The sequence below is a fragment of the Cryobacterium sp. Hz7 genome, from assembly GCF_004402815.1.
In the GTDB taxonomy this organism is placed as follows: domain Bacteria; phylum Actinomycetota; class Actinomycetes; order Actinomycetales; family Microbacteriaceae; genus Cryobacterium; species Cryobacterium sandaracinum.
On record NZ_SOFB01000035.1, the window covers coordinates 56,592 to 105,724 of the forward strand.

44 protein-coding genes (1 of these 44 only partly in view) are annotated in these 49,133 nt (G+C 68.3%); 20 read left to right on the top strand and 24 right to left on the bottom strand.

The window, feature by feature from the left end; genetic code table 11:
- Both E3N86_RS07770 and dapB read right to left on the bottom strand, forming a co-directional pair.
- On the bottom strand, nucleotides 1–344 hold the 5' portion of the coding sequence (locus E3N86_RS07770; protein ID WP_134511699.1) for a tetratricopeptide repeat protein. The gene continues 94 nt to the left of window position 1, outside the view; the window shows 344 of its 438 coding nt (coding positions 1–344); the start codon lies at nucleotides 342–344; the stop codon falls past the left edge of the window.
- On the bottom strand, nucleotides 341–1,123 hold the full coding sequence (gene dapB / locus E3N86_RS07775; protein WP_134511700.1) for a 4-hydroxy-tetrahydrodipicolinate reductase: 783 nt from the start codon (nucleotides 1,121–1,123) through the stop codon (nucleotides 341–343). The genes E3N86_RS07770 and dapB overlap by 4 nt, the downstream gene beginning before the upstream one ends.
- A 44-nt stretch (nucleotides 1,124–1,167) precedes the next feature.
- Between dapB and E3N86_RS07780 the strand changes: the two genes are divergently transcribed.
- Complete coding sequence (locus tag E3N86_RS07780) at nucleotides 1,168–1,734, top strand: GNAT family N-acetyltransferase (RefSeq protein WP_134511701.1); 567 nt, start codon at nucleotides 1,168–1,170, stop codon at nucleotides 1,732–1,734.
- Here E3N86_RS07780 and E3N86_RS07785 read toward each other — a convergent pair.
- The 3 genes from E3N86_RS07785 to E3N86_RS07795 all read right to left on the bottom strand — a co-directional run bounded on the left by E3N86_RS07785 (nucleotide 1,731) and on the right by E3N86_RS07795 (nucleotide 5,016).
- Nucleotides 1,731–2,333 carry a histidine phosphatase family protein gene (locus E3N86_RS07785; RefSeq protein WP_104101149.1) on the bottom strand — a complete coding sequence of 201 codons (603 nt, stop codon included), beginning with the start codon at nucleotides 2,331–2,333 and terminating at the stop codon, nucleotides 1,731–1,733. The genes E3N86_RS07780 and E3N86_RS07785 overlap by 4 nt on opposite strands.
- A gap of 143 nt (nucleotides 2,334–2,476) precedes the next feature.
- Entirely contained in the window at nucleotides 2,477–3,832 is a 1,356-nt protein-coding gene (locus E3N86_RS07790; RefSeq protein WP_104101147.1) for a pitrilysin family protein, read from the bottom strand.
- A 110-nt stretch (nucleotides 3,833–3,942) separates the two neighbouring features.
- The gene (locus tag E3N86_RS07795; protein WP_134511702.1) at nucleotides 3,943–5,016 is read right to left on the bottom strand and encodes an aldo/keto reductase; all 1,074 of its coding nucleotides are present in this window, start codon (nucleotides 5,014–5,016) and stop codon (nucleotides 3,943–3,945) included.
- 272 nt (nucleotides 5,017–5,288) lie between these two features.
- Between E3N86_RS07795 and E3N86_RS07800 the strand changes: the two genes are divergently transcribed.
- A complete protein-coding gene (locus E3N86_RS07800) occupies nucleotides 5,289–6,908 on the top strand; it encodes a peptide chain release factor 3 (RefSeq protein ID WP_134342213.1) in 1,620 nt (539 codons plus the stop codon).
- Nucleotides 6,909–7,091: 183 nt separating this feature from the next.
- On the opposite strand, the gene E3N86_RS07805 is transcribed toward E3N86_RS07800, so the two are convergent.
- A complete protein-coding gene (locus E3N86_RS07805) occupies nucleotides 7,092–9,134 on the bottom strand; it encodes a transglycosylase domain-containing protein (protein WP_166785048.1) in 2,043 nt (680 codons plus the stop codon).
- 135 nt (nucleotides 9,135–9,269) lie between these two features.
- Nucleotides 9,270–10,958: a ribonuclease J gene (locus tag E3N86_RS07810; protein ID WP_233191417.1), complete on the bottom strand. Its 1,689-nt coding sequence runs from the start codon at nucleotides 10,956–10,958 to the stop codon at nucleotides 9,270–9,272.
- Between the two features lie 332 nt (nucleotides 10,959–11,290).
- Here E3N86_RS07810 and E3N86_RS07815 point away from each other — a divergent pair, with 332 nt between their 5' ends.
- The gene (locus tag E3N86_RS07815) at nucleotides 11,291–11,794 is read left to right on the top strand and encodes a glutathione peroxidase (protein WP_134421035.1); all 504 of its coding nucleotides are present in this window, start codon (nucleotides 11,291–11,293) and stop codon (nucleotides 11,792–11,794) included.
- Nucleotides 11,795–12,066: 272 nt separating this feature from the next.
- On the opposite strand, the gene E3N86_RS07820 is transcribed toward E3N86_RS07815, so the two are convergent.
- From E3N86_RS07820 to E3N86_RS07840, 5 genes are read right to left on the bottom strand one after another with little or no spacing between them, the layout of a single operon-like run.
- Complete coding sequence (locus E3N86_RS07820) at nucleotides 12,067–12,930, bottom strand: CoA ester lyase (RefSeq protein WP_134511703.1); 864 nt, start codon at nucleotides 12,928–12,930, stop codon at nucleotides 12,067–12,069.
- Complete coding sequence (locus E3N86_RS07825) at nucleotides 12,927–13,412, bottom strand: MaoC family dehydratase (protein ID WP_134511704.1); 486 nt, start codon at nucleotides 13,410–13,412, stop codon at nucleotides 12,927–12,929. Before E3N86_RS07825 ends, E3N86_RS07820 begins: the two co-directional genes overlap by 4 nt.
- Before the next feature lie 11 nt (nucleotides 13,413–13,423).
- Nucleotides 13,424–14,590, bottom strand: coding sequence for an acyl-CoA dehydrogenase family protein (locus E3N86_RS07830; RefSeq protein WP_134511705.1), 1,167 nt, complete (start codon nucleotides 14,588–14,590; stop codon nucleotides 13,424–13,426).
- Complete coding sequence (locus E3N86_RS07835) at nucleotides 14,587–16,785, bottom strand: biotin carboxylase N-terminal domain-containing protein (protein WP_134511706.1); 2,199 nt, start codon at nucleotides 16,783–16,785, stop codon at nucleotides 14,587–14,589. The genes E3N86_RS07830 and E3N86_RS07835 overlap by 4 nt, the downstream gene beginning before the upstream one ends.
- An 8-nt stretch (nucleotides 16,786–16,793) precedes the next feature.
- Complete coding sequence (locus tag E3N86_RS07840) at nucleotides 16,794–18,401, bottom strand: carboxyl transferase domain-containing protein (RefSeq protein ID WP_104101127.1); 1,608 nt, start codon at nucleotides 18,399–18,401, stop codon at nucleotides 16,794–16,796.
- A gap of 121 nt (nucleotides 18,402–18,522) precedes the next feature.
- Here E3N86_RS07840 and E3N86_RS07845 point away from each other — a divergent pair, with 121 nt between their 5' ends.
- Nucleotides 18,523–19,134 carry a TetR/AcrR family transcriptional regulator gene (locus E3N86_RS07845; protein WP_134511707.1) on the top strand — a complete coding sequence of 204 codons (612 nt, stop codon included), beginning with the start codon at nucleotides 18,523–18,525 and terminating at the stop codon, nucleotides 19,132–19,134.
- Nucleotides 19,135–19,378: 244 nt separating this feature from the next.
- Here E3N86_RS07845 and E3N86_RS07850 read toward each other — a convergent pair whose 3' ends face one another.
- The 4 genes from E3N86_RS07850 to pdhA all read right to left on the bottom strand — a co-directional run bounded on the left by E3N86_RS07850 (nucleotide 19,379) and on the right by pdhA (nucleotide 23,890).
- Nucleotides 19,379–20,041 carry a VOC family protein gene (locus E3N86_RS07850; protein ID WP_134511708.1) on the bottom strand — a complete coding sequence of 221 codons (663 nt, stop codon included), beginning with the start codon at nucleotides 20,039–20,041 and terminating at the stop codon, nucleotides 19,379–19,381.
- Nucleotides 20,042–20,226: 185 nt separating this feature from the next.
- Entirely contained in the window at nucleotides 20,227–21,690 is a 1,464-nt protein-coding gene (locus tag E3N86_RS07855; RefSeq protein WP_134511709.1) for a dihydrolipoamide acetyltransferase family protein, read from the bottom strand.
- Complete coding sequence (locus E3N86_RS07860) at nucleotides 21,687–22,781, bottom strand: alpha-ketoacid dehydrogenase subunit beta (RefSeq protein WP_104101123.1); 1,095 nt, start codon at nucleotides 22,779–22,781, stop codon at nucleotides 21,687–21,689. The genes E3N86_RS07855 and E3N86_RS07860 overlap by 4 nt, the downstream gene beginning before the upstream one ends.
- On the bottom strand, nucleotides 22,781–23,890 hold the full coding sequence (gene pdhA / locus E3N86_RS07865; protein WP_134511710.1) for a pyruvate dehydrogenase (acetyl-transferring) E1 component subunit alpha: 1,110 nt from the start codon (nucleotides 23,888–23,890) through the stop codon (nucleotides 22,781–22,783). The genes E3N86_RS07860 and pdhA overlap by 1 nt, the downstream gene beginning before the upstream one ends.
- Before the next feature lie 133 nt (nucleotides 23,891–24,023).
- Between pdhA and E3N86_RS07870 the strand changes: the two genes are divergently transcribed.
- The 8 genes from E3N86_RS07870 (at nucleotide 24,024) to E3N86_RS07905 (ending at nucleotide 32,399) form a co-directional block, all read left to right on the top strand.
- On the top strand, nucleotides 24,024–24,491 hold the full coding sequence (locus E3N86_RS07870; RefSeq protein WP_104101121.1) for an Lrp/AsnC family transcriptional regulator: 468 nt from the start codon (nucleotides 24,024–24,026) through the stop codon (nucleotides 24,489–24,491).
- Entirely contained in the window at nucleotides 24,488–25,120 is a 633-nt protein-coding gene (locus tag E3N86_RS07875; RefSeq protein ID WP_241985981.1) for an LON peptidase substrate-binding domain-containing protein, read from the top strand. The genes E3N86_RS07870 and E3N86_RS07875 overlap by 4 nt, the downstream gene beginning before the upstream one ends.
- Before the next feature lie 81 nt (nucleotides 25,121–25,201).
- The gene (locus E3N86_RS07880) at nucleotides 25,202–25,681 is read left to right on the top strand and encodes an NADH-quinone oxidoreductase subunit B family protein (RefSeq protein WP_198411414.1); all 480 of its coding nucleotides are present in this window, start codon (nucleotides 25,202–25,204) and stop codon (nucleotides 25,679–25,681) included.
- A complete protein-coding gene (locus tag E3N86_RS07885; protein ID WP_134511711.1) occupies nucleotides 25,678–27,696 on the top strand; it encodes a proton-conducting transporter membrane subunit in 2,019 nt (672 codons plus the stop codon). The genes E3N86_RS07880 and E3N86_RS07885 overlap by 4 nt, the downstream gene beginning before the upstream one ends.
- Complete coding sequence (locus E3N86_RS07890; RefSeq protein WP_104101118.1) at nucleotides 27,693–28,643, top strand: respiratory chain complex I subunit 1 family protein; 951 nt, start codon at nucleotides 27,693–27,695, stop codon at nucleotides 28,641–28,643. Before E3N86_RS07885 ends, E3N86_RS07890 begins: the two co-directional genes overlap by 4 nt.
- An 8-nt stretch (nucleotides 28,644–28,651) precedes the next feature.
- A complete protein-coding gene (locus tag E3N86_RS07895) occupies nucleotides 28,652–29,308 on the top strand; it encodes a hypothetical protein (protein WP_104101117.1) in 657 nt (218 codons plus the stop codon).
- Nucleotides 29,308–30,867, top strand: a complete 1,560-nt coding sequence (locus E3N86_RS07900; RefSeq protein ID WP_134511712.1) for a proton-conducting transporter membrane subunit — start codon at nucleotides 29,308–29,310, stop codon at nucleotides 30,865–30,867. The genes E3N86_RS07895 and E3N86_RS07900 overlap by 1 nt, the downstream gene beginning before the upstream one ends.
- On the top strand, nucleotides 30,864–32,399 hold the full coding sequence (locus E3N86_RS07905) for an NADH-quinone oxidoreductase subunit C (RefSeq protein WP_134511713.1): 1,536 nt from the start codon (nucleotides 30,864–30,866) through the stop codon (nucleotides 32,397–32,399). The genes E3N86_RS07900 and E3N86_RS07905 overlap by 4 nt, the downstream gene beginning before the upstream one ends.
- A gap of 66 nt (nucleotides 32,400–32,465) precedes the next feature.
- Here the strand turns inward: E3N86_RS07905 and E3N86_RS07910 are convergent, their stop codons facing one another.
- The 6 genes from E3N86_RS07910 to E3N86_RS07935 form a co-directional block, all read right to left on the bottom strand.
- A complete protein-coding gene (locus tag E3N86_RS07910) occupies nucleotides 32,466–32,801 on the bottom strand; it encodes a metalloregulator ArsR/SmtB family transcription factor (protein WP_104195301.1) in 336 nt (111 codons plus the stop codon).
- A gap of 216 nt (nucleotides 32,802–33,017) precedes the next feature.
- Entirely contained in the window at nucleotides 33,018–35,291 is a 2,274-nt protein-coding gene (locus E3N86_RS07915; RefSeq protein WP_134511714.1) for a polyribonucleotide nucleotidyltransferase, read from the bottom strand.
- A gap of 257 nt (nucleotides 35,292–35,548) precedes the next feature.
- Nucleotides 35,549–36,526, bottom strand: coding sequence for a dihydroorotate oxidase electron transfer subunit (locus E3N86_RS07920; protein ID WP_198411610.1), 978 nt, complete (start codon nucleotides 36,524–36,526; stop codon nucleotides 35,549–35,551).
- A complete protein-coding gene (locus tag E3N86_RS07925) occupies nucleotides 36,526–37,500 on the bottom strand; it encodes a dihydroorotate dehydrogenase (protein WP_134511715.1) in 975 nt (324 codons plus the stop codon). The genes E3N86_RS07920 and E3N86_RS07925 overlap by 1 nt, the downstream gene beginning before the upstream one ends.
- 23 nt (nucleotides 37,501–37,523) lie before the next feature.
- Nucleotides 37,524–38,630 (bottom strand): LLM class flavin-dependent oxidoreductase, encoded by a 1,107-nt coding sequence (locus E3N86_RS07930; RefSeq protein WP_134374744.1) that lies wholly within the window; start codon nucleotides 38,628–38,630, stop codon nucleotides 37,524–37,526.
- 51 nt (nucleotides 38,631–38,681) lie between these two features.
- On the bottom strand, nucleotides 38,682–39,854 hold the full coding sequence (locus tag E3N86_RS07935) for an ROK family transcriptional regulator (RefSeq protein ID WP_233191414.1): 1,173 nt from the start codon (nucleotides 39,852–39,854) through the stop codon (nucleotides 38,682–38,684).
- Between the two features lie 217 nt (nucleotides 39,855–40,071).
- On the opposite strand from E3N86_RS07935, the gene E3N86_RS07940 reads away from it, so the two are divergent.
- The 4 genes from E3N86_RS07940 to E3N86_RS07955 are packed head-to-tail and all read left to right on the top strand — an operon-like array spanning nucleotide 40,072 to nucleotide 44,884.
- Nucleotides 40,072–41,331, top strand: a complete 1,260-nt coding sequence (locus E3N86_RS07940; protein WP_134511716.1) for an ABC transporter substrate-binding protein — start codon at nucleotides 40,072–40,074, stop codon at nucleotides 41,329–41,331.
- A 3-nt stretch (nucleotides 41,332–41,334) separates the two neighbouring features.
- Nucleotides 41,335–42,270: a carbohydrate ABC transporter permease gene (locus E3N86_RS07945; RefSeq protein WP_134374620.1), complete on the top strand. Its 936-nt coding sequence runs from the start codon at nucleotides 41,335–41,337 to the stop codon at nucleotides 42,268–42,270.
- Entirely contained in the window at nucleotides 42,270–43,178 is a 909-nt protein-coding gene (locus tag E3N86_RS07950) for a carbohydrate ABC transporter permease (protein ID WP_134343014.1), read from the top strand. The genes E3N86_RS07945 and E3N86_RS07950 overlap by 1 nt, the downstream gene beginning before the upstream one ends.
- Nucleotides 43,175–44,884 (top strand): alpha-glucosidase, encoded by a 1,710-nt coding sequence (locus E3N86_RS07955; protein WP_241985982.1) that lies wholly within the window; start codon nucleotides 43,175–43,177, stop codon nucleotides 44,882–44,884. Before E3N86_RS07950 ends, E3N86_RS07955 begins: the two co-directional genes overlap by 4 nt.
- On the opposite strand, the gene E3N86_RS07960 is transcribed toward E3N86_RS07955, so the two are convergent.
- Both E3N86_RS07960 and E3N86_RS07965 read right to left on the bottom strand, forming a co-directional pair.
- Entirely contained in the window at nucleotides 44,872–45,333 is a 462-nt protein-coding gene (locus E3N86_RS07960) for a VanZ family protein (protein WP_104101106.1), read from the bottom strand. The two genes, E3N86_RS07955 and E3N86_RS07960, sit on opposite strands and share 13 nt — an antisense overlap.
- A gap of 65 nt (nucleotides 45,334–45,398) precedes the next feature.
- Complete coding sequence (locus E3N86_RS07965; RefSeq protein WP_104101105.1) at nucleotides 45,399–46,934, bottom strand: amino acid permease; 1,536 nt, start codon at nucleotides 46,932–46,934, stop codon at nucleotides 45,399–45,401.
- A 108-nt stretch (nucleotides 46,935–47,042) separates the two neighbouring features.
- Between E3N86_RS07965 and E3N86_RS07970 the strand changes: the two genes are divergently transcribed.
- From E3N86_RS07970 to E3N86_RS07985, 4 genes are all read left to right on the top strand, one after another.
- Complete coding sequence (locus E3N86_RS07970; RefSeq protein ID WP_104101104.1) at nucleotides 47,043–47,804, top strand: AzlC family ABC transporter permease; 762 nt, start codon at nucleotides 47,043–47,045, stop codon at nucleotides 47,802–47,804.
- Nucleotides 47,801–48,112 carry an AzlD domain-containing protein gene (locus E3N86_RS07975; RefSeq protein WP_104101103.1) on the top strand — a complete coding sequence of 104 codons (312 nt, stop codon included), beginning with the start codon at nucleotides 47,801–47,803 and terminating at the stop codon, nucleotides 48,110–48,112. Before E3N86_RS07970 ends, E3N86_RS07975 begins: the two co-directional genes overlap by 4 nt.
- An 88-nt stretch (nucleotides 48,113–48,200) precedes the next feature.
- Nucleotides 48,201–48,389 (top strand): DUF1508 domain-containing protein, encoded by a 189-nt coding sequence (locus E3N86_RS07980; protein ID WP_104101102.1) that lies wholly within the window; start codon nucleotides 48,201–48,203, stop codon nucleotides 48,387–48,389.
- Nucleotides 48,390–48,640: 251 nt separating this feature from the next.
- Nucleotides 48,641–49,133 (top strand): transposase family protein (locus tag E3N86_RS07985; protein ID WP_134511721.1); only part of this gene is annotated, 493 nt, incomplete at its 3' end.

The window sequence follows — 49,133 nt, forward strand, 5'->3', positions numbered from 1 at the left end:
GCGCGCCAGTCGTCGGGGGCGGCATCGACGGCCGCCCGGTAGATCGGGAATTCGGCGTCGGCCTCGTCCCGCATGGGGCGTCCGCTCGGCCGGATCGGCAGTTCTTCGACGGGGAGCCCGCCCTCGGCCTCCAGCCGGCGCACGAGCCGCTCGGAGTTGCGCCCGAACCGGAGTTCGGCGACCAGCGCCCAGACTCCGACCAACGGGAGCACGAGAAGCGCCACCCCGATCACGATGCCGATGATTTCGCCGCTCTGCAGGAATAACACCGCTCGCCAGCCGACGAGAACCAGGTAGAAGACCAGCAGCAGGGCCATCAGGCCGACGGCAAGGCGGCCCTTCATACGGCGGCCTCACCCGGGTGGGCAGTTGTGGCCGTCGTCGGCGCACCCAGTCCGAGATCGATGATCTGGTCGAGCCCGACGGTGACGCCGACGGCCGTGCGGGTGGCCGCCAGGGCCAGCAGGATGCCACGTTCGTAGGATGCGGCCGACAGGGTGTTGTGGCTGATCGTGAGGGTCTCCCCCGCACCGCCGAAGAACACGTCCTGGCGGGCGAGCATGCCGTCGAGGCGCAGGCTGTGCACGGGAATGCTCGACACCTGCTGGCCACGAGCGCGCTGGTCGGTGTGCGGCGCCGACACCGGCCCGATTTCGGCCCTGGCCCGCCCGATCAGTTCGGCGGTGCGCACGGCCGTGCCCGACGGAGAGTCCACCTTGCCGGCCCGGTGGGCCTCGACGATCTCGATCGAGTCGAAGAAGCGGGCGACGAGCGCCGACAGGCCGGTCGCGATGACCGACGCCATCGAGAAGTTGGGGATGATGACGACGCCGATCTCATTCTGCCCTGCGAGGCGGGCGGAGAGGGCGTCGATGCGGTACTGCGACCAGCCCGAGGTGCCCACGAGCACGCGCAGGCCGTGCTCCACCGCGAAGTCGACCACGCTTTGACTGACCCCGGGCAGGGTCAGGTCGATCACGATCTCCGCGCCGATCATCTCGGACAGGTCGCTCTTCGAGTTCAGGCCGGCGACGAGGACGTACTCCTCGGACTGCTCGACGAGACCCGAGACCAAGCGGCCCATCGTTCCCGATACGCCGACGATGGCCACCCGTGTTTTCATGGGTCCAATCTATCAATCGCGGGGCATCGAGTTAGCCTTGGGCCATGCCTGACTCCCCCGCCCTTGCCTTCACCGCTGTGTCGGTGACGGATGCCGGCTCCATCGTGCTGCTCACCCAGTACTTCAGCGATCGGGAGTCGGGCTTCCCGGCCGCGCAGGGCCGGTACCGCACCACGTTCCCCGATCCGGTCCAGTTCCTGCCGCCGTCCGGGGTGTTCCTGTTGGTCAGCGAGCAAATGGGACCGGCCGAACGAGCGTTTGTGGGGTGTGGCGGCATCCGTCGTCTCGAGGACTCCCCGACCGGAAATGTGCGGTTCGAGATCAAGCATCTCTGGCTGCAGCCGCAGGTGCGCGGGCGCGGATGGGGGCAGTCGCTGCTGACCGAGCTCGAACGACGCGCCCGGAAGTTCGGCGCCGACGACGTCGTGCTCGACACCAACGCGAGCCTGACCGCGGCCGGAGCACTCTACGCGCGGTCGGGCTACGAGTCCTGCGCGCCGTATAACGACAACCCGAATGCCACGACCTGGTATCGCAAGAGCCTCACCCGGAAGACGGACGGAGCCGGGCCAGCCGAGAGACGGCCGCCCGGAACCCGCCTATCCACCTAGAACAGGAGCGGGTCCGGCAGACCGGTGCGCAGCTCCACGGGGAGGTGCCCGGTGTCGTTGTGGGTCAGCAGCGTCCAGGGCCGGCCCGGTTTTTGGTGCAGCACGGTGAGGCCGCAGTTCGCCTGGTTGATGCTGATCCACCGCCAGTCCGGGGCGCCCAGTACCTCCCGCACGAACCAAGCGATGACGAAGTTGTGGGTGATCAGCAGGTCGTGGCGTTCGCCGCGGCGCGGCTGGAGGAACTCGGCCACGGCGTCGCCCATCTGCGCGCTGCCGGCCTCGATGTCGGCCTCAGTGACCCTACCGAAGAACGGCGCATAGGCCGACGGCGTCTCCGGCGCCCTGCCGGAGGGGATGCAGTCGAAGAGCAGCGGGCTGGGCACCGAGGTCAGGGCCGGCAGTCGCTGCGCGATGATTTTCGCCGTGTCGGCGGCGCGCTGCAGCGGGGAGTGCCAGGCGTCCGTGAACGGCACGCCGCCGAGACGCTCGGCGATCAGCTGAGCCTGCCGGGTGCCGCGCGCGGACAGAGGCCCGTCGGGCATGCCGTGCTCGGCATCCTGCTGTTCACCGTGACGAACGAGGTAAATGTAATGGTGCAAGGGGATCTCTCTCAGTCAGGAGCCGCACATCAGCGTGTGGCCCCGGCTTTGGGTCTCGGTGGTTCTGGGCATTCAGTATCTGGGCACTGAGTTTTTGGGCTCCGAGTTTTTGGGTACCGAGTTTCTGGGCTCGACAGTTCTGCTCAGGAGGGCACAAAGGTCGGCAGGATCGCGGCGAAGACGTCGTCGTCGAGCGCGCCGACCGCGGAGATGGAGAGCGAGCCGGCGGCCAGTTCGGCGGCGAGGTTCTGAACGTCGTCGGCCGTGACGCGCGCGAGCCGGCGGAGGGCCTCGTCGAGGTCGATGAACTCGCCGAGGGTGATTTCGGCGCGGCCCAGCCGGGACATCCGGGTATCGGAGTCTTCAAGGGCGAGAGCGGATGCGCCGGACAACTGACCCGCGGCCCGCTTCATCTCGTCGGCCGTGACGCCGTTGTCGGCGAGTCGGTGCAGCTCGCCCAGCATCAGCTCGGCCACCTGGCCGGACTTCGCCGGGGTGCAGCCCGCGTACATGCCGAACAGTCCCGCATCCGAGTAGCCGGGCGCGAAGGAGTAGACCGAGTAGGCCAGACCGCGCTTCTCGCGGATCTCCTGGAACAGGCGCGAGGACATGCCCCCGCCGAAGATCGAGGTGAGCACGCTCATGGTGACGCGCCGCTCGTCGGTGGCCAGGAGGCCGGGGAAGCCCATAAGGATGTTCGCCTGTTCGAGCGGGCGGCGCACGATGGTGACCGGATCACCCTGACTGAGGGCGGCGGGGGCTCCGGACCGGCGGCCGACCGGGGGCGCGAAAACACTGAGGTCCCAGCCGGCGAGGGCGAGGGACCGGGTGACTGCTGCGACCAGCACGTCGTGGTCGACCGCGCCGGCCACGGTGACGACCAAGTCTTGTGGGCGGTAGTTCGCCCGGTAGTGCTCTAGAACGGCGGCATGGGTGGCCGCACGGATCGTGTCGGGACTGCCGCCGATCGGGCGCCCGAGCGCGTGATCTCCCATGACCGCCTCGAAAAAGCGCTCATTGGCGACGTCGGCCGGGTCGTCATCGGCCATGGCCAGCTCTTCGAGGATGACGCCCCGCTCGTTCTCAAACTCAACCGGGTCGAGCAGCGACGACGTGAGCATGTCGGTGAGCACCTCGACCGCCATCGGCAGGTCTTGGTCTTGCACCTTGGCGTAGTAGCAGGTGTATTCCTTGGCCGTCATCGCGTTGTGCTCACCGCCGACCGAGTCGAAGGCGATCGCGATGTCGAGGGCGGTGCGCTTGGCGGTGCCCTTGAACAGAAGGTGTTCCAGAAAGTGGGTGGACCCGAAGTGGCCGGGCTCCTCGTCGCGGGAGCCGACCGCGACCCAGTAGCCGATTGTCAGGCTGCGGCTGCCGGGAACGTGTTCCGACACGATGCGCACACCGCTCGGCAGCACGCTGCGGCGCACCAGGGAATCACCTGCCGCGCGGAACGAGAGTTCGGGCAGATCCAGAGAGAATTCGACGGCACCGTTCATGACTAGTCCACCTTACGTCACGGCGCCGACGCGGCCCGGGTGGCGGCACCGGTGTTCGGCCGGCACCGGTGCGTCAGGCCGAGATCCGGTGTTCGGCCGGCACCGGTGCGTCAGGCCGAGATCCGGTCGAGGTCCACCATGTCGCTGCGGGTCAGACGGATGCCGGCCGCCGTCACGAGGGCGTCGACCTGTTCGGGCTGGCTGGCACTGGCCACCGGCGCCACGACCGGCCCCCGTGCGAGCAGCCACGCGATCGCGATCGCCGCCGGCGGCGCCTCGTGCTCCTCGGCGATGCGGTCCAGCACCGCGAGCACGCGGAATCCGCTGCGGTTGCGGTATCGGGCGCCGCGGGAGCTGCGAGTGGTCTTCTCCAGATCGGTCTTCGACCGGTACCGGCCGGCCAGAAATCCGTGGGCGAGCGCGAAATAGGGGAGCACCGCCATTCCCTGGGCGCGGGTGACGAGGGCGAGAGAGGATTCGAATGCGGTGCGGTGCAGGAGGCTGTACTGCGTTTGCAGGGCAACGAAGCGGGGCAGGCCATTCGCCGCGAGAACCCGGGCCTCCATCAGGCGTTCGGCGGAGAAGTTGGAGGCGGCGAGGTAGCGCACCTGGCCGCGGCGCATGAGCACATCGACGGCGCCGAGGCTCTCTTCCAGCGGCACGGTCGGGTCGTCGAAGTGGAAGTGCAGCAGGTCGATGTAATCCGTCCCCAGCCGGTCGAGGGAGGCGTGCACGGCGCCGATGATGCTGCGGGAGGAGAGCCCGGGGTTGTCGAGGTTCTTGCCGATCTTGGTGGCGATGACGGTGCTGTCGCGCGTTCGGCGCGAGCGCAGCCAGGACCCGATGATCACCTCGCTGCGGCCGGAGGTGTAGCTGTCGGCCGTGTCGAGGAAGTTGCCGGCCAGGTCGCGGTGGCGGTCGAGGATGCGGTGGCTCGTGGCGCCGTCTGCCGTCCACCCGAACACGCTCGTGCCGAGTGCCAGCGGGTGCACGGTGAGGTCGGTGTCGGCAATCGTGCGGCGGAGCGCCAGGGGGGACGCCCCGGTCGCGGGGGCGGCCTGCGGGACGTACAGATCCGGGATCGCGAGCGGGGGCGGGGGCGGGGGCAGAAAAACCGCCTGCGGGGCGGTCGGGATGGACGTCGAGATCGGAGCCGGGCCCTGTCCGGTCGGATGAGCGGGCATGCTGGTGGTCGTACGGCGGGAACCATGCATGCCCGGACGCGGCATCCGTCGTCTCCCTTCGGTTGAGCCGAGGTTATCCCCGGGGCCGAACGTTGCGAAGGACACGCCTGGACCGTTACCAAACCGTGCGCGCATTGGGCCTGAACCACGCCGCCGGAAGCGGAGAACCAGTTCCCAGAGTGTGAAGTTAGAATTGGGGGAACCGATTCCTGAGTAGCGGCCGCCCAGGCAACGCCCCCCGCCTGCCCGAATCATCCGCGAAAGAAGGATCCATGACGCAGCTCGCCGGCGTGTCCACGCCCGAGGTACTGAAAGAAGCGCGCAGGCGACGCACGTTCGCCGTGATTTCGCACCCCGACGCGGGGAAGTCGACGCTCACCGAGGCCCTGCTGCTGCACGCGCGGGCCATCACCACGGCCGGCGCCACGCACGGCAAGGCCGGCCGACGCGGCACCGTCTCCGACTGGATGGCGATGGAGCAGGCCCGCGGCATCTCCGTGACCAGCGCGGCGATCCAGTTCGAGTACCGCGACACCGTGATCAATCTGGTGGACACCCCCGGGCACGCCGACTTCTCCGAGGACACCTTCCGCGTGCTCTCCGCCGTCGACGCCGCAGTCATGCTCGTCGACGCCAGCAAGGGTCTCGAGGTGCAGACCATGAAGCTCTTCGAGGTGTGCAAGCAGCGCGGCCTCCCGGTGATCACGGTCATCAACAAGTGGGACCGTCCCGGTGCCGAGGCGCTGGACCTGATGGACGAGATCCGGGAGCGCACGGGACTCCTACCCACTCCCCTGACCTGGCCCGTCGGGATCGCCGGTGACTTCCGCGGCGTGATCGACCGGTCCTCGCACGAATTCATCCGCTTTCACCGCACCGCCGGCGGAACGAAAGCCGCCGAACCCGAGCGCTTGAGCGTGGCCGTCGCGGCCGCCGAGGAGGGCGCAGCCTGGGTCACCGCCACCGAGGAGTCCGAGCTGCTCGCCGAGGAGAGCCAGGACCACGATGAGGCCCGCTTCCTCGCGAACGAGACCACCCCGGTGCTGTTCGCCGCGGCCGTGCTCAACTTCGGCGTGCAGCACATTCTGGACACCCTCGTGGACTTCGCGCCGGCCGCGGAAGCCCGGGAGGACGCATCCGGTGGCCACCGCCCCGTGGACAGCGCCTTCTCCGGTTTCGTGTTCAAGGTGCAGTCCGGTATGAACGCCTCGCACCGCGACCACGTCGCGTTCGTGCGGGTCTGTTCGGGTCAGTTCCGGCGCGGGATGATCGTGACCCACGCGGCCAGCGGGCGGCCGTTCGCCACCAAGTACGCGCAGCACCTGTTCGGGCGCGAGCGGGAGGTGGCCGACGAGGCCTGGCCCGGCGACATCGTCGGCCTGGTCAATGCCTCCGCCCTACGGGTGGGCGACTCGATCTTCGAGATCGAACCGGTGGAATACCCGCCGCTGCCGATGTTCGCGCCCGAGCACTTCCGGGTGGTGCGGTCGGCGGACTCCAGCAAGCACAAGCAGTTCCGTCGCGGCATAGACCAGCTTGACCACGAGGGTGTCATTCAGGTGCTGCGGTCGGAGCTGCGCGGCGACCAGGCGCCGGTGCTCGGCGCGGTCGGGCCGATGCAGTTCGAGGTTGTGGAGGAACGGATGACCCACGACTTCGGCGCCGCCATTCGCACCGAGGCTCTGCCCTACCAGCTGGCCCGGCGCACCGACCGCGCGAGCGCCGAGATCCTCGGCCACGACCGCCAGGTCGAGGTGCTGATGCGCTCCGACGGCACGCTGCTCGCCCTGTTCAGCACTCCGTGGCGGCTGCGCAACACCGTGCGCGACCACCCCGAGCTGATGCTGGAAGACCTCGCCACGGGCAGCAACGAGGTCCCCGCCGCGTACTAGGCGAGTCGGTCCTGATTCGCAGGCCAGCAGCCCGAACGAATTCGACGGAGATTCTGCCGAAAACCGGCCCAAACCGGCCGGAAAACCGGATTCAGGCAAGAATCTCCGTCGCATTGGTTTGACGCCGCGAGGGCAGCGGCCAGCACGAGGGCAGCGGTCAGGCGGATGCCGTCGGGCATGGGGTCAGCGGGTCAGGTCGCGCGGCGGCTCCGTGAACTCGTCTCCGCCGTACTTTTCGTTGGCGACGCCCATCATCTCGGGCCACATCCGGTGCCGGGCCGTGGCCGCCTGCCCGCTCTCGAAATATGTCTCCCGCTGGTCTTCGCCGACCCCGGACACGTTCATGACGCCCACGATGGTGGCGACCTTCGTGCTCGCACCGGCCATCCAGGTGTCCCTGTTCTCATCGGTGGTGCCGGTCTTGCCGATCATCGGCACCTGCGGGTCGGTGTCGTAGTACGACGGGCTACCCGAGCCTCTGGTCATCACGCGCTCCATCGCGTAGCTCATGGCCGCGGCAACCTCGGGGGTGACGGACTGCGTGCAATTCGACTGCGGGGCGGGAAGTTCGGCTCCGTCGGGGCCGGTGATCCGGTCGATCACGATCGGCGTGCAGGTGACGCCATTGTTGGCGATCCCCGCGTAGGCGGCGGCCATCGTCAGCGGCGCGATCTCGTTGGTGCCCAGCACCGCGGACGCGCCCTGTTCCAGCGCGCCACCATCGGCGCGGTGCACGCCGAAGGCTTCGGCCGTCTTGCGGATGCCGCAGAGGTCGAGTTCCTTGGCCATTCCGATGAAGCCGGTATTGATCGAGTCGATGGTCGATTCCAGGGCGGAATAGGAGGAATCGTCATCCGAGGAGGAGTCGTTGCCGGGCGCAAAGCTCTCGCCGTAGTCCTGGGGACCGTTGCAACTGTCCTCGAAGGTTCCCCACTCGTCGCGTTCCCAGGCGCTGACCGAGTCGGCGAGCGAATTACCCTGAGTGAGCCATTCGGCGAGGGTGAAAACCTTGTAGGTCGACCCGGTCTGGAATCCGTTGGAGCCGCCCTGGTCGAGATCGGTGTTGTAATTGATGCCGGTGAAGTTCGCTCCGGTGTCGGCCGGGTCCTGGCTATAGTCCTTGTTCTGGGTCATGGCCAGCACCCGCCCTGTACCGACGCCCACGCTCGTGATCACGCCGCCGACATCCCAGTCCTCGAAGGTCTTGGGCACGTTCTCGGCCATGGTGCTCTCTGCCGCGCTCTGCAGGTCGGGGTCGAGGGTCGTGTACACGTTGTAGCCGCCGAGCCGGAAGTTGGCCAGGCGGGCATCGGCATCCGCCCCGAAGGCCGGATCGTTCCGGAGGGTCTGGAGCACCAGGTCGCAGAAGTAGGCGCTTCCGCCCGCGGTGCGGCACCCCGTGCTCGGTTCGGTGATGGTCGGTTCGATCGGAGCGCTGATCGCGGCGTCGTGGTCCGCCGTGCTGATCTTCTCATTCTCCTGCATCTCGTCGAGGATGTAGTCACGGCGTTCTTTGTTGGCCGCGTACCCGTTGGCGGCGCCGTTGGTCGTGCTGTCGGGTTCATCGAGCTGGAACTTGACCGGGTTGTTCACGATCGCAACGAGGCTCGCGGCCTGCGGCAGCGTCAGCGCGGCCGCGGTCGTGTTGAAATAGTAGTTGGCGGCCGCCTCGATGCCGTAGACGGATCCACCGAAGCCGGTGATGTTCAGGTACTGCCGCAGGATGTCGTCCTTGGAGGACTTCTTCTCCAGACCGACGGCGAGGCTCATTTCCTTGAGTTTGCGCCACGGGCTGGTCTCCGTGGCCGCGTCGTAGCAGGTCATGCGCTCGGCGTCGTCGGAAAGGGACTCGCACTGCTGCACGAGCACATTTTTCACGTACTGCTGGGTGATCGAGGATCCGCCGCGGACGTCGCCGGTGAACAGCGTGGTGACGGCGCCGGTGAGGCTGCCCCAGATGTTCACGCCGCCGTGCTCGTAGAATCCCGGGTCCTCGCCGGAGGTCGCCGCATCCTTCACGTACTGGCTGATCGCATCCGAACTCACTTCGACCCGGTTCTGGTCATAGAAGGAGGCGAGCAGATAGGGCGAACCGTCACTCGCGGTGGCGTAGATGTTGCTCTTCTGCGACAACCGGCCGATTGACAGGTCGTCGGGCAGATTGACCACGGCCACGATCGCCGTCGTCGCCAGCAGGGCCACGACGACACCGAGCGCGATCAGCACACGCGAACGCCGTCGGGACCGACGGGCGTTCTTCCTACCGGACATTTCAGGGGTCATGAGCGCCGAGTCGTTTCTGGTTGCGAAGGAAGCGGGAGGGCCACCGGGCCGAACGGCCCGGCGGCCCGGCGGCTACAATCAGGCGTCGACGACGACCGAGGTGATGACCGGGATGCGGCGGTACTTGCGCTGCATCCAGCGGGTCAGACTCTGCGTGAAGATGTCTTCGAGCTCTGCGCCGTTGACGATCTTGACCTTGTTCGCGGCGCGCAGGGCGTCATCGATGGACTTGGTCGCGCCCTGGATCCACTCGTTGTCCTGCACGAAGCCGCGGGCGATGAACTCGACCGGCTCGGTGAGAAGCCCGGTTCGGGTGTCGAGGATGCCGAGGATCGTGACCGCGCCGTCGTTGGAGAGCTGCACGCGGTCGGCGAGAGCCTCCTCGGAGCCGCCGCCGCCGACCGTCATACCGTGCACGAAGACGAGCTCGGCAGCCACGCGGCCGGTGACTTTCGCGACACCGTCGACGAGGTCGACGACCACGCCGTCTTCGACGACGAGGACCTGGTCCTCGGGGACGCCCGTGCGGATGGCCAGATCGGCATTGGACTTGAGGTGGCGCCATTCGCCGTGGTACGGGATGACGTTCTTGGGTTTGACGATGTTGTAGACATAGACGAGTTCGCCGGCCGACGCATGGCCGGAGACGTGCACCTTGGCATTGCCCTTGTGCACGACGTTGGCACCCCAACGGGTGAGGCCGTTGATGACCCGGTAAATCGAGTTCTCGTTTCCGGGGATCAGCGAACTGGCCAGCAGAACGGTGTCGCCCTCACCGATCTTGATGGTGTGCTCGCGGTTGGCCATGCGGGCCAGCGCGGCCATGGGCTCACCCTGCGAACCGGTGCAGATCAGGACGACCTTGTCGTCCTTCATCCGGTCGAAGGCCTTGACGTCAACCAGGAGGCCCTTGGGCACCTGCAGGAAGCCCAGTTTCTCGGCGATGCCCATGTTGCGCACCATCGAGCGGCCGACGAAGGCCACCTTGCGGTTGTGGCGGGCGGCGGCGTCGATGACCTGCTGGATGCGGTGCACGTGACTGGCGAAGCTGGAGACGATGATCCGGCGAGGAGCGGTGCGGAAGACGGCGTCGATGGCCGGGCGGATGTCTTCCTCGGTCACCGTGAACCCGGGAACCTCGGCGTTGGTCGAGTCGGTCAGAAACAGGTCGACGCCCTCTTCTCCGAGCCGGGCGAAGCCGGGGAGGTCGGTAAGGCGGTTGTCGAGGGGGAACTGGTCCATCTTGAAGTCGCCGGTGACGAGCACGAGGCCGGCCTCAGTGCGGATCGCGACGGCGAGTCCGTCGGGGATCGAGTGGTTGACGGCGAGGAACTCGAGGTCGAACGGGCCAGCCTTGCGGCGCTGACCCTCCTTGACCTCGATCAGGCGCGGCGTGATGCGGTGCTCTTCGAGCTTCGCTGTGACGAAGGCCAGGGTCAGCTGTGATCCGATGACGGGGATGTCCTTGCGCTCGCGCAGCAGGTACGGCACGCCGCCGATGTGGTCTTCGTGGCCGTGGGTGAGCACGATGGCCTCGATGTCCTGCAGGCGGTCGCGCAGCGACGAGAAGTCGGGCAGGATCACGTTGATGCCGGGCTGGGTCTCTTCGGGGAAGAGAACGCCGCAGTCCACGATCAGGAGCTTGCCCTTGTGTTCGAAGACCGTCATGTTGCGGCCGATCTCGCCGAGACCGCCGAGCGGGGTGACGCGGAGGCCGCGCCTGGGCAGCTGCGGCGGCGTGGACAGGTCGAGCGGGTGCTTGGTCAAAAAAACTCATTTCTCAATGTGAAAACGCGCGCGTCGCGGGCGTGTCTCGCGTAGTGGACCGTGGTCGGGTCCTGGTGAACGGATGTTCTGGTGAACAGATCGTGCAAAGTCTGGATTCGGGCGGCCGCGCCCGGGGCGGACGCTAATGTCCGATCGGGTCGGAGTCGAGGCTGAGTCCGAAGGCGGTGGCGTCAGGTCCGTGAAGTCATCGACACGGCAGTCGAGAGGGCACCGATGATGCTCATGACTCCTCATTCTATCGCAGCCTGGTCAGCCCCTTCACCGCTCCCCTGCCCAGCCTTCTCGAAGGCAGCACCGGTAGCGTCAGCCGCATGTCTGCCTCAGAGCTCTATTCGACCCCACTCACCCTCATCGACGGCACGGAAACGACCTTCGGCCAGTTCGGCGGCAAGGCCGTCCTGGTCGTGAACGTCGCCTCGAAATGTGGGTTCACTCCGCAGTACGCCGGTCTCGAAGCGCTCTACCAGAAGTACCAAAACGAGGGACTCGTCGTGCTCGGCCTTCCCTGCAACCAGTTCATGGGACAGGAGCCAGGGGCCGAGGCGGACATCGAGTCGTTCTGCCAGAAGAACTACGGCGTCACCTTCCCGCTGAGCGTGAAGGTCGACGTGCGCGGCAGGCACCAGCACCCGCTCTACGCTCAGCTGACCAAGTTCAAGTCGGGCCTGCTGCCCGGTCTGATCAAGTGGAACTTCGAGAAGTTCTTGGTGAGTCCCGAGGGTGAGATCGTCAACCGCTTCGCGTCGACGGTCGAGCCGGAGTCCGACGAGATCGTGCAGGCGATCGAGAAGACCCTCGCGGCCAACGCCGCCTAAGAGCCCACCGAGCCGGTTGACGCCCCTGGCTCCCCCGGGGTGGATGGGCCCAGGACGAGCCCGCGCGTGTGGTCAACTCAGGACATCCGTCGCCCTCGTGAACCTGCCGCCCCGGACCAGTGCGGAACCGGCGTGGATGCCCGGCGTGGCCAGACGTATCTCCTGACTAAGCCACAAGGCGCCACGGATATGCCGCAGGGCTTACGCGGTTCGGGCAATCAGCGGTCGCCCCGCGCTGCGCCGTGAACGAGTTCGACGCCGAACAGAGGCAGCTAGTGGTCCACCGAGTCGGCCGGAGCCGATCCCGTCGGAAATCCCGGTTCCGGCGGGACGGTCGCCGCCCGCCGCAGCACCGCCTCGGCGTGGCGCAGCAGGGGTGCGTCGATCATGCGCCCCTGGTAGGCGAACACGCCCCCCTCTCCCGCGGCCGCCTCCAGGATCTGCCACGCCGCCGTGACCTCGGCAGGCGTGGGCCGGTAGGCGGCCCGGATGACGGGCACCTGGCTGGGGTGGATGCAGGCGGTGGCGCGAAATCCGCTCGCGACCGCATCCACCACCTCGGCCTGCAGACCCTCGAGGTCGGGGATGGCCAAGAACACGCCGTCCACGGCCGCCTTGTCGTTGGCCCCGGCCGCCAGGAGCACAGCGGACCGAGCATGGCGGGCGATGGCGCGGTAGCTGCCGTCGGGGAACCGGCTCGAGCTGCCGCCGAGCGAGGCCACCAGGTCGTCGGCACCCCACATCAGCGCCACCACATTGGGCTCGGCCGCAATCGAGGGGGCGGCGAGCACCCCCGCGGCGGTCTCGCAGAGTGCGATCACCTCGAACCGGGCGAGAGCGGCGAGGTGGGCGGCGCTCGCGGTCTTCGGCAGCATCACGTAGCGGTACAGGGTGTCGTCGAGGGCGGCGAGGTCAAGCTGGAAGTCGGGCGTGTCGGCCGGGTTGACGCGCACGACAGTGCGTTCGGGGTCGAGCGGATGGCTGACCAGCAGGCCGCGAGCGCGTGCCCGGTTGCCGGGCAGGAGCGCATCCTCCAGGTCGAGGATCACGGCATCCGCCCGCTCCGCCGCCTTGCGATACCGGTCGGGGCGGTCGGCCGGGCAGAACAGCAGCGCGGGTCCAAGGTCGAAGCTCATTGGACGGCCGCCCGGCACCAGACCAGCACCGTGCGCTCGGCCGTGGCCACCACGTCGCCCTCCTGGTTACGACCGGTGTGCCGAAGCGTGACCAGCCCCTGGCCCGGCCGGGACGCCGACAGCCGGAGGGCGGTGACGATCGTATCGGAGTAGAGGGTGTCGCCGTGGAAGAGCGGATGCGGGAACGTCACCTCCCCGAAGCCGAGGTTCGCCACGATCGTGCCCTGCGTCAGCTGCGCGACCGAACTGCCCACCAGCGTCGCCAACGTGAACATCGAGTTGACCAGGCGCTGCCCGAACGGCTGGGTGGCCGCCCACGCCGCGTCGAGGTGCAGTGCCTGCGAGTTCATGGTCAGCGTGCTGAAGAGCACGTTGTCGGCCTCGGTCACCGTGCGACCGGGGCTGTGCCGGTAGCGGGCCTCGAGATCGAATTCCTCGTAATACAGCCCGCGCTGCTCGATCGTGCGTCGTTCGTCGCTCATTTTCCTCCCGCCTAACCGGTGAACCCAAGCGCCCGCGAGATGACCATCAGCTGAACCTCGGTAGTGCCTTCACCGAGCTCGAGCACCTTCGAGTCGCGGTAGTGCCTCGCCACCGGGTTCTCGTTCAGGAACCCGTAGCCGCCAAAGATCTGGGTCGCGTCGCGGGCGTTGTCCATGGCGGCTTCGCTTCCCACCATTTTGGCAATCGAGGCCTCCATTTTGAAGGGGTGTCCATGCACCATTTTCATGGCCGCGTCGTAGTAGGCGAGGCGGGCCGTGTACACGCGAGCCTGCATCCGTGCGATCTTGAACGCGATGTGCTGGTTGGAGCCGATCGACCGGCCGAACACATTGCGGGTGTTGGCGTAACGGATGGACTCCTCGAGGCAGCCCTGCGCCGCACCCGTGCACAGCGCGGCGAAGGCGATGCGCCCCTCGTCGAGGGTCTGCACGAAGTTGGCGAAGCCGCGGCCGCGTTCGCCGAGCAGGTTGGCCTCGGGCACGCGCACGTTCTCGAAGAGCAGCGGATGCGTGTCGGAGGTGTGCCAGCCCACCTTGTCATAAGCCGGCAGCGCCGTGAACCCCGGGGTCGGGGTGGGCACGAGGATGGCCGTGAGCTCCTTCTTCACCGAGCCGTCGGGGCGCTCGGACTCGCCGGTGACGGCTGTCACGGTGACCAGCCGGGTGATCTCGGAACCGGAGTTGGTGATGAACTGCTTCGTGCCGTTGATCACCCATTCACTGCCGGAAAGCTCGGCCGTGGTCTTCGTGCCGGCGGCGTCGGAGCCGGCATCCGCCTCGGTCAACCCGAACGCGGCGAGCGCACGCCCGCTGGTCAGCAGCGGCACCCACTCCTGCTTCTGCGCCTCGGTTCCGCGCCGGTAGACGGGCATGATGCCGAGCCCCACGCCGGCCTCGAGGGTGACGGCGATGGACTGGTCGACCCGGGCAAGCTGCTCGACCGCGAGGCAGAGCGCGAAGTAGTCCTGGCCCTGGCCGCCGTACTCCTTCGGGAATGGCAGGCCGAACAGGCCCAACTCCCCCATCTGGGCGACGATGTCATAGGGCAGGCTGCGCTTGGTGTCGTACTCGTAGGCGGCCGGCGCTACGACCATGTCGGCGAAGTCGCGCACGGTGTCGCTGAGCTGCTGCTGCTGCTCGGTCAGTTCCTGTTTCACGTTGGGTCTCCCTTGACTGGCGTGGCTGGTGGTGTGGCTTCCGTCCCGGTGGTCACGGCGGTGGCGGCGACTGTGGCGACGATCTGGTCGAGGCGCACGAGGTCACCCGGGCGCACGCCGATGGTGAGCCGGCCATCCGTTTCGGCCAGCAGATGGTGCTCCATTTTCATGGCCTCCACGGTGAGGATGCGCTGGCCGGCGACGATCAGGTCGCCCGTGGCGAGGTGCACGGCAACCACGGTCCCGGGCATCGGCGAGCGCACCTCCGGCCGGGCCGCCCCGGCCTCTCCCCCGGCCCGGTCGAGGCCGGTGAGGCGGTCGACGAGCTGCTCGGCCCGGGAGCGGTGCACCAGCTCGGTGCCGAAACCGCTCTGGCCGAGCCAGAGGCGCGGGCCGTCGGACACGAGCTGCAGCACCTCAAGGCGGCCGCCCAGTTCACAGGCGAAGGTGTCGGCGTGGCCGGTGACGGGCGCGAGTCGGCCGGGAACGGGCATCCGTTCGTCGACGGCCACGGTCAAGCCGTCCGGGCCGGTCAGCACGGCAACGTCGACGGTTTCGGTGGCGCTGACCCGCAGGCTGTAGTGCACCGGCCGGGCCGGACCGAGCCGCCAGCCGCTCGGCTGTGCCCACAGGCCGGCGGCGGCGCTCGTCGTGCCGGTGCCCGCGGCATCGGCGCCCGCGGCGTCAGTGCGGGCGGTGGCGGTGGCGCGCGCGTGCAGGAACAGGGCCGCGGCGGCCGGTAGGTGGTCGGGCAGCGGTTGCCCGGGCATCCCCCGGAGTCCGAGACCGGGCAGGCTGCGCTCGATCAGGCCGGTATCGAGGCGACCGGCACGCACGTCGGGGTTGTGCAGCAGCAACCGGAGAAACTCCACGTTGGTGTGCACCCCGAGCACCACGGTGTCGGCGAGTGCCCGGTCGAGGCGGGCGAGGGCCTCGGCGCGGTCAGCACCCCAGGCGATCACCTTGGCGAGCATCGGGTCGTAGACCCCCGAGATCGGCAGGCCCGGACGCAGCGAGCTGTCGACCCGGATGCCCTCGCCGACCGGTTCGGACAGGCTGCGCACGGTGCCCTGGCTGGGAAGAAAACCGCGCGGCGGGTTCTCGGCGTAGAGGCGCGCCTCGATCGCGTGCCCGGTGAGCACCACCTCCGCCTGGGTCAGCGGCAGCGGTTCCCCCGCGGCGATGCGCAGCTGCCACTCGACCAGATCGAGGCCGGTGACCAGCTCGGTCACCGGGTGCTCCACCTGCAGCCGGGTGTTCATCTCCATGAAGAAGAACTGGTCCGGGGCCGCATCGGAGACCAGGAACTCCACCGTGCCGGCGCCGGTGTAGCCGACGCTCCGGGCGGCCTGGCAGGCTGCCTCGCCGATGCGTGCACGCGTGGCCGGGTCGAGCAGCGGCGACGGAGCCTCCTCGATCACCTTCTGGTGGCGGCGCTGCAGGGAGCACTCGCGCTCACCGAGATGGATCACGGCGCCCGAAGCGTCGGCGAGCACCTGCACCTCGATGTGCCGGGGCTGATCGATGAAGCGCTCGAGCAGCAGCGTGTCGTCGCCGAACGCGCCCTGCGCCACGCGCCGCGCCGTGACGAGCGCCGCGGCGAGCTCGCCCGCGGCGTCGACCCGCAGCATCCCCTTGCCGCCGCCGCCCGCGGACGGTTTGATCAGGAGCGGGTAGCCCACCTCCACGGCGGCGGCGATGAGCTGGTCGTCGGTCTGGCCGGGCCGGGAGAACCCGGGAATGACGGGCACACCGCTGTCGGCGACATGGTTCTTGCCGCGGATCTTGTCGCCCATCACGGCAAGGGCGTTCAGACCCGGTCCGACGAAGACGAGGCCGGCGGAGGCGCAGGCGCGGGCGAAGGCCTCGTTCTCACTGAGGAATCCGTAGCCGGGATGCACGGCGTCGGCGTCGGTGGCCGCCGCGGCCGCCAGGATCGCGTCGATGTTCAGGTAGCTCGCCTGGGGCGCGGCCGGGCCGAGGCGCACCGCGGCGTCCGCGAGGCTCACGTGCAGCGCATCACGGTCGGCGTCGCTGTAGACGGCCACCGAACGGATGCCCATCGTGCGCAGGGTGCGGATGATGCGGCAGGCGATCTCGCCGCGGTTGGCGACCAGCACGGTCTCGAAGAGTGTCAAGCGCGGTGTCAGTGCGTTCGGTTTCGGTGCGTTCGGTGTCGGTGCGTTCGGTGTCATGGTGCGCCTCACATCCGGAAGAGGCCGAAAGCGGTCTCGGGCAGGGGTGGCCCGGAAACAACGTCGAGGGCCAGGCCCAGCACGGTGCGGGTGTCGGCCGGGTCGATCACCCCGTCGTCCCAGAGCCGGGCGGTCGAATAGTAGGGGCTGCCCTGCCGCTCGTATTGGGCGGTGACGGGCGCGGTGACCTCCTCCGCGGCATCCGTCGACCAGGGCAGGCCGGCCTTCTCCCGCTGCTCGCGTTTGACGGTGACGAGAACGGATGCGGCCTGCGGGCCGCCCATCACGGAGATGCGGCTGTTCGGCCACATCCAGAGGAAGCGGGGCGAGTAGGCGCGGCCGCACATGGAATAGTTGCCGGCGCCGAACGACCCGCCGATCACGACCGTGAGCTTGGGCACGCGCGCGGTGGCGACGGCGGTGACCATTTTCGCGCCGTTCTTGGCGATGCCGCCGGCCTCATAGTCGCGGCCGACCATGAAACCGGAGATGTTCTGCAGGAACAGCAGCGGGATGCCGCGCTGATCGCACAGCTCGATGAAGTGTGCCCCTTTGAGGGCGGATTCGGAGAACAGCACACCGTTGTTGGCGATGATGCCGACAGGATGGCCATGCAGATGCGCGAAGCCGGTGACCAGGGTCGTACCGTACTCCTTCTTGAACTCATGGAACTCGCTGCCGTCAACCAGACGCATGATCACCTCGTGCACGTCGTAGCGGCCCTGCGGGTCGGTCGGCACCGCGCCGTAGAGCTCGGCCGGGTCGGCAACGGGGTCGACGGCCGGCAGCCGCGGCCAGGCCGGCGGCGGAGGCGCGGGCAGGTAACGCACGATGTCGCGCACGATCTGGAGTGCGTGCTCGTCGTCCTCGGCGAGGTGGTCGGTCACCCCGGAGGTGCGGGCATGCAGGTCACCGCCGCCGAGCTCCTCGGCCGTGACGATTTCGCCGATCGCGGCCTTCACCAGCGGCGGGCCGCCGAGGAAAATTGTTCCCTGGTTCCGCACGATCACGGTTTCGTCGCTCATCGCCGGCACGTAGGCGCCGCCCGCGGTGCAGGATCCCAGCACGGCGGCGATCTGCGGGATCTTGGCCGCCGACATCCGGGCCTGGTTGTAGAAGATGCGGCCGAAGTGGTCACGGTCGGGGAAGACCTCGTCCTGCAGCGGCAGAAAGGCCCCGCCCGAATCGACCAGGTAGACGCACGGGAGCCGGTTCTCGAATGCGATCTCCTGCGCCCGGAGGTGCTTCTTGACCGTCATCGGGTAGTAGGTTCCGCCCTTGACGGTGGCGTCGTTGGAGATGACGAGCACGTGGCGGCCGTGGATCAGCCCGATCCCGGCGATCAGGCCGGCACCGGGGCTGTCGTCGCCGTAGAGTCCGGTGGCGGCCAGGGGCGCGATCTCGAGGAAGGGGCTGCCGGCATCCAGCAGCCGGTCGATGCGTTCGCGCGGCAGCAGTTTGCCACGGGCGAGGTGGCGCTGGCGGGAGGCCTCGGGACCGCCGAGGGCGACGACGGCGAGGCGGCGGCGCAGGTCGGCGACGAGCTCGCGGTGGGCGGTGGCGTTCGCGTCGAAGGCCGGACTGGTCGAGTCGATCAGACTCGCGAGTGTCTCCATCGACGACTTCCCGCTTTCCCGCTTGAGTGTTCAGCCGGTACAGTTAGCGTGCACTAACCGAAAGTCAGGTTAGCGGTTCATAACTGAGTTGTCCAGAGTTTCCGCGTGAACGGAGCACCGAATGGGAGTCCTCCCGTCCTCGCCGACGGCTCGGAGCCAGGCCAAGGCCGACCGGCGGCAGGCACTGCTCGGGGCCGCCGCCACGCTGTTCGCCCGGTCGGGCTACAACGGGGTGTCGATCGAGGACCTCGGCGCGGCCGTCGGCGTGAGCGGACCGGCCGTCTACCGGCACTTCAGCGGCAAGCCGGCCGTGCTGGCCGCGCTGCTGGTGGAGGTCAGCGAGACGCTGGTGGCGAGCGGGCAGGCCGTGGTCACGGGCGCTCCGGATGCCGCGGGCGCACTCCACGCGCTGGTGCGCTTCCACACGGACTTCGCCCTCTCGCATCCGAACGTCATCCGCGTGCAGGACCGGGACCTGGACAGCCTCGCCGCCCCGGACCGGCACCAGGTGCGCGCCCTGCAGCGCACCTACGTGGAGCTGTGGGTGAGCGTGCTCGGGCAAGTGCACCCCGAGGTTGATGCGCAGCTGCTGCGCATCCGTGCCCAGGCGACGTTCGGACTACTGAACTCGACCCCGCACACGCTGCCGGCGTCGCCGAGCGGCAAGGTGCGGCCGCTGCTCGAGGAGATGGCGCTCGCGGCGCTCGGGGCCGGGGGGCTCGCGCCCGCCTAAGCCTCGCGGGCGGGGGCTCGCGCCGGCCTAAGCCTCGCGGGCGGGGGCTCGCGCCGGCCTAAGCCTCGCGGGCGGGGGCTCGCGCCGGCCTAAGCCGGGCATCCATCGACGTCGACCGTTCTGGTCAAGATCAACCGGTGTGTCTGTCGACCTCGACCGGAAGTGTCGATCTCGGCGGTAGCCGGGGCTTAGCGGCTCAGTCCACGAGCCATCAGACGAATTAGTCGCGGGCTCAGTCGCCGGCTCAGGAGACGGTGGTGCAGACGCAGAGCTCGTTGCCCTCAGGGTCGGCCAGGACCCACCAGTCGGGGGCGTGCTCGTCGGTGAGGAGATCGCCGCCGGCGGCGATGACGTCCTGCACCCGGGACTCGGCGTCGATCGTGGGCAGATACACGTCGAGGTGGATGCGGTTGCGCTCGGTGCGAGCGATATCCATCGTCTGGAACCAGACCCGCGGGCCCTGGCCGTGTGGATCGACGAGTTCGATCTCGCCCTCGCTGTCGATTTCCACGTAGCCGAGACCCACCCGCCAGAACGGCCGGATCGCTTCGGCGTCGGTGCAGTCGATCGCCACGTCGTAGCGGGCCGGCCGCACCGGCGCACGGTCGGCGCCCTGCGCATCCGCGAGTTCCTGGATGCGCAGCGCAAGCCGCAGGTCGCGGTCGGTCACGCCGCCGGCGTCGTGGGACGAAAGGCGGAAGCCGACTTGGCCGTAGCCGAGCCGCACGTCGGGGTGGTGATTCATCGCATCCGCCGCCTCGGCAACCTGGTCGACCAGGCGCACAGCCGAGGCGAAGTCCCGGGTCGTGAACGAGCCGTGCAGGGCGCCGTCGAGGTGGACGAAGGCTCCGCCGGCGAGCACGGACTCGGTGTCGAGAGGGGTGAGGAGGGTGCCCGGTGATTTCATCCCCCCACTCTGCTGCGCGGTCCGAGCCCCGTCAAGGCGCGCTCGGGGGCATCCGTTGCCGGCCGGCTCCCGCAGGCTGCGAACCAATTCGACGGAGATTTTTGGAAAAATGCCCGTCTTTACCCAAATTTCGGGCTGTGGGAGCAAAATCTCCGTCGAATTCGTTAGGGGCTGACCACTGACTCCTAGAGGAGGGCGAGGGCGCGCGCGGGGTTGGCTAGGATGCCGGCGACGTCGGTCAGGAACCGAGCCGCCTGCTCTCCGTCGACGAGACGGTGGTCGAAGGCGACGCTGAGAGTGACCACCTGCCGCAGCGCGACCTCGCCGCGATACTCCCACGGCCGCGGCGCAATCGCTCCCAGCGCGAGGATCACGGCCTCCCCCGGAGGCAGGATCGGCGTGCCCGCATCGATGCCGAACGAGCCGATGTTGGTTATCGAGATCGTGCCGCCGTGCAGGGCGGCCGGGCTGGTCGCTCCCGCCCGGCCGGCGCTGGTCAGCGCGGCGAGCGCCGCGGCGAGGTCGGCGAGAGCCAGCCGGTCGGCATCCGGGATGTTGGGCACGATCAGCCCGCGCGGCGTGGCAGCGGCGATGCCGAGGTTCACGTAATGGAACTGCACGATCTCGCCGGCCGCCTCGTCCCAGCGGGTGTTGACCTCGGGCGTGCGGGCGACGGCGAGGCAGAGCGCCTTCGCGACCACGGCAAGGACGCCAATGCGCGCGTCGGCGAACCCCCGGTCGCGTTTCAGTGCGTCGATCAGCTCGATCGTCGGCGTCACATCCACGGTCAGGAACTCCGTGGCGTGCGGCGCGGTGAAGGCGCTCTGCACCATGGCGGCGGCGGTCTGCTTGCGCACACTCCGGATCGGGCTGCGGGTTTCTCGGGCACGGGGCACGGATGCCGGGGGCCGGTCATCCGGTTCGGCGCGCCCGAGCTCGAGTCCCGGTTCGTTCGGTGTGTGGCAGACGCCGAGGGCTGCGGGGGCGGCGTACGCCGCCACGTCCTCCCGGATGATGAAGCCCGTCGGACCGGTCCCGGTCACCTGGGTCAGGTCGACGCCCAGTGTGCGAGCCAGCGCGCGCACCGGCGGCGTGGACCGCGGGCGCTCCCCGGTAGCCGGCACCTCCCGAGCCGCGGGTGACGCGGCCGACGTTGAGGCCGGCGCCGACGTCGAGGCAGGCGCCGACGTCGACCTCGCTGCCGGAGTAGAGACCCCGGCCCGGCCCGGCGCATCCGTCGCCCCCGCGCGGGCCCGTCGCTGCGGCCGCCCGCCACGCTCGACCGCTGCGCCGTACCCCACGAGCACGGCCAGCCGTTCGGGCTCGCCAGCAGGAGCCGTAGGACCAGCAGGAGGCGCAGAAGCCGCATCGGCGGGAGAAGCGGCCGAAGGAACTGAGGGAGGCTCGGCGCCGGCGACCTCGAAGGAGACGATCGGGTCACCCACGTGCACGGTGGTGCCGGGCTGCTGGTGGAGTTCGGCGACCACACCCGCGAAGGGCGACGGCAACTCGACGACGGCCTTGGCCGTCTCGACCTCGGCGATGAGCTGGTTGAGCGTCACCGTGTCGCCGGGCGCGACCCGCCAGGCAACGATCTCCGATTCGGTCAACCCCTCGCCGAGGTCGGGCAACCTGAAAACCTTGATCATCGTCGTCGTCCCAGCACTCGGTCGACCCCATCGAGCATGCGGTCGAGGTCGGGCAGGTGGTGGCTCTCCAACTTCGCCGCCGGGTACGGGATGTCGAAGCCGGTGACCCGCACCGGTGCGGCCTCGAGGTAGTCGAAGCAGCGCTCGGTGACCTCGGCGATGATCTCGCCACCCAGCCCGCCCGAGCGGGCGGCCTCGTGAGTGACGACGAGCCGGCCGGTTTTGCGAACGGATGCCTCGACGGCGGCGTAGTCGATGGGCGAGAGCGAGCGCAGGTCGATGACTTCGACCGAGATGCCCTCGTCGGCGGCGGCGAGCGCGGCATCCGTCGCCGTGGTCACCAGCGCTCCGTAGGCAATCAGCGTGACGTCGGTGCCGGCGGCCACGACCCGGGCACTCTCGAAGGGCTCGCCGAGTTGCGGGGTCACCGGGCCGGCAACGTGGTAGCGGCGTTTGGGCTCGAAGAAGAGGACCGGGTCGTCGGAGGCGATCGCCTGGCGGATCAGGCTGTAGGCGTCCTGCGGGTTCGAGACCGCGATCACGCGCAGGCCCGAGGTGTGCGTGAAGTAGGCCTCGGGCGATTCGGAGTGGTGCTCGGCGGCGCCGATGCCGCCGCCGAACGGCACCCGAATGGTAATGGGCATGCGCAGGGCCCCCTGGGTGCGGTAGTGGAACCGGGCCACCTGGCTGACGATCTGGTCGAATCCGGGGAAGATAAAGCCGTCGAACTGGATCTCGCAGACCGGGCGGTAGCCGCGGTACGCCAGCCCCACCGCGGTGCCGATGATGGCGGACTCGGCCAGTGGGGTGTCGACGACCCGGTTCGGCCCGAACTCGGCGAGCAGGTCGATGGTCACCCGGAACACGCCGCCGAGGGCGCCGATATCCTCGCCGAGGAGCACCACCTTCGGGTCGTCGAGCATGGACTGGCGCAGCCCGGCGTTGATCGCCTTGGCCAGGGTCAGGGTCTTCGTGTCCGTCAGCGCCGCCTCGATCGGCGACACCGGCGTCACAGGCACCGGCGTCGCAGGCACCGGCGTCGAGCCGTTCGCGCGTGTAGCCGGAGCACTCCGGATGGTTTCGATTGACATCAGACCTTCCCTCCGGTCGGCTCGAAGCTCGCCAGGTAGGCCGCGTACTCCGCACGCTGGCGGTCGACCCCGGCGTGCGGGGTGGCGTAGACGTTGGCGAGCACGGTCAACGGCTCCGGGTCAGGCAGGCCGATGCAGCCGGCGCGCAGCTCGGCGGCCGTGGCGTCGGCCACAGCCTGGGTCTCAGACTCCAGCTCGGGGGTGAACAGGCCGAGAGAGTCGAGCAGCCGTCGCAGTCGCAGGATCGGGTCTTTCTTCGCCCACTCCTCGAGTTCGGCCGCCGGCCGGTAGCGAGTGGGGTCGTCCGCGGTCGTGTGCGGGCCCATCCGGTAGGTGACAGCTTCGATGAAGGTGGGGCCTCCCCCGGTGCGGGCCCGGTTCAGGGCCAGCCGGGTCGCGGCCATCACGGCCAGGACGTCGTTGCCGTCGATTCGGAGGCTGGGAATGCCGAACCCGGGGGCCCGGCCGGCGATGCCGAAGCGGGTCTGCAGTCCGACCGGCTCGGAGATGGCCCAGTGGTTGTTCTGGCAGAAGAAGACCACCGGCGCCTGAAAGCTCGCCGCGAACACGAGCGCCTCGCTGACGTCGCCCTCGCTGGTCGCGCCGTCGCCGAAGTAGGCCACGGCCACCGAGTCCGCGCCGTCGAACACGGCTCCCATCGCCCAGCCCGTGGCGTGCAGGGTCTGCGCCCCGATGATGATGCTGGGCGTCGCCATTCGGTACACCAGCGGGTCCCAGCCGGATTGCGCGGTGCCGCGCCACACCCGGAGGATGTCGGTGGGCGCTATGCCCCGGCACCAGGCGACGGCGTTCTCACGGTAGCTGGAGAAGACGAAGTCGTCGGCGCGGAGCGCGCGGCCCGAGCCGATCTGCGCGGCCTCCTGGCCGAGCAACGGCGGCCAGAGCCCCAGCTCTCCCTGACGCTGCAGCGCCGTGGCCTCGGCGTCGATGCGGCGCACCACCACCATGTCCTGGTAAAGCGCCGCGAGGTCGGCCCCGGTCACCTCCGCGACCCAGGGATCCAGATCGGCGTCGGCCAGCCGCATCCCCTCGGGGCTCAGCAGCTGCAGAAGAATGTCGGGGGTCTCCCCGGTGTGGACAGTGTGCATCAGATGCGCTCCCAGCGTCGTTGCCGAAGTTGTTGAGAGCGTACGATTCCGCGACACGGAGCACAACCATGACAATGAATTTTGAGCAATTTGCCCTATTCATGGGGCACCCTGCCTGCTACCGTCGAGCAGTATGCACAGTCTGGACAAAGTCGACTTACAGTTGCTCCGCGCTCTATGCGCCGAACCGCGCAGCACGTTCGTGGCGCTCGCCCAGCAGCTGCGCCTCTCCCGCAACACGGTCCAGGCGCGCATGGCCAGGCTTGAGGAGTCGAACGCGTTCCTCTCCTTCGACCGCCGCATCAACCCGGTCGCGCTGGGCTATCCGCTGACGGCCTTCATCGAGGTGCACGTGCAGCAGAAACGCCTCGCCCAGATCGTGGCCGAGCTCGCCCGCATTCCGCAAATCGTGCAGGCGCACGGCATGAGCGGGGCGACCGACATCCTGGTGCGCGTGGTGTGCGCGGATGCCGACGACCTGTTCCGCATCGACGGCACCATCCTCGCCTGCGAGGGTGTCGATCGCACCGAGACGTCCCTGGCCATGGGCGAGCTGATCCCCTACCGGATCACCCCGCTGCTGGAGCGTACCCGCCCATGACCGCGCTGCCGGTGACGTCCCTGCCGATGTTCCCGCTCGGGTCGGTGCTGTTCCCCTATATGCCGCTGCAGCTGCGGGTGTTCGAGGACCGCTACCTGGTCATGCTGTCGCGCATCCTCAAGGAGGAGCCGGCCGAGTTCGGCGTGGTGCTGATCGAACGCGGCCAGGAGGTCGGCGGCGGCGAGCGGCGGTTCCACTACGGGACCGTGGCCCAGATCACCGAACTCGAGGCCTCCGAGGGATTCGTCGGGGTGACCGCCCAGGGCGAACGCCGGGTCGAGGTCATCGACTGGCTGACCGAAGACCCGCACCCCCAGGCCACGGTGCGCGACCTTGCCGAGCTGGACTGGGACGACGACCTGCTGCCACTGCGGGACCGGGCCGAGCAGGCCGTGCGACGCACCCTGGCCCTAGCAAGCGAATTCGCCGACCAGCTCTGGCCCTCGACGGTGGAGCTGTCCCGGGATCCGACGGCGGCCGCCTGGCAGATCGCCGGCATCGCCCCGCTGGGCCCGCTGGACCAGATCGAACTGCTGCGGTCCACCTCGATGGAGCAGCTCCTCACGGCGGTGATCGAGTACACCCAGGAAGCCGTGGACTCCCTCAGCGCGCCCTGGCCCGAAGAATAACCCCAATCTATTTGATAAATTCATCATATAGGTATATAAAGAAGTAATGATGTATCGTGCCACACGGAGCCTGAGTTGAGCGTGAAACGACTCCTGAACCTCATCCGAACCAGTGGCCGCATCGCCGAAGCGGCCCCACCGGCCCCGGCCCTGTTCCCCGGCGCCGAGGTCTTCGGCGGCAGCGTGCAGGTGCGCTTCATCAACGCCGGCAGCTGCAACGACTGCGCGATGGAGGTGCAGAGCGCGTTCGGCCCGGTCTACGACGTCGAACGCTACGGCATCCGTCTGGTCGCGTCGCCGCGTCACGCCGACGTGCTCGTGATCACGGGTGCCGTGACCCGCAACCTGATCGAGCCGATGCGCCGCACCATTGACGCCACGCCGACCCCCCGCTTCGTGATCGCGGTCGGCGACTGCGCCATCACCGGCGGCGTCTTCGCCGAGGGTTACGGCGTGGCCGGGCCGGTGTCGGACTTCGTGCACGTCGACCTGTCCGTGCCGGGCAACCCGCCCGAGCCGGCCGTCATCGTCGAAGCACTGCGCCGGATGACCGGTCGATGACCGCCCTCGAAGCCGGCCTGCTCGGCCAGACCCTGCTGCTCGTGGTCGCCATCGCCGCGGCCCTGCTCACACCCACCTCATGGCGCTCGCGGGTCAGCGGATTTTTCTGCACCCTGCTCGCCGTGGCCGGCGTCGTCACCGGTGCGATCGCGCTCTCCGGCGGCACCGGGTCGCTGAGCATCCCCACCGCCCTGCCGATGGACCCGCTCGTGCTCTCCCCCGACCGCCTCGGCGGACTGGTCATGGTGGTCGTCTCCGTCGTCGGCGTGCTCGCCTCCCTGTTCGGGATCGGCTCGGCCCGCGTGGCCTCGGCCTCGCGCACCTCGTGGCTGTCGATGGCCGTGTTCCTCTCCGGCATGCAGCTCGTGCCGGCCGCAACCGACGTGGTGTCGTTCCTGCTGTTCTTAGAGATCATGACGCTCGGCTCCACGGCGCTCCTGCTGGCCCATCACGCCACCCGCGGCACGGTCGCCTCCGCCCTGGTCTGGTACTCGGCGATGTCGCAGCTGAGCTTCTTCTTCGTGCTGGCCGGCTTCGCCATGCTCGCCGGCCCGGCCGGCGGCACCGGGTTCGCCGACCTCGCCACCATCGATCCCTTCACCTGGCAGGCGAGCGTGGCCTTCCTGCTGCTCCTGCTCGGCTTCGGCGGCAAGGCTGAGCTCGTGCCCCTGCACGTCTGGGTTCCGCGGGTGCTGCCCGAGGCCCCCGGCCACGTCGCCGCAGCGATGAGCGGCGCGATGGTCAACATCGGCGTCTACGGCGCACTCCTCGTCGTCGTACGGCTGCTGCCGAACGGCCCGGCCTGGTGGGGAGTGCTGATCATGGTGCTCGGCGGGGTGTCCGCGCTCTACGGGATTCTGCAGGCCTCCGTGGCGAGCAACCTCAAGGTGCTGCTGGCCTACTCCACGACCGAGAACATGGGGCTGGTGTTCCTGGGGCTCGGGGCATCCGTTTTGCTGCGCGCCGACAACGCAGCTGCCGCGGCCGACGCGGCCCTTGTCGCCGCCCTGCTGCTGATGCTCAGCCACTCCGCGTTCAAGTCCACCCTGTTCCTCGGGGCCGGCGCCGTGGCCCGCGCGGCCGGCGAGATGAATCTCGACCGGCTCGGCGGCCTCGGCAGCCGGATGCCCTGGACCGCCGCCGCGTTCGGCGGGGCCGCCATGGGCGCCGCGGCCCTGCCCGTCACGAGCGGGTTCGTCGCCGAGTGGATGCTGCTGCAGGCTCTGATCCACGGTTCACGGGTCGACGGGGAGGTCGTCTCCGTCGCGGCATCCGTGGCCATGCCACTCGCGGTCGCCGTGATCGCCCTGACCGCCGGGCTGGCCCTGCTCACCTTCGTCAAGGCCTACGGGATCGCCTTCCTGGCCCGCCCGCGCTCCCGGAAGGCCGCACTGGCCGACGAGGTGCCCGTCATCATGCGCATCCCGCTCGTGCTCGGCGCCCTCCTCGTGGTCGGGCTCGGCCTGCTACCGGGCCCGCTCGCCGTGGCCATCGGCTCGGCCGTGGGCCCGGCGTTCGCCCCCGACGTGCGCACCATCGGCCTCGCCGGCCTGGACGCCCGCGGCATTGACGCCGTACTCGACCCCACCACCTTCATCGTGCTGGCCGGCCTGCTGCTCGCGCCCGTGCTGATCACGCTGTTCATTTCCGCCCGGCGCCACCCCACCCGTACCTCGCCGCTCCCCTGGGCCGGCGGCGGGTCACGGCTGCGGCCGCGGATGCAGTACACGGCCACCTCGTATGCCGAGCCGCTGGTGCGCGTCTTCGACGACGTGCTCCGGCCCACCCGCGACGTGGAGGTCACCCACGTGGGTGAATCCCGCTACCTGGTGGAACGCGTCCACGTGGAACAGACCGTGTCCGACGTGGTCGAGACCCGGCTCTACCGCCCGGTGCTGAACCTCATGCAACGGTTCGGCATTCTGGCCCGACGCGCGCAGAACGGCAGTATCCATCGCTACCTGTCCTATTCCTTCGTCGCCCTGCTTTCCGTTCTGATCGTGGTGTCCCTGTGACCGGCGCCGCGGCGATCATCATCGCCCTGGTTCAGCTGGTGCTGTTCGTGTTCCTCGCCCCCCTCCTGATCGGCGTGATCCGCCAGGTGCGGGCCCTTCTCGAAGGCCGGGCCGGTTCCGGCATCTGGCAGCCGTGGCGCGATGTACGCAAGCTCCTGGCGAAGAACCCGGTGCGCGCCGCCGACAGCAGCTGGATGCTCGCGGCCGGTCCGGTCACCCTCCTGGTCTCCAGCCTGCTGCTCTGCGCACTGCTGCCGCTGGTCGGCACCCTGCCGCTGCCGCTCATCCCCAGCGACCTGTTCGTGATCGTCTCCATCATGCTGGTCGGCGTGGTGGCCCTGGCCCTGGTCGGCCTCGACGCCGGCACCGCGTTCGGCGGAATGGGTTCCAGCCGTCACATGACCGTCGCCGCTCTGGTCGAGCCGACCCTGCTGCTCGCGGTCTACGCGCTCTCCATCCCGGCCGGCACCTCCACCCTCTCGCTGATCGTGGAGACCCGGCTCCTGAATCCGGCCGTGATCATCTCCCCGGTCAGCCTGCTGGCCATGGTCGCCCTGGCCATCGCCATCATGGCCGAGACCAGCCGTCTGCCGGTCGACAACCCGTCGACCCACCTCGAAGTGACCATGCTGCACGAGGCCATGGTGCTCGAGGCCTCCGGCCGCGACCTGGTCTGGCTCGAACTCGGCTCCTGGCTCAAGCTGGCCGCCCTGCTCGGCCTGCTCAGCAACCTGATCGTGCCGTGGGGAATCATGACCGACTTCTCGGTGCTCGGCGTGATAGTCGGCGTGGGCGCCGTCACCGTGAAAATCCTGCTGCTGGGCGTTGTGCTCAGCGTGGGTGAGGTCTTCCTGGCCAAGGCGCGGCTGTTCCGCGTGCCCGAGCTGCTGGCGGGGTCGTTCGCCCTCGGCCTGCTGGCTGTCACCGCTTCCTACCTGGTCGCTTAGGAGCATCCGTGTTCACCACCATTTACCCGCAGCTGATCGGTCTCTGCACCGGCACCCTGCTGCTCACCAGCGCCCTGATGGTCTGGCGGCACTCGCTGCTGGCGTCGATCCGGCTGCTCAGCGTGCAGGGCTTCGCGCTGGCCGCACTGGTCGCCGTGATCGGCCTGGAGGAGGGCGAGGTCGAGGTGATCCTCGTCTCGCTGCTCGTACTGCTGGTCAAGGGTATGGGCCTGCCGTGGGTGCTCGCCCGCGAGACCCACGCCACCACCCGAACGGATGAGGCGCCGCGCCTCAACCCGACGGCGGCCCTGCTGACCGTGGCGCTTCTGACCATCCTCAGCTACGTCGTGGCCAGTCGGGTGCTCGCCGGCGACATCAGCATCTCGGCACACGCGGCTCCGATCGGCCTGGCCATGGTGCTGATCGGTTTCCTGCTGCTGGTCACCCGCCGGCAGGCCGGATCACAGCTGATCGGCTTCCTCGTGCTCGACAACGGCATCGCCACCGTCGCGTTCCTGACCTCGGGCGGTGTGCCGCTGTTCCTCGAGCTCGGCATCTCCCTCGACGTGCTGCTGGTCGTCGTCATCCTCTACGTCTTCGCCGGCCGTATGCGCACCAAGTTCGGCAACACCGAGATCGATCAGCTCAGAAAGTTGCACGACTGATGTCATTCGCCCTCTGGACCCCCCTGGCCATTCCGGCCCTCCTCGCCGTGCTGAGCCTCGGCGTGCCCTCCCCCGCACTACGCCGGCTCAGCCCCATCGCCTCCAGCGTCGCCGTGCTCATCTCGGGCCTGCTCCTGGTGAGCGTCGTGCTCGCGGACGAAGTTCCCACACTGGGCGGCGGGCTGCTCCGCGCCGACGCGCTCAGCGCCTACATGCTCACCGTGGTCGGCGCCGTCGGGCTTGTCTCCACCTGGGGCGGGCTCGGCCACGCGACGGCCGAGCCCGCGCGGTTCACCGGCTCCTACGACGCCCTGATCTCGATCTTCCTGGCCGCGATGAGCCTCGCGGTGCTCGCCGACAACATCGGCCTGATGTGGGCCGCGGTCGAGGCCACCACCATCGCCACGGCCTTCCTGGTCGGCCACCACCGCACCCCCCGATCGCTGGAAGCCGCCTGGAAGTACGTCATCCTCGGCTCCGTCGGCGTGGCCATCGCCCTGCTCGGCATCGTTCTCATCTACGCCGCCTCGCGCGGCACGGGCGAAGCAACCCTGTCCTGGCTCGTGCTCAGCCAGGCCGGCCTGCCACTCGACCCCGCGTTGATCCGCGCCGGCGGCGCCCTCGCCGTGCTCGGCTTCGCCACCAAGGCCGGGCTCGCCCCTATGCACAGCTGGCTGCCCGACGCGCACAGCCAGGCGCCCGCACCCGTCTCCGGGCTCATGTCCGGCGTCCTGCTCGCGGTCGCCCTCTACGCCATCCTGCGCATCCAGACCATCACCGACGCCGTGATCGGGCCGGACTTCCTGCGCATCATGCTCAGCGTCGGCGGGCTGCTCTCCCTCTTCGTGGCGGCAGCGCTTCTGATCCGCCAGCGCGACTTTAAACGGATGCTGGCCTACTCCAGTATCGAGCACATGGGCATGATGGCCGTCGGCGCGGCCATCGGCCCGGCGGCCCTGCCGGCCGTGCTGCTGTACGTGCTCGGCCACGGGCTGACCAAGGCCACCCTGTTCGTGATCTCGGGCCGCATACTCGAGGTCGAGGGCACTCCGAAGATCGACGACGTGCGCGCCCTGCTCGTGCGGCGGCCGGGGCTGGCCGTGCCCTGGCTGATCGCCATGGCCGCTCTGATCGGGTTCCCGCCGTTCAGCATCTTCTTTTCCGAGGTCGCCATCATCGTGGCCGGCTTTTCCACCGGCCTGGGCGTGGTGGTCGGCATCGCTCTGGTACTGCTGCTCGTCATCTTTGCCAGCCTCACCCGGTTGACGGTGGCCATGACGATCGGGGCGCCTGCGGCCACGGCCGTCCCGGTCGTCCCGGCTGCGGGGGCCGGGGCATCCGTCACCGGAGCCGTCCCGGTCTCCGTTCCGAGCGCATCCGTCACCCTGGCGGACGCCGAGCCGCACCCGGACGACCCCCTCGTGCCGGACCGGTCGGGGCACGGGCCGATGCTGCCGCTCATCCTCGCCCTGGGCACCACCGCGGTGGTGGCCTTCATAGCGGAGCCAGTCGGCACACTCCTGACGCGTGCGGCCGAGGTTCTGGGAGGAATCCAATGACGACCCCGAATCCGGTGCGAGCCGCCACCCCCGAGGTGCGCACGCTCACGCGCGACGAACTCCGGGGCGAAGCCGCCGCCTTGCTGACCGATGGAAACCGGCTCGCGCTGGTCGCGGGCCACGACGACGGCGACCGGCTGCGCGTGGTCTACTCCTTCGTCGCCGTCTTCCCCCGGCGCCAGATCGACCTCGTCGTGCCCGTCCCCTATGACGACGCCTGGATTCCGAGTCTGGCCGACCTCTCGTTCCCGGCCGGCAACTTCGAGCGCGGCACCCGCGACCTGTTCGGCGTGCGGCCGGCGAACCACCCTCAGCCCCACCGGTTGGTGCGCCACGGCCACTGGCCCCGCGGCTGGTACCCGATGCGGAAGGACGCCACGGCCACCCCCGAATTCGAACCCGACGTCGAGTCGTTCCCGTTCGTGGAGGTCGAGGGCCCCGGGGTCTACGAGATCGCCGTCGGCCCCATCCACGCCGGCATCATCGACCCGGGCCACTTCCGCTTCTCCGTGGTCGGCGAGACCATCGTGCGGATGGAAGCCCGCCAGTGGTACATGCACCGCGGCGTCGAGCGGCTCTTCGAGGGTCGTCTGCCTGCGGACGGCATCGATATGGCCGAGCAGCTCGCCGGCGACACCGTCATCGGCCACACGCTGGCCTACACGATGGCGATCGAGGCGGCCTCCGGCATCGAGATCTCCGAGCCCGACCGCCTGCTGCGCGCCCTGCTGCTCGAACTCGAACGCCTCTACAACCACGTCTCCGACCTCGGTTCGCTGGCCAACGACGTGGGGTTCGGCGTCGTGAACTCGCACACTCAGCGGCTCCGCGAAACACTACTGCGCATCAACAAGACCGTCACCGGCCACCGCTTCCTGCGCGGGGCGCTGTCGGTGGGCGGGGTACGCGTTCTCGCCCTGCCGGATTCCGCCGCCCTCCGCGGCGTCGCCGCCGACGTTCAGGAGATCATCGCGATCACCCTCGGGCACGCGATCGTGCGGGACCGGTTCACCGGCACGGCCCCGTTGCCCACCAGCCAGGCCGAGGCCATGGGCACGCTGGGCTATGTGGCGCGGGCATCCGGTGTCGACGCCGACGCCCGCCGCGACCATCCCTTCGTCGATCTGGGTGAGCACTTCCACGTAGTCACCGACACCGGCGGCGACGTGCTCAGCCGCTACCGGGTGCGCGCGGGCGAGTTCGAGGTGTCCATTGCGGTGGCGATCGACCTCATCGCCCGGCTGGGCGCGCACCGTGGTGGTGCGGCCGCGGCGTCATCTCCGGTGGCGGCGACAACGGATGCGGCGACGACGGATGCGGCGAGCGGCCTTGCCCTCGTCGAGGGCTGGCGCGGAACCATCTGCCACCGGGTCGAACTAGGGCCAGACGGTGCCATCACGCGGCTGAAGGTCGTCGACCCGTCCTACTTCAACTGGCCTGCGCTGCCCGTGGCCCTGTCCGAGACGATCGTGCCGGACTTCCCCCTCGTGAACAAGAGCTTCAACCAGTCCTACGCCGGCAACGACCTCTAGCGGCGCGTCCGCTATAGCCCGGTGTCGAACCAATTCGTCCGGGACGGAGCAGGCCTAGGGCTCGGGCTACTGCGAGTCCTGCTCGATGGTGCGGAGCAGGGCGTGGGAGTCTTCAAGGCTGGACACCAACATCCGTTTGGAGATGGCCAGGAGCTCGGCGACACCCGGGTCCCGCAGACCGTAGAAGATGGTGTTGCCCTCTCGTCGGGTGGCGACAACGCCGGCGCGGCGCAGGACCCCCAGCTGCTGGGACAGGTTCGACAGTTCCGCCCCGAGCACCTCGGCCAGGCTGCCGACGGAGCGCTCCCCGCCGGCCAACTGCTCCAGAACCTGCACCCGCAACGGATGCCCGAGAGCCTTGAAGAGGTCAGACTTCAATTGGGCCATGGGTAGTCCGGTCATCGACACAGTCTGATCATATCGCTAACCTGTAATACTTTCAAATAGGTGCTGGTCTTGAGCCGCGGGGAACGGGATCGGCCGCCGGATCGGGAACACGCGCGACATCGGGCGGGCACTCGACCACCGCGGGATGCAAAAAGCCCGCCCTGCCGGAGCAGGACGGGCTTTCCGTCTAGCCGACTAACCTGGCGAGAGGTTGTCGGTAGATCTAGCGGACTACGCCTCGGTCGGAACCGGTGCGTCCTCGGTGCCGGCCTTGGCCGACTCATCGAGGACCGGGGCGAGCGAGAGCTTGCCACGGTCGTCAATCTTGGTGATCTCCACGAGGACCTTCTGGCCCACGCCGAGCACGTCTTCGACGTTCTCAACCCGCTTGCCACCGGCGAGCTTGCGCACCTCACTGATGTGCAGCAGGCCGTCCTTGCCGGGAAGCAGGGAGACGAATGCGCCGAACGCGGCGATCTTGACGACGGTTCCGAGGAACTGCTCGCCGATCTCCGGGTTGGTCGGGTTCGCGACGGCGTTGACCATGGCGCGAGCGGCCTCGGCCGACGGTCCGTCAACGGCGCCGATGTACACCGTGCCGTCTTCCTCGATGGAGATGTCGGCACCGGTCTGGTCCTGGATCGAGTTGATCATCTTGCCCTTCGGGCCGATCAGCTCGCCGATCTTGTCGACCGGGATCTGGACGCTGATCACGCGGGGCGCGGTCGGTGCCATCTCGTCGGGACGGTCGATGGCGGCGTTCAGCACGGCCAGGATGGTCGCGCGAGCGTCCTTGGCCTGGGTGAGCGCGCCGGCGAGAACGGATGCCGGGATGCCGTCGAGCTTCGTGTCGAGCTGGATCGCGGTGACGAACTCGCTCGTGCCGGCGACCTTGAAGTCCATGTCGCCGAGGGCATCTTCGGCGCCGAGGATGTCGGTGAGAGCCGCGTAGCGGGTCTTGCCGTCAACGGTGTCGGAGATGAGGCCCATGGCGATGCCGGCGACAGGTGCGCGCAGCGGCACACCGGCGTTGAGCAGTGACAGGGTCGAGGCACAGACGGAACCCATCGAGGTGGATCCGTTGGAGCTGAGCGCCTCGGAGACCTGACGGATGGCGTAGGGGAATTCCTCACGCGTCGGCAGCACGGGGACCAGGGCACGCTCAGCGAGCGCTCCGTGGCCGATCTCGCGGCGCTTCGGCGTTCCGACGCGGCCGGTTTCACCGGTCGAGTAGGGCGGGAAATTGTAGTTGTGCATATAGCGCTTCTTGGTGACCGGGCTCAAGGAGTCGATCGTCTGCTCGAGCTTGAGCATGTTCAGCGTGGTGACACCCAGAATCTGGGTCTCGCCGCGCTGGAAGATCGCGGAACCGTGCACGCGCGGGATGATGGCAACCTCGGCGTCGAGCGGGCGGATGTCCGCGAGCCCACGGCCGTCGATGCGGATGCCCTCGTTGAGGACGCGCGAGCGCACGGCGAGCTTGGTGACCGACTTGTACGCGGCGGAAACCTGGTTGTTCGCGCTGGCGTCGAGTTCGCCGGCGGCGACCTTGGCCGCGATGGTCTCCTTGACGGATGCCTTGAGCGCGTCATCCGCATTCTGGCGCTCGATCTTGTCGGCGATCTGATAGACGGCCTTCAACTGGTCGTACGCGAGAGCGGCGACGGCGTCGTAGGTGGCCGGCTGGTAGGGCGGGAACACCGGGTAGGCGCCGGTCGGCTTGGCGGCCGAGGCGGCAACCTTCTGCTGCGCCTCGATGAGCTGCTTGATGAAGGGCTTCGAGGCTTCGATGCCCTCGGCGATGACCTCTTCGTTCGGCTTGATGGCGCCGCCCTTGATGAGATCCCAGGCGTTGTCGGTGGCTTCGGCCTCGATCATCATGATCGCGACGTCCTGCGCGCCGTTGGCGTCGGTCACCACACGACCGGCGACGACCATGCTGAACACGGCGTCGACGATCTGCGAGTGCTTCGGGAAGGCAACCCACTGGCCGGAGCCGTTCTCGTCGGGGATGAGGGCGACGCGAACGCCACCGATCGGGCCCGAGAAGGGGAGGCCGGCGAGCTGGGTCGACATCGAGGCCGCGTTGATCGCGAGCACGTCGTAGTACTCATCCGGCGCGATGGCCAGAACGGTGACGACAACCTGGATCTCGTTGCGGAGTCCGTCGACGAAGGACGGGCGCAGCGGCCGGTCGATCAGACGGCAGGTGAGGATAGCCTCGGTCGACGGGCGACCTTCGCGACGGAAGAAGCTGCCCGGGATGCGTCCGGCAGCGTACATGCGCTCTTCGACGTCAATGGTGAGGGGGAAGAAGTCGAAATTCTCCTTCGGCTGCTTGCTGGCGCTCGTGGCGGAGAGAAGCATGGTCTCTTCGTCGATGTAGGCGGCGGCAGAGCCCTGCGCCTGCTGGGCGAGACGCCCGGTTTCGAAACGGATGGTGCGTGTGCCGTACTTGCCGTTATCGATAACGGTTTCGGCGAACGTGATTTCTGGACCCTCCATATGGGGGTTCTCTCCTTTGGTTTTTGCTTCTCGCCATTCTGGCGATGAAGACTCGGTTGCCCGTATGGCGCGCGAGCTGGACGCGGAGAAGAAGGGTGCGAGAGCTGGCCACCAGTAGAAATTCACCAACTGCGGATGTTGCCGGCAAGTTGGGAAACCACCACCGAGGACCAGCGCGCTGCCGATCTGCTCCGTACTGAGCGTGATTCTGCGTGGCCAATCCAAGGATTAACCTCCTCAAGCCTAACAGAAGACGTTCAGCCTGCTGGTTTCTCGCGCCCGGCCGCGCCCCGGTCCGGCAGCACGGCGTCGAACACCGGGCCGTCGACGCAGACCAGCGGCCCCTCGACGGCGGGATCCGTGGCGACGGGCGCGGCGCATCCGTGGCAGTAGCCGAGGCCGCAGGCCATGTGAGCCTCCAGCGAGACCTGCACCGGCGCGCCCCACTCGGCGCCGAGATCGGCGGCGAGGCGGGCGAGAACTCCGGCGCCGCAGGCCAGGATGACGTCGGGCGGAGCCCAGGCGAAAAGCCCGCGCAGCCGTTCGCCGAGCGCCGGCAGCGCGCTCGAGCCGTCGTCGTCGGTGACGGGGATGACCGTGGCGCCCAGCTCGGCGCAGTCGGCCAGGCCGATCAGATTGGCCGGCGACCTCCCGCTGAGCACGACCGTGGCGGCGATGCCGAGCCGGGCGGCGTCTTCGACCGAGCCCATGATGGCGCAGACGCCGACACCGCGGCCGATCATCAGGGCCGTGCGGGGCGCCTCTGGACCAGTCTCAGTCGGGAGGGCGGCATCCGGGAACTCGAAGCCGCGGCCCAGCGGGCCGGTGACCAGGAGGCTCTCGCCCACGAGTACGTCGGTGAGCGCGGTGGTGCCGCGGCCGGCCGAGCCGTAGATGACCTCCACGGTGCCCTGGTCGGGGTGGCGGCGGTGGATGGCCATCGGGCGTGGGAGCAGGATGCGCTCCCCGCCTGTGGGGGGCACGGTGATCATCAGGAACTGTCCGGCGAGGGCGGTCGTCGCAATGGTGTCGGTGGCCAGTACGAGCCGGCGGTACCGCTCTCCCACGACCTCGTGCACGAGAACGCGGGCGTCGTCCCAGACCGGGTCGGGCCGAGGCATCCGCTCGGGCGGTCGCACCGCGATGAGGCCGTCCAGCGCGGCCTCGTCGGCCGCGGCGAACGCCTGCTGGCGGCGCAGGGCGGCGAGGGCCCCGAGGGCGGTCGTAACGGTCATCAGGCCCTCCACAATTCGATCAGTCCGGTGATGTCGGCCGCGGCAACGCCCTCGCAGCGCTCCTGCAGGGCGCGAACGATTTCGACCATGGCGAACGGGCGTCCGAAGCTGGCCGTGCCGACCTGCACGGCGTGGGCGCCGACCGAGAAGTAGTCGAGGGCGTCGTCGGCGGTTTCGATCCCGCCGCAGGCGATCACCGGGATGTCGACCGCTCGGGAGGCCAACCAGACCAACCGCAGCACGACCGGGCGGATATTCGGGCCGGACAGACCGCCGATCACGTTGCCGAGAATGGGGCTCCGCGTAGCGGCCGTGAGCGGCAGCGCCGGGATCGAGTTGGCCACGCAGACGGCGTCGGCGCCGGCCGCCTCAGCGGCCTGGGCACAGTCCGCGATCGAAGAGACGAGCACCGGCAGCTTGACGATCAGGGGCTTGTCGGTCTCCAGGCGCACAGCATGCACGACCTTCTCGATGGCGTCGGGATCGGAGCCGATGTCGGTGCCGTGGCGGTCGAGGTTCGGACAGGACACGTTGAGCTCGTAGGCGTCGCCCGCTCCCCGCAGGCCCCGCACGACGGGGGCGTACTCGCCCGAACGGTGGCCGCCGACGCTGACGATCACGGGCACGCCGAGCGCCAGGTAGAGCGGGTGTTGCGACGCCAGGTAGCCGGCGGCCCCGCGGCTCGGGATGCCGACGCTGTTGACCATCCCGGCCCGGAGCTCGGTCAGCCGGTGCGCCGCGTTGCCGCCGCGCGGGGTGCCGAACACGGTCTTGGTGACCACGGCGCCAAGCTCGGCGACCGGGATCAAGCGTCCGAGCGAAGGCCCGAAGCAGCCCGAGGCCGGCATGACCGGGTTGGCGAGGGTGAGGCTGCCGATTCGCACGGAGAGGTCGACCGCCACGGAGGCGGCGGGACGGGCGTCGAAGAAGGCGCGGCGCGCATCCATTGATGGCTGAGGCGGCGCGATGGTCATGGTGTCTGCTTCCGCGGGAGAGGTCACGGGCGGGCGACGGATGCCGCGAGCAGACTTATCGCGGCGTCGGCCTTCAGCGAGGCGTGCGTGGGTGCGTCGGGAACGTGAGCGGGCCGGTTCACGGCCAGCTCCGTGCGGAGCACGGGCACCACCTCGCCGCCGAGGATGTCGAGCTGATCGAGCACGGTTTTCAACGGCAGTCCGGCGTGGTCGATCAGGAAGAGCTGACGCTGGTAGTCGCCGAAGTAGTCGCGCATGCCGGCGTAGCGGTCGATGATCTGCTGCGGGCTGCCGACGGTCAGCGGCGTCTGCTCGGTGAACTCCTCGAGGCTCGGGCCGTGGCCGTAGACCGGGGCGTTGTCGAAGTAGGGCCGGAATTCGTCGACGGCGTCCTGCGAGTTCGTGCGCATGAAGACCTGCCCGCCGAGGCCCACGATGGCCTGGTCGGCTCGACCGTGGCCGTAGTGCTCGAACCGGGCCCGGTAGAGCCCGATCAGCTTGAGGTAGTGCTCCTTGGGCCAAAAGATGTTGTTGGCGAAGAAGCCGTCACCGTAGAACGCGGCCTGCTCGGCGATCTCCGGGCTGCGGATGCTGGCGTGCCAGACGAACGGCGGCACCCCGTCGAGCGGGCGCGGCGTCGACTGGAACCCCTGCAGCGGGGTGCGGAACTGGCCCTCCCAGTCCACGACGTCCTCGCGCCACAACCGGCGCAGCAGCGCGTAGTTCTCCAGCGCCAGCGGGATGCCCTGGCGCACGTCCTGGCCGAACCACGGGTAGACCGGGCCGGTGTTGCCGCGACCGAGCATCAGGTCGACCCGCCCACCGGAGAGGTGCTGGAGCATGGCGAAGTCTTCGGCGATCTTGACCGGGTCGTTCGTCGTGATCAATGTCGTGGCCGTGGAGAGGATGATGCGCTCGGTCTTCGCGGCGATGTAGCCGAGCAGCGTCGTCGGCGACGAGGGCACGAAGGGCGGGTTGTGGTGCTCACCGGCGGCGAAGACGTCGAGGCCGACCTCTTCGGCCTTCTCGGCGATGGCGACCATGGCCGTGATGCGCTCGTGCTCGGTGGGGGTGTGGCCCGTCGTGGGGTTGACCGTGAGGTCACCGACGGTGAAGATCCCGAATTGCATGTGCAGCCTCCCACTCGCGCGGCGCGCAGCGCGCAGCGCGCATGGACGATTCTATTCGCTGGCGGCAGCGGCCAATCGGCCGAGCGAGCGCTGGATGGCAACAGCCGCGGCCCCGCGGGCCCAGGAGGAGACCCCGCTGTCGTCAACGACGATTGTCAGCGGTGTCGCATCCGGGTCGCGGTCGGCTCGCGCAGCGGCGATGACCTCCTCGGATGCCAGCGCCCACAGTGGCATCCCCTCGCCGGAGAGCACGATCGTGTCGAGCATCCCGATATTGGCGATCACCGCGATCAATCGGCCCAGTCCGCGACCGGTGGCGGTGACGACGGATGCCGCAGCCCGGTTCCCCTCCACCGCGAGCCGGAGCACCTCGTCGTAGTCGACCTCGCGGCCGAGGGCCACGCTGACCTGGGCAGAAACACTCTGGCTCGTGAGCATTGCCTGCGAGCAGCCGCGGTGTCCTTCCGGGCAGAGCGGCCCGTTCGGGTCGAGCGGGATGTGCCCACCGAGGCCCAGGCCGCTGTCGGCCGTCACGATCACCTGGTCGTTGACGACCAGTCCGTAGCCGACACCGACGCCGATGGTCAGAACCGCGAAGGTCGGGACACCCCGGACCGCTCCGAACCACTGCTCGGCGGAGGTGAGCGCGACGACATCGTTCTCGATCGTGACCGGAATTCCGAGCAGTCGCTCGAGCCGCGTGGCCAGGTCCACGTCGTGCCAGCCCAGGAACGGCGCCCGGGTCACGACCCGGGCGCCGGTGACATGCCCACCCACGCAGACGCCGAGCGCCGACAGCCCATCCGGGCCGCCGAGCTCGCGCACGACCTCGTCGATTCGGGCCACAACGTGCTCGACAGTGTGATCGGCGAGCACCCGCCGGGCCGAGCCCACCTCGTTGGCCCGCAGGTCGGTGAGCACCGCGAAGACGTCGTCGCCGGTGAGTTTCACCCCGACGAACCGACTGGCATCCACCCGGACGTCCAAGGGCCGGGCCGGGCGCCCGACGGTTCCGTCGCGGTCTTCGCTGCCCTCGACGAACAGGCCACAATCGAGGAACGGCTTGCTCAACCGCGTCAGGCTGGCCGGTGACAGTCCCAGGCGACGGCCGAGGTCGCTGCGGGAGATCGGGCCGTGGATGAGCACGGCTCGCGCGAGTTCCCGGGAGGTCTCGCTCACTGTCGACGCCGCATCCGTGGTCATATCCGCCCCCTGAGGTGCCATTTATTCCATAGTGGCATGAATACCATGGCCCGAGCGGACTCTTCATCTCGCGGGAGCGGCAAATTTCCCGAATTGACGTCCTATTCTTTTTGCCGTAGAAAGATTCATGCAGCGACATGACGGCCTAAGGAGCCCCGCAATGACGGATACGACGACGTACCAGACACCCGCCCGGCGACGCCACCGGTCGAGGAGGTTGCGGACGCTCCGGCGACCCATGGCACTCCTCCTGGCCGGTACGCTCGGGATCGGCGCCCTCAGCGGCTGCGCCCCGGGTCAGAGCGACGTCGTCACCCTCGATTTCTTCCAGTTCAAGTCCGAGGCCATCGCGGACTTCGACGGCATCATCGCCGATTTTGAGGCAGAGAACCCCGGCATCCGGGTGACCCAGAACGCCGTCCCCGATGCGGACACCGCCATCCGCACCCTACTGGTCAAGAACAAGGTGCCCGATGTGATCAGTCTGAACGGATCGGGGAACTTCGGCCAGCTGGCGCGGGCCGGTGTCTTCCACGACTTCAGTGGCGACCCCGTTCTCGACCGGATCAACCCGGCCGTTCAGGACATCGTCGGGGCCCTCGGCTCCTACCAGAACGAGGTGAATGCCCTCGGCTTCGCGAACAACGGCAACGGCGTTCTCTACAACCGTGACATCTTCGCCGCGCAGGGCATCGAGATTCCCACCACCTGGGACGAGTTGATCGCCGTCTGCGACACGCTCCAGGCGGCCGGTATCGCCCCGTTCTACGGCACCGCGGCCGACGCATGGACAGTGCAATCCTCCCTGAACGGTATCGGCGCCCAACTCGGCGGCGACGATTTCTTCCCCGATCTCCGCGCGGAGGGTGAGGAGGTGGGTCCCGACTCGGCCGTCTCGTTCGCGAAGAACTACGACGAGACGTTCGAGAAGCTGCAGACGCTGTATTCCTACGCGCAGGACGGCTACCTCGGCCGCACGTACGAAGACGGCAACCTGGCTTTCGCGAACGGCGAATCGGCCATGCTGATGCAGGGGATCTGGGCCCTCAGCCCGATCCTGGCCAACAACCCCGACATCAGCGTCGGCGGTTTCCCCTACCCTGTGACGGATGACCCGGCCGACATCGAGCTCGTCTCCGGTGTCGACGTGGCCATTGCCATCGGCCGCGACACACCGCGCCTCGCCGAAGCCCGACTTTTCGTGGACTTCCTCTTTCAGGAGGATGTGCAGAACTCCTTCGCAGCCTCACAGAACATGTTCTCGACGGCCCGGGACGCAGCCGAGAACACCAACCCGGCCCTGGCGGAACTGCAACCGTACTTCCAGGCCGGCCGGATCACCGGTTTCGTCGATCACCAGATCCCGGCGAGCATCCCGCTCGGGCCCATCGTGCAGCAGTTCCTGACCGACGAGAACAGCGCGAAAGCGCTGGCGACCCTCGACAACGAATGGCGCAAGGTCGCGTCACGCACCACCTCGACACGAAGCGGAGACTAACTGATGGTTACTTCCGTCCTGACCCGGCCCCGGCCGGAGCAGACGCCCCGAGCGTCGCGGCCGAGCGCGGCGCGGCGACGCGTCGGCGCCACCCCGCGCGCCTTCTACTGGATGGTCGTCCCCGCGGTCGCCGTCTTCGCGCTGCTGCACACCGTCCCGGTACTCATCGGCATCTTCTTCTCCTTCACTAACTACGCAGGCTTCGGCTCGTGGGACTTCGTCGGGTTCGGCAACTTCATCGCCCTGTTTCAGGACGACCGGGTACTGAAGGCCTATGGCTTCACCTTCGGCTTCGCCATCGTCGCCACCATCCTCACCAACGTGATCTCGCTGGCCATCGCGGTCGGACTCAACGCGAAGATCGCGTTCCAGTCCACCTTTCGCGGCATCTTCTTCATCCCCTACGTGCTGGCGATCCTTGTCGTCGGTTACGTCTTCCAGTATTTCTTCGCCAATTCGCTCCCCCGGATCCTGTCGAACGTCCCGGTGTTCCGTGACAACATCCTCACCAACCCGGACTGGGCGTGGACGGCCATCGTCGCCCTCGCGGTCTGGCAGGCCTGCGCGTTCGCGATCATCCTCTACCTGGCCGGTCTGCAGACGATCCCTCAAGAGCTCTACGAGGCATCCGCCATCGACGGGGCCACGCCGGGACGGCAATTCCGGTCGATCACGTTCCCCATGATCAGCGCCTTTTTCACCATCAACATGGTGCTGAGCCTGAAGGGGTTCCTGCAGACCTTCGACCACATCGTCGCCCTCACCGCCGGCGGGCCGGGCACCTCGACCGAATCGATCACCCTGCTCATCTTCCGGGGCGGTTTCCAAGGCGGCGAGTTCGCCTACCAGTCCGCCAACGCGGTGCTGTTCGTCATCGTGATCATGCTCGTCTCGTTCCTGCAGTTCCGAGTTCTTCAGCGCACGGAGGCCGACTTCTAATGGCTATCACCATCGACTCCCCCGCCACGGTCGAACCCGCATCCCCCCGGGCGGCCCGTGACTCGCGCGGTGTCCGGCGCATCAAAGACAACCGCACCCGGATCAACTGGTGGGCCACCATGCTGATCGCGGTCTGCGCGATCACCGTGCTGGTGCCGCTCTACTTCGCCGTGATCACCGCGCTGAAGACCCCCGACCAGCTCGGCGGCACCGGGTTCGCGCTCCCCACCAGCGTCCACTGGGAGAACTTCGCCGACGCCTGGACGCTGACCAAATTCCCGCAGGCGCTGATGAACACAGCCCTGATCACCGTCGGCGCCGTCATCCTCACCCTGCTGACGAACTCGCTCGTGGCGTACGCGATCGCCCGCAACCTGCACAAGCCGTTCTTCACGGGCGTCTACTTCTACCTGCTGTCCGCCATTTTCATCCCGTTCCCGATCATCATGCTCCCAGTCGTGAAAGAGACGGCCCTGTTCGGTCTGGACAACCAGGTCGGGTTGATCTTGCTCTACGCGGTGTTCGGGCTCTCGCTCAACGTCTTCATTTACGTCGCGTTCATCAAATCGATCCCGATCGAGCTGGAGGAGGCGGCCTACACCGACGGGGCGACCACCTGGCGGGTTTACTGGCAGATCATCTTCCCCTTGTTGACCCCGATGAACGCGACCGTCGGCATCCTCACCTGTGTCTGGGCGTGGAATGACTTCATCCTGCCTCTCGTCGTTCTCTCCGACCCGGCGGCACGCACCCTGCAACTCTCCCAATTCGTGTTCCAGGGCCAGTTCAACACCAACTACTCGGCCGCGTTCGCCTCATACCTGATGGCCATGGCCCCGCTGCTGATTGTGTACATTTTTGCCCAGCGCTGGGTTATCTCCGGCGTGATGAGAGGATCGATCAAATGACGACACCCGCACCAACGTCCGGGATGACCGCCCCCGCGACCGGCGCCTCCTGGTGGACCAGCGCCGTCGTCTACCAGGTGTATCCGCGCAGCTTCGCGGACTCGGACGGCGACGGGATCGGCGACCTCGGCGGCATCCGTTCGAAGCTCGACTACCTCGCCGAGCTCGGCGTTGACGCGGTCTGGCTCTCTCCGGTCTACCCGTCGCCGCAACATGACAACGGCTACGACATCAGCGACTACCAGGACATCGAACCGGTCTTCGGCAGCCTGGCGGAGTTCGACCTGCTGCTGGTCGAGGCCCACGAGCGCGGCATCAAGATCGTGATGGACCTGGTGGTGAACCACACCAGCGACGAGCACGCCTGGTTCCGGGAATCACGCTCGTCGCTGACGAACCCGAAGCGCGACTGGTACTGGTGGCGCAAGCCCCAGGCCGACGGTGGCCCGCCGAACGGCTGGGGCAGCGCCTTCAGCGGCCCGGCCTGGTCGCTCGATCCCGCCACCGATGAGTACTACCTGCACCTGTTCGCCAAGCAGCAGCCGGACCTCAACTGGGAGAACCCCGAGGTGCGCCAGGCCGTCTACGCGATGATGAACTGGTGGCTGGACCGCGGCGTCGACGGCTTCCGGATGGACGTGATCAACTTCATCGCCAAGCAGGTCGAGCTGATCGACGGACCGGCCCCGGCCACCGGCGGCGGCTCGCCGATGGGGGCGCAGATCCATGAGTTTCTGCAGGAGATGCACCGCGAGGTCTTCGACGGCCGCGGAGGGCGGCACCTCACCGTCGGCGAGATGCCGGGCGTGAGCACCGACGACGCCCTGCTGTTCACCGACCCGGCCCGGCGCGAGGTTGACATGATCTTCCAGTTCGAGCATGTGGGCCTCGACCAGGGCGAGCACAAGTTCGAGGTGCTGCCTCGCAGCCTGACGGCGCTGAAGAAGAGCCTGTCACGCTGGCAGGAGGGTCTGGCCGAGACCGGCTGGAACAGCCTCTACCTGAACAACCACGACCAGCCCCGATTGGTGTCGCGCTTCGGCAATGACACCTCCTTGCGCTACGAGTCGGCAACTCTGTGGGCCCTGGTGTTGCACCTGCACCGCGGAACGCCCTACATCTACCAGGGCGAGGAGATCGGCATGACCAACGTGCGGTTCGACTCCATCGACGACTACCGTGACCTCGAATCCCTCAATCACTACCGCGAGGCCGTGGAAGAGTTCGACCTGGACCCCGGCACCGTGCTCGCCGGAGTGCAGACCATGGGCCGCGACAACGCGCGCACGCCCATGCAGTGGGATGCCTCGCCGCAGGCCGGTTTCAGCACCGGCACGCCGTGGCTGGCCGTGAACCCGAACAGCGTCACGGTGAACGTGGCCGCCGACCTCGCGAGCATGCGGAGTGTGTTCCGCTTCTACCAGCGCCTGATTGCGCTGCGGCATGAGAGCGAGGTGGTCGCCCTCGGCGATTTCACCCTGCTCGAACCCGACCACGACGCGCTCTACGCCTTCACTCGCAGCCGGGGTGAGGAGACGCTGCTCGTCGTCGCGAACGCATCCGATGCCCCATTCACCGACCTGCTTCCGATGGACGTCTCCGGCGCCGATCTGATTCTGGCCAACTATCCGGCCACAACGGATGCCGCCGCACCGTCCTCGAATCCGGTGCTGCGCCCCTGGGAGGCGCGCCTCTACCGGCTGTAGGTCGGCGCAACCCGCCTCGACCGGGGCTCCTCACGGCGCACCAGTTTGAAGGCTGTAAGGACGAGGCCGACGATGACACCGAGCACGGCGCCGCTCCCGTTCGCGACCAGATCGCGCACATCCGGGACCCGGGTCGGCAGGAACTGCTGCGTGAACTCGATCGAGCCGGTGAGTAGGACGGCCACGACGATCGCCAGCCACCAGAACCGGCGTCCGAGCAGGAGCAGCAGAAACACGCCGATCGGGATGAACATGGCGATGTTGGCCGCGAATTCGACCCGCCCGTAGGTGATCCAGTCGGTGGAGTCGTGCCGATTGAAGAATCGGAGCGCCCGGAGCAGCAGCTCGTTGTTCCCACTGTCGAGCGGCTGCGGCCCGAGCGTCACCCAGCCCACGAACGCCAGATAGGCGAGCGTGACCAGGGACAGGACGGGATGGCGGTGCAGCATGGCTCCATCCTTCCCGATGGATGCTGGGGGTCACCCCAGTGACGGCCCCCGACCGCGAAAGCGCGCTACTTGCCCAGCGCTGCCTTCTCCTCGGCGATGACCTCGTCGCGGAGGGTTTCGTCGAAGACGCGCTTGGCCTCGATCCCGACGACGGAGTGACGGCGGCCGTAGAGGAAATACACCGCGATGCCGATCGCGAGCCAGACCGCGAAGCGCACCCAGGTGAGCGTCGTGAGGTTGAGCATCAGCCAGAAGCAGAGCGCGGCCGACAGGATCGGCAGGAAGGGCGAGAAGGGCACCTTGAAGGCCCGGGGCAGGTCGGGGCGCTTCTTGCGCAGCACGACCACGGCGATGCTGACCAGCACGAAGGCCGACAGCGTGCCGATGTTGATCATTTCCTCGAGCACGCCCACGTCGGTGAACCCGGCGATCAGGGCGACCGCGGCGCCGGAGATGATCTGCACCCGGGCGGGGGTGCCGCGCTTGGACGAGGTGACACTCAGGCCGCGCGGCAGCAGGCCGTCGCGGCTCATGGCGAAGAGCACGCGGGAGAGGCCGAGGAGCAGCACCATGATCACGGTGGTGAGCCCCACCAGAATGCCGACCGAGATGACCTGGGCAGCCCAGCCGGCGCCGACCGAGACGAACGCCGTCGCGAGTGAGGCATTGGGGTCGTCGGCGAGAACGGTGTACGGCACCATGCCGGTGAGCACGAGGCTGACGCCGAGGTACAGCACCGTGACGATGGCCAGACCGGCGAAGATGCCGCGCGGCAGGGTCGTCTGCGGGTTCTTGACCTCTTCGGCGCTGGTGGCGACCACGTCGAAGCCGATGAACGCGAAGAAGACCAACGAGGCGCCGGCGAGCAGACCGAACAGTCCGTACTGGGCCGGCTGGGCGCCGGTCATGAACGAGAAAAGGGACTGCATCCAGACGTCGCCGTCGCCGCCCGCGGAGGGCACGGCCTCGGGGATGAACGGCGTGTAGTTCTTCGGGTTGATGAAGAAGGCACCCACGACGATCACGAACACCACGATCGCCACCTTGAGAATGGTGAAGATGCTGGCGACGCGCGCCGACAGCTTGGTGCCCAGCACCAGGAGGGTGGTGAAGATTGCGACGATCACGAACGCGCCCCAGCTGACCTGCAGTCCGAAGACCGCGATCGTGGCCGGGACATCCCAGTTCCAGAGTTCGAAGACCTCACTCAGGTAGATGCCCCAATACTTGGCGATCACGGCCGCGGCGGTCAGCATCTCGAGGATCAGGTCCCAGCCGATGATCCAGGCGAGCAGCTCGCCGAGGGTCGCATAGGTGAAGGTGTACGCCGAGCCGGCCACGGGAACCGCCGAGGCGAACTCCGCGTAACACATGATGGCGAGCGCGCAGGTGACCGCGGCGAGGAGGAACGCCAGGGTGACGGATGGCCCGGCGTAGCTGCCGGCCGCCTTCGCACCGACCGAGAAGATCCCGGCACCGACGGCAACCGCGACGCCCATGATCATGAGGTCCCAGGTGCCCAGCGTGCGCTTGAGGCTGTGCCCCTTCTCGAGGGAGTCGGCCATGGAGGCCTCAATGCTCTTGGTGCGCCAGACGCTCATAACTGGGTGCTTCCGTTCCGTTGGGTATCGGTCAATGCTAGGCCCCCGCGGGGCTTCCCCGACCCCGGACCCCGCAGACCCGGGGGCCGCACCCCCTAGCATTGAGCGGTGCCCACCACCCTCCGCCACTCCCCCGGGGCCAGGGTCGGCCTGTCGATCGCGGTGGCCACCGGCCTCTACGGCATCTCGTTCGGCGCCCTGTCGGTGTCGTCGGGGCTCGACATCTGGCAGACCTCGGCGCTGAGTCTGCTCCTGTTCTCCGGGGGCTCCCAGTTCGCGTTCATCGGGGTGATCGCCGGCGGCGGCAGCGGTGCGGCAGCCGCCGGCGCGGCGGCGCTCCTCGGCATCCGTAACGCGGTCTACGGGATGCAGTTGAACGCCCTGCTGCACCCTCGTGGCTGGCGCCGCTTCGCCGCCGCCCAGGTCACCATCGACGAATCGCTTGCCACGAGCACCGGGCAGACCGTGCTCGTCGAGCAGAAGCGGGGGTTCTGGGTCGCCGGTCTCGGCATCTTCGTGTTGTGGAATGTATTCACCCTGATCGGGGCTCTCGCGGGCGACGCCGTGGGCGACCCGAAACAGTGGGGCCTCGACGGCGCGGCGGTCGCGGCGTTCCTCGGGCTGCTCTGGCCGCGGCTGCGGTCGAAGGAGGCCGGGGCGATCGCCGCGGTCTGCGCGCTGGCCACCGTACTGACCGTGCCGCTCGTTTCGCCGGGCGTGCCCATCCTCGTGGCGGCTGTCGTCGCCGGTGCCATCGGCTGGTTCGGTTTTCGGCACGGGCCGGCGGGCGAGGGTCTCGAGCCCGACGTCGACCCCTATCCCGGTCCACCCGATGCACCCGGTTCGACGGATGCGCAGGCTCCCCGATGAGCGTCTGGTTCTGGATCCTCGTGGCCTGCGCGGCGGCGTTCCTCACGAAGCTGCTCGGCTATCTCGTGCCGCAGAAGTGGGTCACCAACGCGCGCATCGCCCGCGTCGCCGGCGTCCTCACGATCGGCCTGCTGACTTCCCTGACGGTCGCGAACACCGTGGCCACCGGCCAGGAGCTCGTCGTCGACGCACGGCTCGGGGCGCTCGTCGTAGCGGCGATTGCGCTCTGGTTCAAGGCCCCGTTCCTGGCGGTGGTCATCGCGGGCGCGGCAGCGGCCGCCGGGCTCCGGCTGCTCGGTCTGGGTTGAGGGTCTCGCGCGCCAACGGGGGCGGTAGGGTTTTTCCAACGGCAATGCGTCCGTCGACGTTTTTCGATGATGAAGAAAAGAGTGTGTGATGTCCGGGAAATATGAGCTCTACGCGGAACGATCCGGCGGATACCAGTTTCGGCTGAAGGCCAACAACGGCGAAGTGATCGCGACCTCCGAAAGCTATCACTCCAAGGCAGAGGCCCTCAAGGGCATCGAGGCACTGAAGGCCCACGTCAAGTCGCACGTGGTCGACATGACGGAACCGGACGCCTGAATGAATCTCGGTTCTGCCGAGTGAGTCACCGTCGGTTGGTCCTGTGGCTCCCGGAGAGTCGAAGCTGACTGCGCCGTGTGGACGCTGGTCATCCGGCGGAGCACCGTGTGCGGCGTCGAACCAATTCGACGGAGATTCTGGCTCCCCTGCTGTATCCGTGGGTGTTTCGGAGCGCCTTAACGGCCGCACGCCGCTTCCTGTCTAGGTTTCTGACTGTCAAAGGAAAGAAACTTTATAGGCGGGAAAACGGCGTGCGGTCTCTAACAATATGGCGGACTTTGCTCGGTGTCGACAAGACAGTGGTCGAGGACGTTGATCTCGACCTCGTAGCGGGCGTTTTTGTTGCGTCGGTTCGGCTGACCAGGTCGATGCGGAACCGGTGCGGGAGCTGCCAGAAACGCTGTCCGCGCTACGACGAGGGGGCGGGGCGCCGCCGGTGGCGGGGATTGGATTTCGGCTCGCCCCGGGTCTTTCTGGAGGCGGCTGCCCCGCGGGTGTCGTGCCGGGAGCACGGGGTGATCGTGGCCGCAGTCCCATGGGCCAGGCACCAGGCCGGCCACACGCATCACTTTGACTCTCAGGTCGCGTGGCTGGCCACGCAGACGTCTAAGGCCGCGGTCACCGTGTTGATGCGCATCGCGTGGCGGACGGTCGGGGCGATCATCACCCGGGTGTGGGCCGACACGGAAAAGCTCCATGATCCCTTCGCCGGGCTCACCCGGATCGGGATCGATGAGATCTCCT

Bases quoted from the DNA above. Each gene is read 5' to 3' on its own strand.
- pdhA (WP_134511710.1), bottom strand. From the start codon at position 23,890: ATGCACACTGTCCACACCGGGGAGACCCCCGACATTCTTCTGCAGCTG.
- dapB (WP_134511700.1), bottom strand. From the start codon at position 1,123: ATGAAAACACGGGTGGCCATCGTCGGCGTATCGGGAACGATGGGCCGC.
- E3N86_RS07815 (WP_134421035.1), top strand. From the start codon at position 11,291: ATGTCTGCCTCAGAGCTCTATTCGACCCCACTCACCCTCATCGACGGC.
- E3N86_RS07950 (WP_134343014.1), top strand. From the start codon at position 42,270: ATGGCTATCACCATCGACTCCCCCGCCACGGTCGAACCCGCATCCCCC.
- E3N86_RS07875 (WP_241985981.1), top strand. From the start codon at position 24,488: ATGACCGCGCTGCCGGTGACGTCCCTGCCGATGTTCCCGCTCGGGTCG.
- E3N86_RS07925 (WP_134511715.1), bottom strand. From the start codon at position 37,500: ATGACCATCGCGCCGCCTCAGCCATCAATGGATGCGCGCCGCGCCTTC.
- E3N86_RS07900 (WP_134511712.1), top strand. From the start codon at position 29,308: ATGTCATTCGCCCTCTGGACCCCCCTGGCCATTCCGGCCCTCCTCGCC.
- E3N86_RS07800 (WP_134342213.1), top strand. From the start codon at position 5,289: ATGACGCAGCTCGCCGGCGTGTCCACGCCCGAGGTACTGAAAGAAGCG.
- E3N86_RS07965 (WP_104101105.1), bottom strand. From the start codon at position 46,934: ATGAGCGTCTGGCGCACCAAGAGCATTGAGGCCTCCATGGCCGACTCC.
- E3N86_RS07795 (WP_134511702.1), bottom strand. From the start codon at position 5,016: ATGCCCGCTCATCCGACCGGACAGGGCCCGGCTCCGATCTCGACGTCC.
- E3N86_RS07955 (WP_241985982.1), top strand. From the start codon at position 43,175: ATGACGACACCCGCACCAACGTCCGGGATGACCGCCCCCGCGACCGGC.
- E3N86_RS07960 (WP_104101106.1), bottom strand. From the start codon at position 45,333: ATGCTGCACCGCCATCCCGTCCTGTCCCTGGTCACGCTCGCCTATCTG.
- E3N86_RS07980 (WP_104101102.1), top strand. From the start codon at position 48,201: ATGTCCGGGAAATATGAGCTCTACGCGGAACGATCCGGCGGATACCAG.
- E3N86_RS07845 (WP_134511707.1), top strand. From the start codon at position 18,523: ATGGGAGTCCTCCCGTCCTCGCCGACGGCTCGGAGCCAGGCCAAGGCC.
- E3N86_RS07975 (WP_104101103.1), top strand. From the start codon at position 47,801: ATGAGCGTCTGGTTCTGGATCCTCGTGGCCTGCGCGGCGGCGTTCCTC.
- E3N86_RS07855 (WP_134511709.1), bottom strand. From the start codon at position 21,690: ATGATCAAGGTTTTCAGGTTGCCCGACCTCGGCGAGGGGTTGACCGAA.
- E3N86_RS07945 (WP_134374620.1), top strand. From the start codon at position 41,335: ATGGTTACTTCCGTCCTGACCCGGCCCCGGCCGGAGCAGACGCCCCGA.
- E3N86_RS07870 (WP_104101121.1), top strand. From the start codon at position 24,024: ATGCACAGTCTGGACAAAGTCGACTTACAGTTGCTCCGCGCTCTATGC.
- E3N86_RS07835 (WP_134511706.1), bottom strand. From the start codon at position 16,785: ATGACACCGAACGCACCGACACCGAACGCACCGAAACCGAACGCACTG.
- E3N86_RS07790 (WP_104101147.1), bottom strand. From the start codon at position 3,832: ATGAACGGTGCCGTCGAATTCTCTCTGGATCTGCCCGAACTCTCGTTC.
- E3N86_RS07825 (WP_134511704.1), bottom strand. From the start codon at position 13,412: ATGAGCGACGAACGACGCACGATCGAGCAGCGCGGGCTGTATTACGAG.
- E3N86_RS07915 (WP_134511714.1), bottom strand. From the start codon at position 35,291: ATGGAGGGTCCAGAAATCACGTTCGCCGAAACCGTTATCGATAACGGC.
- E3N86_RS07940 (WP_134511716.1), top strand. From the start codon at position 40,072: ATGGCACTCCTCCTGGCCGGTACGCTCGGGATCGGCGCCCTCAGCGGC.
- E3N86_RS07920 (WP_198411610.1), bottom strand. From the start codon at position 36,526: ATGACCGTTACGACCGCCCTCGGGGCCCTCGCCGCCCTGCGCCGCCAG.
- E3N86_RS07930 (WP_134374744.1), bottom strand. From the start codon at position 38,630: ATGCAATTCGGGATCTTCACCGTCGGTGACCTCACGGTCAACCCCACG.
- E3N86_RS07885 (WP_134511711.1), top strand. From the start codon at position 25,678: ATGACCGCCCTCGAAGCCGGCCTGCTCGGCCAGACCCTGCTGCTCGTG.
- E3N86_RS07935 (WP_233191414.1), bottom strand. From the start codon at position 39,854: ATGGCACCTCAGGGGGCGGATATGACCACGGATGCGGCGTCGACAGTG.
- E3N86_RS07905 (WP_134511713.1), top strand. From the start codon at position 30,864: ATGACGACCCCGAATCCGGTGCGAGCCGCCACCCCCGAGGTGCGCACG.
- E3N86_RS07820 (WP_134511703.1), bottom strand. From the start codon at position 12,930: ATGAGCTTCGACCTTGGACCCGCGCTGCTGTTCTGCCCGGCCGACCGC.
- E3N86_RS07910 (WP_104195301.1), bottom strand. From the start codon at position 32,801: ATGACCGGACTACCCATGGCCCAATTGAAGTCTGACCTCTTCAAGGCT.
- E3N86_RS07780 (WP_134511701.1), top strand. From the start codon at position 1,168: ATGCCTGACTCCCCCGCCCTTGCCTTCACCGCTGTGTCGGTGACGGAT.
- E3N86_RS07850 (WP_134511708.1), bottom strand. From the start codon at position 20,041: ATGAAATCACCGGGCACCCTCCTCACCCCTCTCGACACCGAGTCCGTG.
- E3N86_RS07860 (WP_104101123.1), bottom strand. From the start codon at position 22,781: ATGTCAATCGAAACCATCCGGAGTGCTCCGGCTACACGCGCGAACGGC.
- E3N86_RS07840 (WP_104101127.1), bottom strand. From the start codon at position 18,401: ATGGAGACACTCGCGAGTCTGATCGACTCGACCAGTCCGGCCTTCGAC.